At 60.9% G+C, this 57671-nt stretch carries 44 protein-coding genes and 7 pseudogenes (1 of these 51 only partly in view); 27 read left to right on the top strand and 24 right to left on the bottom strand.

Annotated elements, in window-relative coordinates:
* Positions 1 to 205 precede the first annotated feature (205 nt).
* The 3 genes from ACFOJ9_RS04345 to ACFOJ9_RS04335 form a co-directional block, all read right to left on the bottom strand.
* Entirely contained in the window at positions 206 to 922 is a 717-nt protein-coding gene (locus tag ACFOJ9_RS04345; RefSeq protein ID WP_095088709.1) for a hypothetical protein, read from the bottom strand.
* A gap of 176 nt (positions 923 to 1098) precedes the next feature.
* Entirely contained in the window at positions 1099 to 2574 is a 1476-nt protein-coding gene (locus tag ACFOJ9_RS04340; protein WP_378977044.1) for a Ulp1 family isopeptidase, read from the bottom strand.
* Positions 2575 to 2624: 50 nt separating this feature from the next.
* Positions 2625 to 3731, bottom strand: coding sequence for a hypothetical protein (locus ACFOJ9_RS04335; RefSeq protein ID WP_378977042.1), 1107 nt, complete (start codon positions 3729 to 3731; stop codon positions 2625 to 2627).
* A gap of 713 nt (positions 3732 to 4444) precedes the next feature.
* Here ACFOJ9_RS04335 and ACFOJ9_RS04330 point away from each other — a divergent pair.
* Entirely contained in the window at positions 4445 to 5086 is a 642-nt protein-coding gene (locus tag ACFOJ9_RS04330) for a plasmid pRiA4b ORF-3 family protein (protein WP_378925658.1), read from the top strand.
* 301 nt (positions 5087 to 5387) lie between these two features.
* On the opposite strand, the pseudogene ACFOJ9_RS04325 reads toward ACFOJ9_RS04330, so the two are convergent.
* The 10 genes and pseudogenes from ACFOJ9_RS04325 to ACFOJ9_RS04280 form a co-directional block, all read right to left on the bottom strand.
* Positions 5388 to 5831 (bottom strand): annotated as a pseudogene (locus ACFOJ9_RS04325) (CBS domain-containing protein); the annotation flags it as partial.
* A gap of 421 nt (positions 5832 to 6252) precedes the next feature.
* Positions 6253 to 6573 carry a cold-shock protein gene (locus ACFOJ9_RS04320; RefSeq protein ID WP_378987551.1) on the bottom strand — a complete coding sequence of 107 codons (321 nt, stop codon included), beginning with the start codon at positions 6571 to 6573 and terminating at the stop codon, positions 6253 to 6255.
* Entirely contained in the window at positions 6522 to 6830 is a 309-nt protein-coding gene (locus tag ACFOJ9_RS04315) for a hypothetical protein (protein ID WP_095088717.1), read from the bottom strand. Before ACFOJ9_RS04315 ends, ACFOJ9_RS04320 begins: the two co-directional genes overlap by 52 nt.
* A gap of 76 nt (positions 6831 to 6906) precedes the next feature.
* The gene (locus ACFOJ9_RS04310) at positions 6907 to 7866 is read right to left on the bottom strand and encodes a Ulp1 family isopeptidase (RefSeq protein ID WP_378977040.1); all 960 of its coding nucleotides are present in this window, start codon (positions 7864 to 7866) and stop codon (positions 6907 to 6909) included.
* Between the two features lie 558 nt (positions 7867 to 8424).
* Complete coding sequence (locus ACFOJ9_RS04305; RefSeq protein WP_378977038.1) at positions 8425 to 9606, bottom strand: hypothetical protein; 1182 nt, start codon at positions 9604 to 9606, stop codon at positions 8425 to 8427.
* 296 nt (positions 9607 to 9902) lie between these two features.
* Positions 9903 to 10364, bottom strand: a pseudogene (locus tag ACFOJ9_RS04300) (transposase); the annotation flags it as partial.
* A 55-nt stretch (positions 10365 to 10419) separates the two neighbouring features.
* Positions 10420 to 11131, bottom strand: a pseudogene (locus tag ACFOJ9_RS04295) (IS6 family transposase).
* A gap of 284 nt (positions 11132 to 11415) precedes the next feature.
* Positions 11416 to 14487, bottom strand: a complete 3072-nt coding sequence (locus ACFOJ9_RS04290) for an efflux RND transporter permease subunit (RefSeq protein ID WP_378977036.1) — start codon at positions 14485 to 14487, stop codon at positions 11416 to 11418.
* Positions 14484 to 15569, bottom strand: a complete 1086-nt coding sequence (locus ACFOJ9_RS04285) for an efflux RND transporter periplasmic adaptor subunit (RefSeq protein WP_378977034.1) — start codon at positions 15567 to 15569, stop codon at positions 14484 to 14486. Before ACFOJ9_RS04285 ends, ACFOJ9_RS04290 begins: the two co-directional genes overlap by 4 nt.
* The gene (locus tag ACFOJ9_RS04280; protein ID WP_378977032.1) at positions 15566 to 16639 is read right to left on the bottom strand and encodes an efflux RND transporter periplasmic adaptor subunit; all 1074 of its coding nucleotides are present in this window, start codon (positions 16637 to 16639) and stop codon (positions 15566 to 15568) included. Before ACFOJ9_RS04280 ends, ACFOJ9_RS04285 begins: the two co-directional genes overlap by 4 nt.
* A 114-nt stretch (positions 16640 to 16753) precedes the next feature.
* Between ACFOJ9_RS04280 and ACFOJ9_RS04275 the strand changes: the two genes are divergently transcribed.
* On the top strand, positions 16754 to 17374 hold the full coding sequence (locus ACFOJ9_RS04275) for a TetR/AcrR family transcriptional regulator (RefSeq protein ID WP_378924497.1): 621 nt from the start codon (positions 16754 to 16756) through the stop codon (positions 17372 to 17374).
* A gap of 188 nt (positions 17375 to 17562) precedes the next feature.
* On the opposite strand, the gene ACFOJ9_RS04270 is transcribed toward ACFOJ9_RS04275, so the two are convergent.
* Positions 17563 to 18552: a hypothetical protein gene (locus ACFOJ9_RS04270; RefSeq protein ID WP_378977030.1), complete on the bottom strand. Its 990-nt coding sequence runs from the start codon at positions 18550 to 18552 to the stop codon at positions 17563 to 17565.
* 133 nt (positions 18553 to 18685) lie between these two features.
* Between ACFOJ9_RS04270 and ACFOJ9_RS04265 the strand changes: the two are divergent.
* The 6 genes and pseudogenes from ACFOJ9_RS04265 to ACFOJ9_RS04240 all read left to right on the top strand — a co-directional run bounded on the left by ACFOJ9_RS04265 (position 18686) and on the right by ACFOJ9_RS04240 (position 26179).
* Positions 18686 to 20123, top strand: a pseudogene (locus ACFOJ9_RS04265) (ISKra4 family transposase).
* A 278-nt stretch (positions 20124 to 20401) separates the two neighbouring features.
* On the top strand, positions 20402 to 21454 hold the full coding sequence (locus ACFOJ9_RS04260) for an ABC transporter substrate-binding protein (RefSeq protein ID WP_378924500.1): 1053 nt from the start codon (positions 20402 to 20404) through the stop codon (positions 21452 to 21454).
* A 31-nt stretch (positions 21455 to 21485) separates the two neighbouring features.
* Entirely contained in the window at positions 21486 to 22367 is an 882-nt protein-coding gene (locus ACFOJ9_RS04255) for an ABC transporter permease (protein ID WP_378925705.1), read from the top strand.
* Positions 22343 to 23161 (top strand): ABC transporter ATP-binding protein, encoded by an 819-nt coding sequence (locus tag ACFOJ9_RS04250; protein WP_378977028.1) that lies wholly within the window; start codon positions 22343 to 22345, stop codon positions 23159 to 23161. The genes ACFOJ9_RS04255 and ACFOJ9_RS04250 overlap by 25 nt, the downstream gene beginning before the upstream one ends.
* Complete coding sequence (locus ACFOJ9_RS04245; protein ID WP_378977026.1) at positions 23137 to 24483, top strand: LLM class flavin-dependent oxidoreductase; 1347 nt, start codon at positions 23137 to 23139, stop codon at positions 24481 to 24483. The genes ACFOJ9_RS04250 and ACFOJ9_RS04245 overlap by 25 nt, the downstream gene beginning before the upstream one ends.
* A gap of 1000 nt (positions 24484 to 25483) precedes the next feature.
* On the top strand, positions 25484 to 26179 hold the full coding sequence (locus tag ACFOJ9_RS04240; protein ID WP_095088747.1) for a hypothetical protein: 696 nt from the start codon (positions 25484 to 25486) through the stop codon (positions 26177 to 26179).
* A 450-nt stretch (positions 26180 to 26629) separates the two neighbouring features.
* Here the strand turns inward: ACFOJ9_RS04240 and ACFOJ9_RS04235 are convergent, their stop codons facing one another.
* From ACFOJ9_RS04235 to ACFOJ9_RS04215, 5 genes are all read right to left on the bottom strand, one after another.
* On the bottom strand, positions 26630 to 28129 hold the full coding sequence (locus tag ACFOJ9_RS04235; protein ID WP_167392230.1) for an amidohydrolase family protein: 1500 nt from the start codon (positions 28127 to 28129) through the stop codon (positions 26630 to 26632).
* Positions 28130 to 28355: 226 nt separating this feature from the next.
* Complete coding sequence (locus tag ACFOJ9_RS04230) at positions 28356 to 29375, bottom strand: sugar ABC transporter substrate-binding protein (RefSeq protein WP_378922639.1); 1020 nt, start codon at positions 29373 to 29375, stop codon at positions 28356 to 28358.
* A 41-nt stretch (positions 29376 to 29416) separates the two neighbouring features.
* Positions 29417 to 30406, bottom strand: coding sequence for an ABC transporter permease (locus tag ACFOJ9_RS04225; RefSeq protein ID WP_378922637.1), 990 nt, complete (start codon positions 30404 to 30406; stop codon positions 29417 to 29419).
* A complete protein-coding gene (locus ACFOJ9_RS04220) occupies positions 30403 to 31968 on the bottom strand; it encodes a sugar ABC transporter ATP-binding protein (RefSeq protein ID WP_378922635.1) in 1566 nt (521 codons plus the stop codon). The genes ACFOJ9_RS04225 and ACFOJ9_RS04220 overlap by 4 nt, the downstream gene beginning before the upstream one ends.
* Before the next feature lie 373 nt (positions 31969 to 32341).
* A complete protein-coding gene (locus tag ACFOJ9_RS04215) occupies positions 32342 to 33373 on the bottom strand; it encodes a LacI family DNA-binding transcriptional regulator (protein WP_095088762.1) in 1032 nt (343 codons plus the stop codon).
* A gap of 344 nt (positions 33374 to 33717) precedes the next feature.
* Between ACFOJ9_RS04215 and ACFOJ9_RS04210 the strand changes: the two genes are divergently transcribed.
* The 11 genes and pseudogenes from ACFOJ9_RS04210 to ACFOJ9_RS04160 all read left to right on the top strand — a co-directional run bounded on the left by ACFOJ9_RS04210 (position 33718) and on the right by ACFOJ9_RS04160 (position 44219).
* Positions 33718 to 34686, top strand: a complete 969-nt coding sequence (locus tag ACFOJ9_RS04210) for an NAD(P)-dependent oxidoreductase (protein ID WP_095088764.1) — start codon at positions 33718 to 33720, stop codon at positions 34684 to 34686.
* A gap of 145 nt (positions 34687 to 34831) precedes the next feature.
* Positions 34832 to 36130: a M24 family metallopeptidase gene (locus ACFOJ9_RS04205; protein ID WP_095088766.1), complete on the top strand. Its 1299-nt coding sequence runs from the start codon at positions 34832 to 34834 to the stop codon at positions 36128 to 36130.
* A gap of 29 nt (positions 36131 to 36159) precedes the next feature.
* Positions 36160 to 37149, top strand: coding sequence for a thiamine pyrophosphate-dependent dehydrogenase E1 component subunit alpha (locus ACFOJ9_RS04200; protein WP_095088768.1), 990 nt, complete (start codon positions 36160 to 36162; stop codon positions 37147 to 37149).
* 10 nt (positions 37150 to 37159) lie between these two features.
* Positions 37160 to 38155: an alpha-ketoacid dehydrogenase subunit beta gene (locus ACFOJ9_RS04195; RefSeq protein ID WP_095088771.1), complete on the top strand. Its 996-nt coding sequence runs from the start codon at positions 37160 to 37162 to the stop codon at positions 38153 to 38155.
* Positions 38145 to 39140, top strand: coding sequence for a biotin/lipoyl-containing protein (locus ACFOJ9_RS04190; RefSeq protein WP_378922631.1), 996 nt, complete (start codon positions 38145 to 38147; stop codon positions 39138 to 39140). The genes ACFOJ9_RS04195 and ACFOJ9_RS04190 overlap by 11 nt, the downstream gene beginning before the upstream one ends.
* Before the next feature lie 11 nt (positions 39141 to 39151).
* Positions 39152 to 40594 carry an NAD-dependent succinate-semialdehyde dehydrogenase gene (locus tag ACFOJ9_RS04185; protein WP_095088781.1) on the top strand — a complete coding sequence of 481 codons (1443 nt, stop codon included), beginning with the start codon at positions 39152 to 39154 and terminating at the stop codon, positions 40592 to 40594.
* Between the two features lie 5 nt (positions 40595 to 40599).
* Positions 40600 to 41487, top strand: coding sequence for a 2-oxo acid dehydrogenase subunit E2 (locus ACFOJ9_RS04180; RefSeq protein ID WP_095088886.1), 888 nt, complete (start codon positions 40600 to 40602; stop codon positions 41485 to 41487).
* Positions 41488 to 41494: 7 nt separating this feature from the next.
* Positions 41495 to 42892, top strand: coding sequence for a dihydrolipoyl dehydrogenase (lpdA, locus tag ACFOJ9_RS04175; RefSeq protein ID WP_378922628.1), 1398 nt, complete (start codon positions 41495 to 41497; stop codon positions 42890 to 42892).
* Between the two features lie 424 nt (positions 42893 to 43316).
* A pseudogene (locus tag ACFOJ9_RS04170) lies at positions 43317 to 43640 on the top strand (DDE-type integrase/transposase/recombinase); the annotation flags it as partial.
* Positions 43641 to 43701: 61 nt separating this feature from the next.
* Positions 43702 to 43857 (top strand): annotated as a pseudogene (locus ACFOJ9_RS04165) (ISKra4 family transposase); the annotation flags it as partial.
* Positions 43858 to 43937: 80 nt separating this feature from the next.
* Positions 43938 to 44219, top strand: a complete 282-nt coding sequence (locus tag ACFOJ9_RS04160) for a hypothetical protein (protein ID WP_095088783.1) — start codon at positions 43938 to 43940, stop codon at positions 44217 to 44219.
* On the opposite strand, the gene ACFOJ9_RS04155 is transcribed toward ACFOJ9_RS04160, so the two are convergent.
* Positions 44148 to 45050: a LysR family transcriptional regulator gene (locus ACFOJ9_RS04155; protein WP_095088785.1), complete on the bottom strand. Its 903-nt coding sequence runs from the start codon at positions 45048 to 45050 to the stop codon at positions 44148 to 44150. The genes ACFOJ9_RS04160 and ACFOJ9_RS04155 overlap by 72 nt on opposite strands.
* A 108-nt stretch (positions 45051 to 45158) precedes the next feature.
* On the opposite strand from ACFOJ9_RS04155, the gene hglS reads away from it, so the two are divergent.
* The 6 genes and pseudogenes from hglS to ACFOJ9_RS04125 all read left to right on the top strand — a co-directional run bounded on the left by hglS (position 45159) and on the right by ACFOJ9_RS04125 (position 52932).
* Positions 45159 to 46559 (top strand): 2-oxoadipate dioxygenase/decarboxylase HglS, encoded by a 1401-nt coding sequence (gene hglS / locus ACFOJ9_RS04150; protein ID WP_378977024.1) that lies wholly within the window; start codon positions 45159 to 45161, stop codon positions 46557 to 46559.
* Positions 46560 to 46568: 9 nt separating this feature from the next.
* Positions 46569 to 47984: an FAD-binding oxidoreductase gene (locus ACFOJ9_RS04145; protein WP_095088790.1), complete on the top strand. Its 1416-nt coding sequence runs from the start codon at positions 46569 to 46571 to the stop codon at positions 47982 to 47984.
* 21 nt (positions 47985 to 48005) lie between these two features.
* A complete protein-coding gene (gene amaB / locus ACFOJ9_RS04140; protein WP_095088792.1) occupies positions 48006 to 49541 on the top strand; it encodes an L-piperidine-6-carboxylate dehydrogenase in 1536 nt (511 codons plus the stop codon).
* Positions 49542 to 49551: 10 nt separating this feature from the next.
* Positions 49552 to 50784 (top strand): annotated as a pseudogene (locus ACFOJ9_RS04135) (pyridoxal phosphate-dependent aminotransferase).
* Positions 50785 to 50820: 36 nt separating this feature from the next.
* Positions 50821 to 52104: an NAD(P)/FAD-dependent oxidoreductase gene (locus ACFOJ9_RS04130; protein ID WP_378977021.1), complete on the top strand. Its 1284-nt coding sequence runs from the start codon at positions 50821 to 50823 to the stop codon at positions 52102 to 52104.
* Positions 52105 to 52344: 240 nt separating this feature from the next.
* Positions 52345 to 52932: a DUF309 domain-containing protein gene (locus tag ACFOJ9_RS04125; protein WP_378977019.1), complete on the top strand. Its 588-nt coding sequence runs from the start codon at positions 52345 to 52347 to the stop codon at positions 52930 to 52932.
* A gap of 414 nt (positions 52933 to 53346) precedes the next feature.
* Here the strand turns inward: ACFOJ9_RS04125 and ACFOJ9_RS04120 are convergent, their stop codons facing one another.
* Together ACFOJ9_RS04120 and ACFOJ9_RS04115 are read right to left on the bottom strand one after the other, a co-directional pair.
* The gene (locus ACFOJ9_RS04120) at positions 53347 to 53559 is read right to left on the bottom strand and encodes a cold-shock protein (protein WP_095088798.1); all 213 of its coding nucleotides are present in this window, start codon (positions 53557 to 53559) and stop codon (positions 53347 to 53349) included.
* Positions 53560 to 53995: 436 nt separating this feature from the next.
* Entirely contained in the window at positions 53996 to 54223 is a 228-nt protein-coding gene (locus ACFOJ9_RS04115) for a hypothetical protein (RefSeq protein WP_095088800.1), read from the bottom strand.
* A gap of 178 nt (positions 54224 to 54401) precedes the next feature.
* On the opposite strand from ACFOJ9_RS04115, the gene ACFOJ9_RS04110 reads away from it, so the two are divergent.
* Complete coding sequence (locus ACFOJ9_RS04110; RefSeq protein ID WP_378977017.1) at positions 54402 to 54599, top strand: hypothetical protein; 198 nt, start codon at positions 54402 to 54404, stop codon at positions 54597 to 54599.
* 237 nt (positions 54600 to 54836) lie between these two features.
* On the opposite strand, the gene ACFOJ9_RS04105 is transcribed toward ACFOJ9_RS04110, so the two are convergent.
* Positions 54837 to 55244: a hypothetical protein gene (locus ACFOJ9_RS04105; RefSeq protein ID WP_167392232.1), complete on the bottom strand. Its 408-nt coding sequence runs from the start codon at positions 55242 to 55244 to the stop codon at positions 54837 to 54839.
* Positions 55245 to 55693: 449 nt separating this feature from the next.
* The gene (locus ACFOJ9_RS04100) at positions 55694 to 56014 is read right to left on the bottom strand and encodes a hypothetical protein (protein ID WP_095088810.1); all 321 of its coding nucleotides are present in this window, start codon (positions 56012 to 56014) and stop codon (positions 55694 to 55696) included.
* A 752-nt stretch (positions 56015 to 56766) separates the two neighbouring features.
* Here ACFOJ9_RS04100 and ACFOJ9_RS04095 point away from each other — a divergent pair.
* On the top strand, positions 56767 to 57671 hold the start of the coding sequence (locus ACFOJ9_RS04095) for a DUF3320 domain-containing protein (RefSeq protein WP_378922621.1). It continues 5059 nt past the right edge of the window; 905 of the gene's 5964 nt are visible here — the first part of the coding sequence; its start codon is at positions 56767 to 56769; its stop codon lies beyond the right edge, outside the window.

Raw genomic sequence — 57671 nt, 5'->3', positions numbered from 1 at the left:
GCCGATGGGAGCAGCAACCTCATGTATGGGATGTAATAGTGGGTTCGCGGGCGACGCGGCGGCCGGAGATCAAGCTATCCGGGATAGTGGCCAGTCTCCACCGTGCTGAAACAACCTCTATACGCGTTCAGATCGCTCGAACTACATGGCTTTTTATTTCCGGGCAGTGCCCGACCGACGGCTCATGTTCGCAGCAGGAGAGTGCCTATTGCGAAGACGGACGCGGAGCCGGGAAATCCAGCACGCGGCTGGTATAGCTTTCGATCAATGCACTGAATGGCACGCCATCCGGTAGTTTGAGCACGGCGTGATGTTCGAGAAGGAAAGGGGGAGGGACAAGAGATCCAGTACCGGAAGCCGGCAGGCTGGTTTGCATTTCCCATCCTTTCGAGAGAGGGGACCAAAGCAGCTTCGCCGATAGGTTCGTGCGACTGAAATTTAGAGCCTGAACGGCTCGACCGAATGCTATATCGCTCGTATCGAGCGCCTTGTTCATCTCGGCCGTCAGCCTTGCCGGCACGTACCAGTTGTCCGCCTCGGACAGGACGTGCTCGCCGCAGGCCAGACGAACGCGCCGATAGGCTATGGGTTCGTCCGAGCCTACGGCAAGTAGCTTACGGATATGGACATCCGCCGGCTTGTCTTGACCATGTACACGATGAGCCACGATCTTCGAGCCTTCCGGCGCCAGCTTGTGTGTTGCGCACCAGCGATCAAGTGTCAGCGTAGCACTGGCATTGCTGAGGAGATCGGCATTCAGGGCTTGAAGGACTGCAAGAGCTTCCAGTCGTGATGTCGGCGTGTCCGGCCATGGCGACGGAGTGGACAGATTCTGCGCCATGGTAGTTTGCGTGCCCGGCACGATGGCGGCTGAGCTGCCAAAGGCGAGGAGGCGGACGAGTAACAAGGACCGGAAGAACATGGCTATGAAATCCTCTGTAAAACAGACTGTACAGGTCGGGGCTAGTCTAAGATCACGCTCGATCGTCAGCTGGCCGATCTGAGCATGCAACTTCTCAAGCTCGCATTCGCGCGTGTCCTTCGCTGGCTGGTGTCGGCGAGAGTCGCCTCAGCCAGCTCTATCAGCAGAAGCCGACATCAACTCCTGAGTCGGTTTTGCAGTGCCTGCCGATCGGCGACGAGCTGGTCCAGGTGGATAGAATGCCCTCCTTGCGCCAATCGCCTAACCAGCTCACGCATACCGTCCACGACAAAGACGCCGCAATCATAGCTGTTCTGCTGCTGGGCCATGAGGGGTGACTCCAGGCGGGCGCCCAGCCGTCCTGCGAGCTGTTCTGCAGGCCGGGCGTTGTATCCTTGCGCGGAGTCGTAGTGATAGGCGACCGGCTTTTGCCGGTCGCTGCGATCAACGAACAGCAGCGACCAATGGCTGCCGCGTTGATTAGGATCCGAAACATGGGCATTATTCACTGGCAGGAACAGGAAGTCGGCTGTATCGTTACCCTGCCGATTATGGACGATACTGTGGAATGTACTTAGCGTGTCGCCCCAGTTCAGCTGAAAGGCTACGAGGGGATCCACGAACCGCGTCCGGGCGGCGAGACTCGGATTGGTCCCCTGCAACTCCTGCGCCAGGAGCTGGTAATCCGTGAGGATATGCCTGTCGTCCAGCCATTGCGTGTCCCCGAGCACCAGCCCGCGGTCGTGGGACGAGGCTTTCGGATCCAAAGCCCCGATCTGAGCATCGGAGGAGGTGGTCGAGAATGCCCGCACAGAATTAACCTCGTCGCGTAATCCGGATGGCGTGGGCCTTGTCAGATCAACCAATGGAAGACCGCCGTAGGTGTCTGAGCGGGCCTTGGCAGAGTGCGCTGGCGCAAAGTGAGCATCGTCGCGCAATTCGGATGGCGTGGGCGCATTCAGATCAACGATTGACTCAAGACCCCCGTAGGTGTCTGAGCGAGCCTTGGCAGAGTGCGCGAAGTGAGCATCGTCGCGCAATTCGGATGGCGTGGGCGCATTCAGATCAACGATTGACTCAAGACCCCCGTAGGTGTCTGAGCGAGCCTTGGCAGAGTGCGCTGGCGCGAAGTGAGCATCGTCGCGCAATTCGGATGGCGTGGGCGCATTCAGATCAACGATTGACTCAAGACCCCCGTAGGTGTCTGAGCGAGCCTTGGCAGAGTGCGCTGGCGCAAAGTGAGCATCGTCGCGCAATTCGGATGGCGTGGGCGCATTCAGATCAACGATTGACTCAAGACCGCCGTAGGTGTCTGAACGGGCCCTGGCAGAGTGCGCTGGCGGAAAGTGAGCATCGTCGCGCCCCGCGACCTCACGGAAGACGTCTGAGGGAGCCATGGCAGTTGATGATGACGGGGGTTCTTGCATCGCCTGGCTCCAGAAGGCCCGAGCTCCCTCGCTCGGGGTAGCGGGCAGCGAGGCGAGCTCCTTCAGCGCGCCGGTCTGCCGAGCTGTCTGCGCGGCTGGCAAAGCCGACTGCTCATGTGATTGCAGCCCCAACCCTTGGTTCGCCTCGACGAGTTTTAAGTAGCTCCGAAGATGCGACAAATCGGGAGCGTGTACTCTGCTTCCAGTCAGTTTGAACGCTTCCACATCGTTCCGCAGCGTTAACTGCTCATTGTTAGAGCCGTTAAGTCGACCAGCTATGCTCCCCCCCTGCCCGTTTTTTGAAGCCACTCACTCAGCGCACGAAGACGTGTAGCCCGCTTCTGGGCAAACTGCCTCTGCGCCGCAGTCGGGGTCCTAAGATCGTTCAAGGCTTGGCCGAGCGCACCATCAATGAGGGGGCCGTCTTCGGGATAAGGAGCCAGGTGACGGGGCCGCCCAATGCCACGGGGTTCGGATCCGGGCGCTTCGGCTTCTTCACCCCCAGGCAAGAGCCGCGGGAGATTAGCCAGAGCGCATTTAAGGCGATTCTGAGGGTCTCCCCCCAGGCTTCTGTACTCCGAAATTTCATTGTCTAGCGAACCGCCTCGCAACAGAGAAGCTAGAGGGTCCCTATCGTTTGCTTGGAGCCACCGAGCAAACACCCTAAATCTGGAAAGACTGTTTTTGATGTCCCCTTTGGCGGCATTGCGCTGCTCGGCGCCTACCCGGAACCTTGCCAAGAGATCGGCGTCTTCGGCAGGGAGCTCCCCAATTAGCTGGTCTCGTGAAGGAAGGCTCCCGGGGGCAACCTTGTTCAGCTGCGCAACGACAGCAAAGCGGCCACCATCCTTCAGATAGTCCCGCACATCGGCGACAAAAGAAGCATGGCCAGGCGAATCGCGGTCAAACCGGCCGGTTATAGGGCCCCGATTTTCCTGGAACAGCCAGCCGCTTAAATGGTGCAGATCACCTACCAATCTCTTGACAGTCCTCTCGTGCGTCTGCGCTTCGCGGGCTGCTTTCTTGAAGGTGGAAACAAGCTCCTTGTCCTCGGCAAAGGGCCCAAAGCGTTCGCGCTTTGCGCCCACGCGGACCTCTTTATTCACCGCAAACTCCGGTTGCTGTCTACCGCTATTGCGCCATGGACCCGGTCCTTGCGCCGCCTCCGGGCCACTGAACGGGTTATCCCGCAAGCCCGCGCTCTGGATCCCTCCACCGCCCTCCTCAGACGAAGGGGGCTGTAACTGGCTCAGCTGCTGCTCAAAGCTCGCTTGCCGGCTCGAGTCGTCCGCCTGTTGCCCTACCGGCATCTCGGTATTCTGCTGCGCGAAGCCTGATGCAAACGGATTCAACTGCCGAGGATTGAACTGCGAACCATCCATACCGCTCTCCATTTGAAAATGAAATATGGGCTGCTCGCAAGTCTGCGCAGAGAGCCACCAATTCGACCATACATAACGATTCTCACTCCTGAGAGGCTCATTGAGTGCGGTCTGGTAAGCCCTGCAGCAACGATACGCAGCCTAGCTGACTTTGACCTGACGTAGGCGTTCTGTGAATTCGAAGAGAACCCTTGAGGCCTAGGCGCCGGCCGCGACCGGTGCCTCTTTCCCGTGGCCGGCCTCGAAAAGCCTGGCGCTGAAGTTTGTGGGGGACCACCTCTGGGACCCGGCCGGACACGAAACCGATCCCCAGCACGGCATGCCGGTTGAGGTCGCGGCCGCGCTGCGCGAAAGCGAGATGCAGCGGATACCGGACCGCGTGCGCCGTCTATAGTGAAACGACGTCTCGCAAGCCGGGGGACCTTGCATCGGGAGAACGGGTAGGAGGGTCCGTTCGCCTCGCCGAACCTGCGGTCGGTGCTGCGGCTGGGGTCGCCGATAAGCGCGTGCCGCTGGTCGCGTCGGGCGATTTGCGTCGCGGCGCGAACCAGCGACGCCGATGCTCTATTTGCCGGGTACCAGAGGAGATGCGCAATCTGGCCAAGCGTGTCGAATTGCTCTTCACCGCGGTCGGACGCACTTCGACACTGCGTTCGAAAGTGGCGCGACACCGAGGTTGACAATTTTGAGGCAAAACAGTTCCAAGTAACGTCATGCTTTTCCAGGAACCCAATGCGCTACAAATCAGGATCGAGCTCGCCGGCATCGAGCCGGCGGTTTGGCGACGCGTGGTCGTTCCGTGGAACTGGCATCTTGGACAATTGCATCTCGTCATCCAGGCCGCCTTCAACTGGTGGAACTACCACCTGCATGAGTTTCGGGTTGGCGGTTTGTCCTATGGCGATCCCGAACAGCTTGGCGAGATGGAATATGAAGGCGGATCCCGTTCCTTCGATGAAAATGAGGTCCGGCTTCTTGATTTCGAGCACCATCCAGGCCTCTCATTCATCTATCTCTACGACTTCGGCGATCACTGGGAGCATCTAGTCACCATCGAGAAATTCCTCACCCTCGATCCGATTCCGAGGACAGCGGCTTGCATCGACGGCGCCCACGCCAGGCCACCGGAAGATGTCGGCGGCATCGGCGGTTTTGAGAATTTCCTGGCCATCATGGCCGACCGGGAAGATCCCGAGCATCGCGACATGAGGCGGTGGTGCGGTGGCCATTTCGATCCTCAATGGTTCGATCTGACGGTCGCCGACAAGGACGTCAGGAACGCGCTCAAGCCGAACGTCCGGCGACGCCTTCACCAGCCAAAATCCAAACGTAGGGCCGGCGAGCGCGACCGGTAAGTTGAGAAAGCCCGGTCTGCTTGGGAGGAGTTCAGCCCATCGAGCAGCCGACATTTCCGCCTGCTCGACTCGACAATGGGCACGAGCGAGGCTCGCCGCGAACGGGATTGATATGGACGAAAGGTCCCTGGCATAGACCCTCCTGCACAATGTCCTCGGCCTCCGCGGACAAGCTGTATGTCGCCGGAAGCGGGCGGCGGGCAATGTCGCCTAAACAAATATAGGCTCCGGATCGAAACCCGGTCGAACATTGGACAGGCTTGCCGGGAAAGCTTCCCGAACATTTTTTTCGGGGTGGCGACTATTGTAGCGCTGCCGCCAATGGCTTGTCTGCACCTTGCGGCTGGTCTGCAGCCCGCGCGGGCGCGGTTGCAGCCAGCAGGTCGGTCTGCGTGATCAGGCCGAGGATGCGCCTGTCGTCATGGACGATGATGGCGGCGTGGCTGCGACCGTCGGTGAGCACCGGCAGCAGGCTCATCGCGGGTGCGCTTGCCGTAGCGGTCGCCGCCGGCGACGTCACGCTTATTACAGCGTCCGCCGCTCGTGCCAGCTCCCTGAGCCCGCCCGGCGCCGACCAGCCTCGCTTCCAGATCGACGACCGGTAGCGACCGGATGTTGTAATCAAGCAGCAAATACCGCGCCTGGTCACATCGCGCGACATGATGTCCTCGCACAGCAAGGTCCGGTGTGAGCGCACCGTCGCCTGCAACTCGACCTGCCGCAGCAGCCGCTCGAGATCGTCGCGCCGGCAAGGATGGGGACAAAAAGGTGGAAGGCCATGGGATGCCTGAAAACCTCAGACTTGATGTGGAACGCGTCAGTCAGGCGCGATTGCCTGCAATCCCGCCATACCGTTGAATTGGGAATCCAACCGGATCCAAGAACCCGCAGCTTCGGGAAAATAATATTTCGCGATGCCGCCAAACGGATCGGTGCGGTTCGGCTCGGCCGAACCGGTCTTTACAGCAGGTTACGCGGGTTTTCGGATCGGTTTGGCAAGCAACCCGCTTCATGCGGCGGCGGCCGCGGCGAGGCCGCACGCCAAATCGGCCTGGCTAGCGCCCTGGGGCAGATGGAACCATCGGGCTTGTTGTCAGGCAGGCTTGTCGTCACCTTCGCATTTGCGATACGAAATTGTGCATTGCAATATCGGCGGCCCGTCGGTATCATCTTGCTGTCGGCCATCTACTCTCCTCCCAGATGGATGCCGATACTGAATGCGGTGCACCTCCTCCCGCGCCGTATTCGAAAATCGAGCCCGCTGCCACCTCCTCCCGGCAGCGGGCTTTTCTTTTGTATGAAGGTAGTTTCGGCCAAGGCCGATCTATCGCCGCCTGGACCAGGCGAATGCTCTGAACCTCCAGGCCGTTCTTGCCTTGCCCGTATTGGAAAGACACTTTCTGCCCCTCCATCAGCACGCTTAGCCCTGAGCGGATCAGCGCAGTAGCGCGAACGAAGGCGTCCTTTTCACCGTTCTCGGGAGCAATGAAGCCGAAGCCCTTTTCGGGAATAAACCACTTGACCGCTCCGCTCCATAGGTGAGATCGAGGCCAGCTTGCAGGGCGCCAAAGGCGATCTCAGCGTGGTTGTCCGCTTCGATGGTGATAGTGGCGGGATCGACAAGGTCGTTGCCGAGACCATCGTCCGCGACAGGTTCGAGGGCAGGGTGAAGTGTATCCGAAAGCCGCCCGTTCTTCCCCCTTAAAGGCGTTTGCGACAGATCCAGCCGATCTGCGTCGGTCACGTCCTGGTACCGCGGCGGCTATTCTTGTCCGATTCTCTGCCGGCGAGAGCCGCTCCAAACAACTTGATCAGCCCAATCATCGAGTTCGCGAAGGGCCAGCAGACTGGTCTCGCGCAGGCGGCTGAGCCATGAGCCGCTCCTGAAGTGCCCGCCGATCGGCGACGAGATTGTCGAGGTGCAGCGACTCGCGGCGTGGCCGCGGTTCTTGGGCCAACCGTCGAGCCAGCTCCCGCGTGGCATCCAGCACAAACACGCCGCAATCAAAACTGTTCCGCTGCCGGGCCATGCCCATTGGTTGCAGGCTGCTGGCGCCCAGCCGTTCTGCGAGCTCTGTTGCAATGGTGTGGTGGAGCGGGCGGAAGGAGTCGTAGTGATAGGCGACCGGCCTTTCCCGCGCGCGGCGATCAATGAGCAGCAGCGACCAATGGTCGCCGCGGCGATCAAGATCCGTAGCGCTGGCATCGTTCACTGGCAGAAACAGGAAGTCAGCTGTATCGTTACCATTCCGATCATGGACAATGCGATGGAATGCGCGTAGCGCGTCGCTATCGGCGCCGTGGTTAAGCTGAAAGGCTATCAGAGGATCCACGAACCGCGTCCGGGCGGCGAGATCCGGATTAGTCCCACGCAACTCCTGCGCCACGAACTCGTAATCCCGCTGAATATGATCGTCGCCGAGCCATTCTCTGGCTCCGAGCACCCGTCCGCGGTCGTGGGAAGAGGCACTCGTAGCCGAAGCACCGATCTGAGCATCTGGAACCGAGGATGGGCGAGGATGATGGATAAATTGAGCATCGCGGCGCCCTCGCGGCCCCAACGTGATAGAGTAGGTCTCACCGTTGATAGAGACAGGCCGCGGAACCATGCGCGGACTCGGCAACAGCATCTTGTTGTCCAGTACATCGAGCAGGAAGTCCGGCACCGGCTGTGAGCCATGCTGCCAATCCTCGCCGACGAGATATCCGATATCCTCGAGCTCCAGAGGCTCGCCTGATGGCCCGATGGAGAACGGCGGACTGGCGGCCGGACCAGGCACCTGCGCTGACTGAGCGTCGTCACGCGTCTCCTGCGGTGTGGACGGCAGATCAACGAAAGAATGGAGGCCGCGGTAGATCTCTGACGACCGAGCTGGCGCCCTCCGGGGTTGGCCGCATACTCGCCTCAGAGTCGGGCGGCACTCGCGGCGACCGGGTCGAGCTCGACACAGCCGTTTCGTGTCGTCCGGCCTGCGGGCCTTCCGGCGTCGGCCACTCATTTAGGTCAAAGTCTGACGGCATCCGCGGCGACCACGATAAGCTCGCGCCGGCTAGCTGCGGTTCCCGACCCGGCTGGTCAGGGAAGGCTACACCCAGCGCCCTGTTTGCCTCGACGACTTGCACATACTGCGCAAGCCTCTTGAAGCCAATGCCAACGTTGCCGTTGGCTTTCGTGAACTCCTGGTAATCTCTGTCCAATGATTCGCGCTGATGCCAATCGCCGTTGATCCGGCTCGCGATGCTCTCCCTGCCCATTGTTCGGAGCCAATCGCTGAACTTTCGTTGCCCCGAAGCAGTATTGCGGACGGTCTTGGCAGTCCGGCCGGATCCGAGCTTGCTCAACTCTCCCTCGACCAAGCCATCGATGATGTTGGCGGCGTCGTCATAAGGATGCAGCCCGTGCTGGAGTTCGTCGCCCTGGGGTGCCGAAGCTTGTTGATACCCAACCCGACGTACGGTTGGCCAATGGCTCGCTTGAACTCCGAAATATCTTTCTGCAGTTGTTTTTTCTGCTGCTCATTGCCGTTGAGTCGACTCGCTATGCTCTCCTTTCCCTCTCTTTTCAGCCAGTCACTAAGCTTGCGCTGATTGCTAGTGATCTTGAGGATAGGCGCCCTCTCTTTGGCAGTCGCTGCCGGTCCAAGCTTACGCAAGGCTTCGTTGGTCGCGTCGTCGATGATGTCGGCGTCGCTCTCACAAGCGCTCAAAGTACGGCGCCCCATGACGCGGGGCCCGGATCCGAGCGCTTCGAACCCTGCCGAGTCAGGCTGAATCCTTCGGAGATGATTGAGGGCCGTAAAGAGGCGGCCCTTGGGGTCATTCTCCTCGCCAAATGCCATGATGTCCTCGGCTATTTCTTCGGTTCGAAACCGAGACGTCAGGGATGGCTTCTGGTTGGCCGTGAGCCACTTGGAAAAGCTATTAAGAATCTGCGTATGAGACCTGATAGTTTTGTCGGGCACCTCAAGTGCCCGGGCTGCTGCCGCGAACTGGTGAATGAGTAGCGGGTCTCCGGTAGGAGCAGGCGGCTGAGAACGACGAGGTGGCGCAGAAGGCCGAGGCAACAACTCGCCGGCGCGGAACTTCCGAAGCGCTTCCAATGCCGCACGCACTCGCTTGATGCCCCCCGCGTTCACAAATTCATCCGCATGGGCTTTCAACTGAACAGGGCTTTCAACCAGACCGGCCAGTGTCAAGTTTTTAGAGTTGAGGAACTCGCTGAACCGGCTCAGTTGCTCCACCATCCCCTGAAGGGTACCGGAAGCATAACTTCCTGCCGACGCGCGCACGAACTCGGAAATGAGGGCTGCGTCCTCTTCGGACGCACGGGTGCGCTTATAGGCGTAGATACGAAGCTCTGAATCGACTGCATCCGACGCTGAGCCGCCCAACGACTTTTCACCGCGACTTCCTCCAAACACTTTGCCAAGCCCCGACTTAACCCGAGAAAGCAGTCCACCGCCTTTTCTATCCTTCGTGCGCGCGGCAGGCTTCGGTTCCGATGACGCTGTGTCGCGCATGCTACCCAGTGCCCTGTTGCGCAAGTCAGATGGAGAACCTTGCATGGCCGCGCCAAAGTGAGCGCGAGGAATGTCGACACTGTGCCGCGTACTGCTGAACCGATTGTCCTGCGGGTTGGATTGCGGCAGCATGGGGTTTGAAGGGTCGTTCTGGCCGCACAACCGGTGCTTCTTGGTAGCGCGGGATGGCACGAGGCGTGCAGATCGCGAGCGAGAGCATTTGGTGCGGCCATGCCAGCATAGGGTATCGGCCAGCGCCTGCCGGCGTGCCACTGAACGCGACCCGATGAGTGGCGTCAGACCGGTTTGAGGCGGGTGAAGAGTGCGAGATTGTAAGCCACCACAGAGGACCAGACATAGGTCTTGAAGTGGTCGAGCCCGCCCCAGGTGCAGCGCGCCAAGCCGTAGGCACGTTTGAGGCAGGAGATGCCGGCCTCGATGCCGGCGCGGAAGTTGCGCAGCTTGCGATAGACCCACTTGCTTTTGACCATGTCTTCGACCTTGAGGCCGCTCTTCTTGTGGAAGGCCATGTCGCGCACGCCGCAGGCCTTGGCCCGGCGCAGATTTTCGCGGCTGGCATAGCCGCCGTCGGCCGCCGCCTGCCGCGGCGCCTGGTCCCAGATGCCGATGTGGCGCTCCAGCATCGGCAAGAACCGCTCGCTGTCGGCCGGGTTTCCGGCTTCGATGACGAGGTCAAGGATCAGTCCGCTTCGGCCGGTGGTCAAATTGAGCTTGTGGCCATAATCGACGTCGCCGCTGTGGCATTGTAAACTTAGTGACGACCGGCACAGAGCCGTCTGCGGGTCTCTACCATCAGGTGCTCTGAAGACGGGCGATTTGAGGCCACATCTGCATCGCAGCTCCTCGCAGCTCGCGATGATGGTCAGTGGAATGTTTTGGCGGGGAATGTGAAACAGGTTGGCGATGGGATCGTGGATGGAGACGAAGCGTTGAAGCTGTCGCGCTGACCTGAACCGCTTCATAGTCCTCTCGCGCCGTCGGACCGGTTGGTGAGAATTCTCAGCGCGATTGTTCAAGCCCTTGTGTGAGCGATGCTCGACGCCCGGCATGATATCGCGCTTGGCAGCACTGTAGGATCGAAGCTTGCAAGTGACCATCACACGCGGCGAGCGGCATTGACCTTTGAGAAGCTTTCGCATCAGACGCCTGGCAGCCTTGGCATTGCGGCGGCGTTCCACCAGAACGTCGAGAACGAAACCGTCATGATCGACCGCACGCCAAAGGCAGTGTTTCTCTCCCCGCGCCGAGTGGTGATGACGGCCTCGTCGAGGTGCCATTTGTCGCCGAGCTTTCCGGCTGAGCGCATCCGGATGTCATTGGCAAAATGCCTTCCGAATTTCTCCGCCCACAGCTTCACCGTCTGGTGGGAGACCGTGATGCCACGGGCAGCCAGCAGATCTTCGACCATTCGCAAGCTGAGCGGAAACCGGAAATAAAGCCAGACCGCATGGGCAATCACGTCAGCGGGAAAACGGTGGCGGCGATAAAGTCGATCAAGGGGCAACAGTCGTCATGCCCACTCATCGCATACCTAAATCGACCGTCGGTTAATGTTACGATGCCCAGATCGAAGAAATCAATCCTTCTCGCCCTGGACCTGCTTGATCGCCGCGGGCTCAAGCACCGCGGATGTTGGCCGAGAAGCGCATCCCATCAGGCTGACCGTGACGGCAAGAATGACAAGGCTGTACCGTGATCTGCACGGGTAGATCGAGAGGAGGGAGTGCATCGACGTGCCTTAGGGTAAATCTGGAGAAAGAAGGGCGCTCGCAAGCGCCCTTTCGCTAATCAAGCACGTGCAGCATCTGGGGAGGCATCCGGATCTTCTCGTGGTATCCGGAACCAGGCCACGTATAGGGCCGGGAGAAAGAGAAGCGTCAACACCGTGCCGACCACAATCCCGCCCATCATGGCATAGGCCATGGGCCCCCAGAAAATTTCCCGGGAGATGGGGATGAGGGCGAGCGTCGCGGCCGCGGCGGTCAGCAAGATCGGCCGCATGCGGTGTTCCGTGGCCTCGACAACCGCACGCCACGGCGGCACGCCCTCGCTTCGCAGATTCTCGATCTGGACGACGAGGATGACCGAGTTGCGGATCAGGATACCGATCAGTGCGAGCACGCCGAGGATCGCTACGAAGCCCATCGGCGCATTGCTGAGCAGGAGTGCCGCCACGACGCCGATCAGCGCGAGCGGAGCGACTGCGAAAACCAGGAACAGGCGGCTGAAGCTCTGGAGCTGGATCATCAGGATCGTCGCCATGGCGAACAGCATGAGCGGGGCGACCGCGGCGATCGGTCCCTGCGCGTCGGCGCTCGATTCTACCGAGCCGCCGATCTCGACCTTGTATCCCGCAGGAAGAGCTTTCGTGAACTTTTCGACCTGGGGCTTGAGCTGTTCCACGATCGTCGCGGGCTGTGTCGGCCCGGTGACCGCGGCCTTCACCGTGACCGTAGGAATGCGATCCCTTCGCGCGATCATAGGCTGTTCGAGCTCATAGCGGAACTTGGCGACTGCGGAGAGCGGTACGGATTTGCCGTTTGATCCCGGAAGCTGGAGGTCTCTTAGCGTCTCGATCGAGCCACGCTCAGCGTCTTGGGCCCTGCCGATCACGTCGATGAGGTAGATGCTGTCGCGGATCTGCGTCGCCGAGGACCCTTCGACGATGCTGTTGAGTGCGTTAGCGATATCCTCTGAAGAGACGCCGAGCTGGCGAGCCTTGTCCTGGAGCACGTCCACCTTCACGACGCGCGAGGGCTCGTTCCAGTCATAGGTCATGTTGGCGATGAGAGGATGCCGGTTGACGATGGCTCCAAAGCGATGCGACAGCTCACGCACCGTCTGGATGTCCGGGCCGCTGATGCGGTACTGGACGGGCTTGCCCACCGGTGGGCCGATATCCAGGAGTTTGACAAAAGCGTCGGTACCGGGAAAGGTCTTCGCTACATAAGCCTGCAGGTCTGTGCGCAACCTGTCCCTTGCCTCCAGGTCCTTGGCCACGATGACGACCTGCCCGAACCAGACAGCCGGGGTCTGCACGTCATAAGATAGGATGAAACGCGGCGCGCCCTCCCCGACATGTGTGGTCCAATGGTCGATATCGGGATTGCCGACGAGTTTCTCTCGTTCGAAATCCGTCATCTGGCGGTTCGTTTCCGTAATCGTGCTGTTTTGGGGCATACTCCAGTCGACGACTAACTCGACGCGGTCGGACGCCGGGAAGAACTGCTGCTGCACAAGGCCAAGACCGCCCAGCGAGAGGCCGAAAACAGCGATGGTGGCGATGATCGTAACCCAGCGCCAGCGCATGGCAGCTCCCAGCAGCCAGGCAAATCCCCGTGCGCCGCGTCCCTTGCGCTCATGGTGCGACTTCATCGTCTTGGGCAGGATCGCCACGCCCAGCAACGGCGTGAACAGGACGGCCACGACCCAGGATACCACGAGCGAAACGGCAATGACGACGAACAGGGTGAAGGTGAATTCGCCCGCTGCGCTACTGTTGAGGCCGATCGGGATAAAACCGGCGACGGTGACAAGCGTGCCTGTCAGCATCGGAAAGGCAGTCGACGTATAGACATAGGTGGCGGCTTTGCGCAGCTCGTCGCCTGACTCCAGGCGCGCCACCATCATTTCGACGGCGATCATGGCGTCGTCAACGAGGAGCCCCAACGCGATGATCAAAGCGCCGAGCGAAATGCGCTGGAGAGAGATGCCCGTATATTCCATGACGACGAAGGTGATCGCCAGTACGAGCGGGATCGAGATCGCGACCACCAGCCCAGCGCGCAGCCCAAGGCTAATGAAGCTGATCGCCAAAACGATAGCGATTGCCTCAAACAGTGCCTTGGTAAAGCCGGACACTGCTTCTTCCACCACGGCCGGCTGGTCGGAAACCCGTTCAACACTCACGCCTATCGGAAGATCGGCCACGACGCGCTTCATCTCCTCGTCCAGCGCCTTGCCGAAGTTCGTCAGATTGGCACCCGCCGTCATGCCAATTGCCAGGCCGATTGCAGGTTGTCCGTTGAAGCGGAAGAGCGAGGCCGGCGGGTCGACATAACCTCGCTTGATCGTCGCGATGTCGGTCAGCGGGAAAAATCGATCGTTGACCCTGAGGTTGATGGCTTTCAGGCTTTCTTCGCTCGTAAATTGGCCACTGACGCGCAACGCGATCCGCTCTGGTCCTGCATCAACGAAGCCGGACTGCGCCACAGCGTTCTGGGCTTCAAGCGTTTCGATGACGGACTGGCGGTCGATGCCGAGCGCTGCGATCTTGCGCGTCGAGAATTCAAGATAGACGGCTTCATCCTGAGCCCCGATGATGTCGATCTTGCCCGCATTCGGAACCGTTAGAAGCTTCGCCCTGGAGTCTTCCACCAGATCGCGAAGCTGGCGCTGCGTCAGGCCGTCGGATGTGAACGCATAGATGTTGCCATAAACGTCGCCGAAGGTGTCATTGAAGAACGGACCGACGACGCCGCTGGGAAATTCGCCCTTGATGTCGTTGATTATGTTGCGGACGCGAAGCCAGTTGCCCGTCACGTCCCTTGCTTTGGTGGTCGGAAGCAATTCGACGTAGACCGTGGTCTGGCCGGCGATCGTCTCGCTTCGCGTGTAGTCCAGCGCGTCAAGCTCCTCCAGCTTCTTCTCGATCCTGTCCGTTACCTGACGGGTCATTTCTTCCGCAGACGCGCCCGGCCACTGCGCGTTGATAATCATCGTCTTGATGGTAAAGGCAGGGTCTTCTTCGCGACCGAGGTTGAAGTAGGAAAACGTGCCTGCAAGGATGAAGACGATCATGAAATACCAGACGAGTGAACGGTGATCGAGCGCCCAGTCTGAGAGGTTGAACGGTTTCAATTGATGGTCTCCTGGTCGACGCGAACGGCCTGGCCGTTTTCGAGCGTGTTGACGCCAGCGGTGACGATTCTGTCACCAGGGTTAATCCCGTCGATCACGGTGACAGGGCCACTTGGAACAGTTTGTTCGGCAAGCCTGACCGGGCCGGAAGTGACTTTGCCGGTCGTGTTGTTGACGATCCAAACGAATGCCTTCGATCCCTCGGTCCGAATCGCGGACAAGGGCAGCCGGATCAAAGTCTTGGCCTCCCCCATGGATCTGGCCACTATGACCGAGCCGAGCCTGAGTGCTTCAGGCGGATCGATCAGCGTCAACCGGGTGCGTCGCGTACGCGTCGCGTCGTCCGCTTCGGGCGTGATTTCGCGGACCACGCCCCTGGCGTGAATGCGGGGATCAAGTTGCAAGGCGACGTCGAAGGATGCGCCGAGCGTCAACTGGTCACCGGCGGCTTCGGGCACATCGACGACCGCGTCGCGCTCTTCCGGTCGCGCGACCGTCGCGACACTCTGCCCCGGCGAGACGACTTGCCCCACCTCGGCTGTCGTCGCGGTGACGACGCCGTCGAACTCGGCGAGCAGGCGAGAATAGCTCAGCTGTTCGTTCGCCTTGTCGAGATTTGCCCGGGCCTTGGCGACCGCGGCTTCTGCGGTCTTGCGCTCCTGCTCGACAGTTTCGAAGGTGGCCTTCGCCCCGGTTTGTCTCTCGAGCAGAGTTCTCTGCCGGTCTTCGGTGATTCGGGCGTTGGCCAGGTGCGCCTGACTATTGGCGAGATCGGACTGCGCGCTTTTGACAGAGAGCTCGAGCGCCACCGGATCGATGGCTGCCAGGACGTCGCCCTTCTTGACAAGGTCGCCTACCTGGACGTTGCGGGCGATGACGCGGCCCAAAATGCGGAAGCTAAACTCGGTCTCGATGCGGGCTTGGACAGTGCCGGGCAGAGTGAATGCCGCCTGCGCGAATGGTTCGGCTATCTGAAAGATGACGGGGCGAGCGGGCACCGATGCTGCGTCCTCTTCCTTCTGGCAAGCGGACAGCAACGCGGCCGCCGCCAAAAGCGCGGTCAGGCGAGGATCGATTTTCATCGGGCGGTTCTTTCGTAAGACACGACGTCGCCGTCGCTGAGGAATTTCGTACCGTTGGAAACAACAATGTCCCCCATAGACAAGCCAGATTGGACGGAGAAGCGTCCACTGGTATAGGCCGCGACCTCCACGGGATGGAGGGAGACGACGCTCGTCTTCGTATCGACGAGCCAGACGGCCGTCCGCCCCGCATAGGAGGCCATGGCCGACCACGGCAACTCGATGACGGCCTCGGGCTTGTACCGCGCGGTGGCAATCACGGCGCTTCCCAGGGGAGCGTCAGGCGCATCTTCGAGAGCGAGCTTCACCCGGATCGTCCCCGTCGTGGTATCGATGGTTGGCGACACCTCTCGGACCTTGGCCCGAAACTCGTCTTTGCCCGACAGGAGCCTGACCTTGGCAACGTCTTCGAGCTCGCGCCCGATAAGAGCGGACTCGTCGGCATTGATCACGGCATCTCGGGGACCGTCATGGGCGAGCGTGAAAACAAGTTGGGCAGCCTGCGCCACCTGACCTACTTCGGCATTGCGGGCGGTAATGATTCCGTTGGCATCCGCCCTGAGGTCCGTCTGGCCAAGTGTATCGCGGGCCGTATCCAGCTGGGCCTGCGCCGACTGAACCGTGGCCCTTGTCGTCAAAAGGGCTTCGCGTGCGTCATCTAGAGCAGCCCGCTTGGTCACGCCTGCGGCAAAAAGGCTCTGCTGTCTGTCAAATGCCTGCCGGGCCTGCGTGTGCTGCGCTTCCGCAGATTGGAGGTTAGCAAGTGCAACCTGGAGGTCAGCCTTCTGCTCTTGCGCATCGAGGCGCGCGAGAATCTGCCCGGCCTTGACGCGATCACCAACATCCACCAACCGCGCGATGATGCGGCCACTGACGCGGAATGAAAGATCGGACTGGATTCGGGCACGGATCTCGCCGGTCGTCGAAATGGTTTCCGACACCGGTACGGCTTGAACAGCTACCGTCTCCACGTGTCGCGTATCTTTCTGTCGAGTTTCTTCCTTAGGAGCGCAAGCCGCGAGCCATGCCATTGAAAACCCTAAAAAAAATCCCGTTGTCAATTGTCCCATAATTCGCCTCTCAAGTCGCTTTTTCCAGCTGATTACGGTTGACTTACCAGAAAGTCAATGAAATAATTATGACGTGTTAGGCCCTATAGGATCTCTTGGTTAGGTAATGTGAACATGAACAAGCTGACGCGCGCTGAACAGAAGGCCCTCCGGCCTGCCCAGATCCTCGATGCTGCATTTGAGGAATTTATCGAGCAAGGCTACACGGCGGCGCGCGTGGAAGATATCGCCGCACGGGTAGGCGTGACAAAGGGGACGGTCTACGTCTACTTCCCCACTAAGGAAATTCTGTTTTCTGCCATGGCACGGCATATCGCGGTACCGTTCGAGGACGTCCTAGCCGACGCCAAGGATCTGACGGGAAGTTACGCCGAGCGGCTCAGGTCATTGATCCTGCTTTTCTACGAACACGTTATGGGGGATCGCAGAACCCGGGAATTGCTCCGCTTCGCCATTTCTGAGGGCGTACGTTTTCCCCAGCTCATTAATGCGCATCACGTCGAACTCATTGAGCCGATCCTCGCCATGACGCAGGCGCTCATCGACGAAGGTGTCCGTCAGGGTGAATTTCGGGACGGGCCTGCGGCGGTTGCACGCGTCATACTTGCGCCTGCGTTGTCCTTGATCGTCGAAACATTGATGCACGACGGTCGTCTCGATCTCGAAACGCCGAGGTATATCGAAGCCCATCTCGATCTCGTTATGCACGGTCTCGCTGCCGCTAGAGCGGGATGAGATTAGTTTCGGTCATAGCCTGAGTTTTCGATTGAGCGTCTTTCGCGCCGCCACGGGACGCCAAATGCGCCGAAGCCCCGCGGGGGGTATCATCATCAAATCAGCCGTAGCTGTCTTTGGTTGATAAAGGCCGCGTGTCTGCCGGAACAATTCTTGTTCCGACCCCATCGTGCTGCAACCGGTCAAGCTCATCGGCCCCAAGCATGGTCTCGATCGCTGCCTGGACAATCAATCTTGCCCGTGCGCGCATCGCGGCTGTGCGGGTCGATCGCAAGCAGCGTATGCGCAAGGGCGGCCCCCGCGCTCCCCGCCTTGATCGTCCACTCCCGCCCCGTCGCGTCCTGCCTCAGCCGCATGTGGCCGTCAGCGGCCGTCGTCAGCGTATAGCCGTTGAACGTCTCCTCGACCGTCTTGCGCTTGTGGCCATCGAGGTCTTGTGTGATCGTGCGCCGGCGACGCCCCTGCCCATCCACGACATCGATCGTCACCTTGCCCTTGGCGTCATCGCTGCGCGAGATCTCGTCTGGCATCGCGGCTACCAGCTCCGTCGACTTCACCCCTCCCTTGTCGCCGCTGCGCACCCCAAGCCCGACAGCCGCAAGCTCGGCCTCGATCTGCTCACGCCCAACACCTTGCCGCGCCGCGATCGCATCCAGGCTGTCGCCCCGCTCAACAGCCCTGGCAATTGCCGGGCTATCCTTGCCCATGGCATCCTGACCCGCGCCAAGCGTCGTCTTCCTGCCGTCGACCGTCGTCACAACCGTCTGGCTCGAGCCGTCGCGGTGCGTCGTCCTGTCGATCTCCACGCCGCTCGCAAGCCGTGTCCGCTCGACCACGTCGCCGCTGCCAAGGTCGTCATCGGTGCGCGTCGTCACCGCGCCCGTCCTGGCATTGCGGCTCACATTCGTGCGCAGCACCTGGCCATCGCGCACGGAGCCAGCCTTCTCCTGGCCTTCTCCTGGCCTTCTCCTGGCCTTCTCCTGGCCCCCTCCCTGGCCCCCTCCCTGGCCATTGGGCGTCTTCACCGAGATGTAGTAGCTGTCGTGCTGCAGGTCGTCATACTCGCTCACCGTGCGACCGTCATGAAGCCTGACCGTCGTCTTGCGAACATCCCGGTTGCCGCTCGTGGGAGCGCTCGTCTCGACCCTGTCGCTGGCCCGCTCAAGCCCGGCAAGCACCTGATCGCGCTTCTGTTGGTGCTCCCGCGCGAGAGACCGGTAATTTTTCTGGGGTTGAGCACGGATTGTTAGGCCCGAGCAGTTCATCACCGTCGCTTTGTTCGGAGAAGCAACGATGGCGGTGTAGTGGACAATTACAATCGAGGGAAAGAGCGAGTTCGGCGACGTTTGTCGTCGGGAGGTCCGGGTCGACAAGAGCTGGGAGCGCCTGTTCGACGGCGAAATCGGCCTGTCGATCGAAGACGGCAAGAAGATCATGACGGCGCTGCAGAGCGCGGTCGTAAACCAGGAGGAGAATGCCTATGCTCTGTTTCGGCGGGTTTGCCCGGACTGCCACACGTTCCGGCCGGTCAAAGACTATACGGCGCGCCGGATCCGAACTGTGTTCGGCACGGTGGAGGTGCGCAATCCCCGCTGGATGCTGTGTGGGGATTGCCATCCAGGGATGGTCGTTGCTTTCGCGCCACTGAAGGAAATCTGCCCGGATCGGGCGACGCCCGAGCTGATGGAACTGACGGCGCGGCTGGGAAGCATGATGCCGTACCGGCAGGCCGCCAGAGTGCTCACCGAATTTCTGCCCATTGAGCCTACCGAGACGCATGCGACCGTGCGCAAGCGCACCATCAGGATCGGTGAACGGCTGGACGAGCAGGTTGCAGAGGAAGAACGGCGCGCAAGGGCGCAAGCTGATGATCGACGCCAGCTCGAAATGGAGCTTCCCGGCGATCGGCGCAAAGAGTTTATCATCAGCATCGACACAGCGCATGTGCGAAGCGCCGATCCCAATGCAGCGCGAAACTTCGAACTCGTTGTAGCCAGATGCGGTCGCGGCGGTCGAGGCGAACCCGGTGGCCGCTATTTCGTGACCAGCAGCACCGACCAAACCGCAATCCGAGATCGAGCGCTCCACGCGCTTCAGCAAGAAGGATATTGCGGCTTTGGCGACGTCACCGTGATCTCGGATGGCGCCGAAATCCTGAAGCGCCTGCCCCGCGCCATGCCAAGGCCGACCACCCATATCATCGACTGGTTCCACATCGCCATGAAGCTCCAACCAATGCAGCAGATCGCCGACCACATGGTTCGATCTCGCGGACGGTGCCAGGCCCCTTCCAACCATCCACAGGGACATCAGAGCCGTGAAGTGGCGCCTGTGGCATGGGCGCGTCGATCGCGCGATCCGCGACCTGGAGCAACTCTTGGAGAGAGTGAAGGATTCGCAAGGAGACAGCGAGTTCTCGATCGCACGGCTTCATAGCCTCGGCTCGCAGCTCCTGACCTATGTCAGATCGAACCGCGGCGCGATCGTCAACTATGGCAAGCGATACCGAGCTGGGCTTCGTGTCGCCACCAGCCTCGCCGAGTCAGCAGTGAATTCGCTTGTCGGCAAACGCATGGTCAAGAAGCAGCAGATGCGCTGGTCTCTCCACGGTGCGCACATGCTCATGCCGGTCAGGACGGCGGAGATCAATGGCGAACTTCGCGATCGGCTGCGGGCACCGTTCCGACAGCCAGAACCGAACGTGCCTCCATTATTCAAGCCCAAACCGCCCCTTCTGCGCGCCGCCTAACCCCAGAGAAGTTACCGGTCCCAATCGTCGCGACATGTGGCGCAAATCTTTCGTCGACCGCGTCTGGGCATGGAAGGCCGAGTCGGGCGGGACTATCACCCGCCAGTCGCGACGTCTTGGCGTGTCGAGCGACGCATGCCCCCAAATGGGCATCGGAGGCGAACAGCGTTTCCCTCCGGCGGCAAAGAACAGCATCCGATACTTTATCGTCTATAAAATTGATAGACATAATAAACCGCGAAAATAGGAAGCCATTTCCAAATTGGAGCAAGACGAGGATGTTAGCTGTGGAGAGATTTTCGAGAAGAAGGTTTGGCGCCCTCGTGGCCGCTTTTGCGGTGACCTTGGTCGCTTCTTCCCCGCCTTTCGGGGCTCAGGCGGGTAGTTCGGACGCGGGTAAACTACCGACCGAAATCCCGGAGGGCACCGTGCTTCGCATCGGCGATCCCGAGACGCAAAGGGCGCTGGAACTCTCGGGTCTGATCGATCAACTGCCGTTCAAGGTCGAATGGGCCAATATCAGCGGCGGTCCACAGACAATCGAAGCTTTTCGCGCCAATGCGCTGGACGTCGGATCGGTCGCCGACATTCCGCCCATCCACGCGACCTGGACCGGGCTCAAGGTCAAGATCATAGCCGCGAAGTTCCGCAAGGATCCGGTTGCGCACCCGATTTATCAGCTCGGCATTGCACCCGGCGTCGAGGTCAGGACGCTCGCGGACTTGCGCGGCAAACGGATTGCTTTCAGCCCGGGTCAGGCGCAGGGCGCGCTGGTGCTGAGGGTGCTGCAGGCCGCCGGCCTGAAAAAGGAGGACGTCAATCTCATCGAACTGCCCAGCAACGGCGATGCCTATCCGGTGGCACTTGCCAGCAACCAAGTCGATGTCGCGCCGATCTGGGGCGTCCTCATCAAGCACTATCTGCACCAGTATGGTGCCGACGGCGCTACCACCATCCCACATGGCTTGCGCGACGATCCAGCCCATCTCTATGCGCCACAGTCGGTGCTGGACGACCCGGCCAAAGCTGCCGCTCTCGGCGAGTATGTGCGCTACTGGGCACTTGCGACCCGATGGGTGGAGGAGCATCCGAAAGAGTGGATCGAAGGCTACTATGTCGCCACGCAGGGGCTCAACAGCGAAGATGGCCAGTATCTCGTCGACGCCGACGGCCAGTTCGACATCCCGCCCGACTGGAACGACGTGATCGCGCGCCAGCAGGCGACGATCGATCTCCTGGCCCGGGAACTGAACAGGCCCCCGATCAAGGCCGAGGATCTTTTCGACAGGCGCTTCGAGAAGATCGCCACAAATGCGCTGAACGCGTCATGACGCCCGTTTCTAAAGACTGGAGACGACGCAGATGAACGCATTCTCACACCCCGCCGCGGTTGCGCCCACCATTGGGTATGCATCTGATGAAAGGGCGTTGATCCCGCCCGCCGTAAAGCCCCGCAAGACCGGGACGAGGCGTCGCCTGGCGCTTGGGCGTGCGATCCCGTTTGGCGCGCTGGTTGGGCCCGCACTTCTTCTTGTGGTCTGGTCCATCGGCAGTGTCGCCGGCCTGATCGATCCAAGAACGCTGCCGGCGCCTTGGTCAGTTGTCGGCACCGCCGTCGATCTTATCGCAGAAGGCAAGCTTCAGGGTCATCTGATGACGTCTGCCTGGCGGGCGGCGCAGGGGCTGGTGTTCGGCGTACTGATCGGGACCGTGCTTGCCCTCATTTCAGGGTTGTCCCGGCTTGGCGAAGCGATCATCGACGGTCCCGTTCAGATCAAGCGGGCGATCCCGACGCTCGCCCTGATCCCGTTGCTGATGCTGTGGTTCGGCATCGGCGAGGGCATGAAAGTGACGACGATCGCGCTGGCTGTCCTGATCCCGGTCTATATCCAGACCCACAGCAGCTTGCGCAGCATAGACAGCCGTTATGTCGAATTGGCCCAGACCCTGCGAATGGGCTATGGCGAATTCATCCGCGAGGTCATCCTGCCAGGCGCCCTGCCCGGCTTCTTCCTGGGCCTGCGTTTCGCGGTGACCTATGCCTGGCTGTCCCTGGTGGTGGTCGAACAGGTCAATGCCACGAGCGGCATCGGCTATATGATCGATCTCGCACGCAACTACGGCCAGACCGACATCGTCATCGTGGGCCTCGTCCTCTACGCGCTGCTCGGTCTCGCCTCAGACGGCATCGTCAGCTTCTTCCAGGAAAGGTCGCTGTCATGGCGTCGCACCTTGGCGGATTGAGCGGCGCGCCCGTCGTGCGGGTCGAGAGCCTTGTCAGAAGCTTCGGGCCGCGAACCATTCTCGACGGGCTCACCCTCGACATCGACAAGGGGGAGTTCGTCGCCCTTCTCGGCCGTAGCGGATCGGGCAAGAGTACGTTGCTGCGCGCGCTCGCGGATCTCGATGACAAAGTATCCGGGTCCGGCCGGCTCGAAACGCCCGATAAGAAATCGGTGGTGTTCCAGGATGCCCGACTGTTGCCATGGAAACGAGTGCTGGAGAATGTGATTCTTGGTCTCGACCTACCGGACGCCGCCAAACGCGGACGGGCAGCTCTCGAAGAAGTTGGCCTGGGCGGCCGTGAGAACGCTTGGCCGGTCGAGCTCTCTGGTGGCGAGCAGCAGCGGGTGGCATTGGCGCGCTCGCTGGTCCGTGATCCCGAACTGCTGCTGGCGGACGAGCCGTTCGGCGCACTCGACGCACTGACCCGCCTGCGCATGCACGATCTGCTGCGTCAGCTTTGTGCCCGTCACCAACCGGCGGTCCTATTGGTCACCCATGACGTTGACGAAGCTGTGACGCTGGCGGACCGGGTTTTGGTTCTCGACAAGGGCGGGATCGTCGCCGACATCGCAATCGATATCCCAACGCCACGCGATCATGGCGATCGCCGGTTCGGCGAGATTCGCTCCGAACTTCTGCGTCATCTCGGCGTCGAGACGAAGCCTGTGCTGCGGTCTGACCGGTCGAAAACCTGTCGCTCAGAGTCACCACCCAAGAGGACCCACATATGCCCGCCGAATCACGACAGTTGAAGCTCAATCTTTTCATCTATCCTGGCGGCCATCATGAAGCCGGCTGGCGCTACAAGGATTCCGCCCCTGAGAGAGTGCTGGACATCGCCTATTATCAGGAACTGGCGAAAAAGGCCGAGGCGAGCAAGTTCGACGCGCTGTTCTTTGCCGATGGGCCGGCGCTCGCCGACAACATCCGTTACGCAAGCCGCTTCAGGCTGGAGCCGCTGACCTGGATTTCGGCGCTTGCCGCCGTGACGCAACGCATCGGCTTCATCGCGACCGCCTCGACCACCTACAACGAACCCTATAACCTCGCCCGGCTGTTCGCTTCGGTCGATCATCTGAGCGGCGGGCGCGCCGGTTGGAACATCGTCACGACGGGTGATGCGTCCGCCGCGCTGAATTTCGGCTTTGACCGACATCCAACCCATGCCGACCGTTACGAGCGCGCCGGCGAATTCGTTGATGTGGTGACCAAGCTCTGGGACAGTTGGGAGGACGACGCGCTCGTCTCGGACCGGGACTCTGGAATTTTTGCCGACACTGACAAGATCCACTCAATCAATCACATCGGCAAATATCATCGGGTGAAGGGCCCGCTCACGCTTCCGCGCTCACCACAGGGGCGTCCGGTCTACGTCCAGGCGGGTTCATCGGAAGACGGACGATCATTCGCAAGCCGCTATGCCGAGGCGATATTTACAGCCCATCAAACACTCGGCAACGCGCAGGAATTTTACGCTGACATCAAAGCGCGCGTGAAGTCGGTTGGCCGCAACCCTGACCACGTCAAGGTCTTGCCCGGCATCAGCCCCTTCATCGGTTCAACCGAGGCGGAAGCCCGGGCACTGCATGACGAGTTCAATGAGCTGACGCAGCCGGAATACTCTCTTCACCAGCTACGCCGCATCGTAGACGCCGACCTTTCCGGCTACGATCTGGACGGGCCATTTCCGCGCGAGCTCATCCGCGTCGAGGGCGAGCGCGGCGCGAGCAGCCGCTTCCACGTCGTACTCGACATCATTGAGCGCGAGAATCCAACCATCCGCCAGTTGCTGCACCGCCTCGCCGGGGCGCGCGGGCATTGGGTGCAAACCGGGACACCCGAACAGATCGCCGACAAAATCCAGGAATGGTTCGACAATGGTGCCGCGGACGGCTTCAATATCATGCCGCCCTATCTACAGGGCGGGTTCGACATATTCGCCGAGGAGGTGGTGCCGATCTTGCGCAGGCGCGGACTTTTCCGACACGACTATGACGGGGCAACGCTGCGGGACCATTTCGGTCTGCCGCGTCCGCAAAACACATTCAGCGGACTGCAAAGGGCGACCGCTTGATGCATCATGAAGATCGAAGACCTGCTGTTCCCTTTTTTCAGGATTCGCTGAGAAATCTTCAGCTTAAACCCGATTATTGTGGTCCATCTGTCATATTTTCCAAGGCCACTGCACGGTAGAGTAACAGCAACGTAGGTAAGACGGCGCAGACCGTCATGTTCTTTACAAGAGGCAAATCTCCCGAGGGATCGTCAACATGATCCGGCGGTCGGAAGGATCCGCCGGCTGAAAGAGGTCGGTGCCAAATGACGCGGTCAGGAGATGGATTGGATGATCCACGCCAGGCATCTGCACGGATTACCTCCCCAAAATGGCGAGCCGGTCACGGAATTGAGCCACCGTCGCGAGCTTTTCGAGGCAGTGGAGGCTTCGCTGTCTGCTGTCCGCAGGGCGAAGCGCGCAGCAGATGAGAACCTGCGGCGAGTGCACGGTGCGCCGGATAGCGTGCGAAGAGCACATCCGGCATCGCAACAACTGTGCGAGGCCTGCTTTCAGCCATCGGTTGGCGACGGCCTCCGCGTTACGTCAGCCGGTCTCCGGTCAAACATACCCTCATCGAGCCCTCAAAATGGAGCGCTGCTAACTGGGAAAAGGGACGGCAACGGCTGTTTCGATGCTTCGTCATTATCCGGAGAGGTTAGCGCCGCGGCCCGTGTTGAGCGCCGAGCGTCGGATCAACTTGATTTTCTCGGGCATCCAATACCTCGTCGTCCCAGGTGCACTCAGCAAAGCACGCGATATCGTTCCTTTGCGATTCGTCGACTAGAGGATCTATGCGTCAGCAGACAATTGAGAATTTGCATTTAATTTGAGATTCGCGCTTGGCTCGCTGCGAGACCGGTAATTTCTCTGGGGTCGAATACGGGTTGTTAGCCCAAGCAGTCCATCACCGTCGCTTCTTCAAGGAGGCAGCGATGGGACGCGCAAAATCAGAACTGTTTTCGGCACCGTGAAGGTTCGCAATCCCCGTTGGATGCTCTGCCGGGATTGCCATCCTGGCATGGTCGCTGCCTTCGCACCACTCAACGAGATCTGCCCTGATCGAGCCACGCCTGAACTGATTGAACTGACGGCGCGATTGGGAAGCATGATGCCGTATCGGCAGGCAGCGAAGGTGCTTGGCGAATTTCTGCCCATTGAACCCACCGAGACGTACGTGACCGTGCGCAAGCGGACCATCAGGATCGGTGAACGGCTCGATGAACAGATCGCGAAGGAAGAAAGGCGCGCGCGAGCTCAAAGGCACGATCGAAGCCAGCTTGAAATGCAGCTTCCCGGCGACCGACGCAAAGAGTTCGTCATCAGCATCGATACGGCACATGTTCGCAGCGCCGATCCCAATTCCGCGCGAAACTTCGAGCTCGTTGTAGCTCGATGCGGCCGCGGCGGTCGGGGTGATGTCGGTGGCCGCTACCTCGTGACCAGCAACACCGACCAGGCTGCAATCCGGGATCGAGCCCTCCACGCACTTCAGCAAGAAGGCTATTGCGGCTTTGGCAACGTCACCGTGATCTCGGACGGCGCCGAAATCCTGAAGCGGCTGCCCCGCGCCATGCCGAAGCCGACAGCCCACATCATCGACTGGTTCCACATTGCCATGAAGATCCAGCCCATGCAGCAGATCGCCGATCACATCGTTCCCAGTCCGACCCTTTTGAAGTGCTTCCAACCATCGACAGGGACATCAGAGCCGTGAAGTGGCGTCTCTGGCACGGGCGGGTCGATGGCGCGATCTGCGACCTGGAGCAACTCCTGGCGAGACTGAAAGACTCGCAAAGGGACGGCGAGTTCTCGATCGCACGGCTTTATAGCCTCGCCTCGCAGCTCCTGATCGCGGCGCGATCGTCAACTATGGAAAGCGCTATCGGGCTGGGCTTCGCGTTGCCTCCGCTCTGGCCGAGTCGGCGGTGAATTCACTCGTCGGCAAGCGGATGGTCAAAAAGCAGCAGATGCGCAGGTCCTCCTACGGGGCCCACATGCTCATGCAAGTCCGGACGGCGGAGATCAATTGCGAACTTCGCGATCGGCTGCGGGCACCCTTCCGACAGCCAGAGCCAAACGTGCGCCCATTATTCAAGCCCAAACCACCCCTTCTGCGCGCCGCGTAACCCCAGAGAAATTACCGGTCTCACACGCTCTCGGCTCTCTAGGCCCCTAGTCTATAGCAGGTCGGACGCGGTTTCATTTTTGACTGCGAGTACAAGTAGTCAGCGCTCGCCTCGGCCGCACGCGTAATCGCGGCGAGATCGACATCCAGTACGCCATGACGCTTCATGATCTTGCCGGCAATCACGACGGTGTCCACGTCCGCTGGAGTTGCATTCATGACCACGAGCGCAGTCGGGTTGTGAAGCGGGAAGAGACCTACACGCTTGTAGGACAGAAGGACGATATCAGCCTGCATCCCTGCGGCAAGCATCCCCGTCTTTCCTGACAGACCCGCCGCGGCTGCGCCTCGCAGGGTGGCAAACTCCAGGATATCACGGGTCGTTAGCCGTGATTCAGTCTTCTCGCCCGAATGGTCGAGCATCTGTTGCGATATTTGGCCGCGATGAGTGCCAAGGGTGATTCGCAACGCACCGAGGATGTCGCAGGAATTCACGCTCGGCACGTCAGTCGAGATGCTCGGTCGGATTCCATTGGCCAGCAGCCGCGACAGCGGGTTGGCGCCGCACCCGAGGTGCATTTCCGATTCAACGGAGATCGACACGGTCCCGCCGGTGTCCGCAATCATCTTGTATTCGTCGCTCTTCAACGAATTGCAGTGGACATGGGTAATGTCAGGACCCAAAAGCCCTGCCTCGTGAAGCTGGCCGACAGAATAGGAGTAGGACCCGTTCGAGCCAACATGCACCGTGATCGGCAGCCCCAGCTCCCTGGCCGCCTTGAAGTCGTCCATCCAAACTTCCCGGGATGAGTAGTCTGGGCCACGTGCGGCTATCGCCATGGTGACCAGCCCGCCGGCGCCTGAGAAGTACTGATCTCGCACCCGTCTCGCATCGATCGTATCGAGGCGATGCGTATTTGGAAATTCGTAGCCCGCGTTACTATTTCCATACCCAAAGACTGCACGAATGCCTGAATCTTTGAGCGCAAGCACCGAGGCGTCAGCGTGTGCCGGAGTGTTCATCAGATGCGCCCAGTCGACAAGCGTTGTTGTGCCGGAATCGATGCCCTCAAGCGCGCCGAGCAAGGTTGCGATGTAAAGGTCTTCCGGTCGGTATACGCGCCCGATCACGCCGCGCATGAAGCCAAAATAGTCGGACAGCAGCCAATCCGGTCCGAGCGTATGGACCGTGGACTGCCAGGTGTGGCGGTGCGTATCGACCATACCTGGAACGACGATCATACCCGTAGCGTCAATGACGAAAGCGTCGGTGGCGTCGATCTTATGATCGATGTCAACAATACGATCCCCATCGATCAGAATGTCGCCGGGGGCGAAGTCACGATGGTCATCAGCCATTGTGACGACGGTACCGCCGCGGATCAGAATCCGCTGGCCTTTCCCGGGCTTTGGTTCCGCCACGCCTGCCGGGTTTGTGGCACGCAACCTCGACAGGCCCGGCGCGCCGTTTGTCGCGGCGATAGGTGCCGCCGCAACAGTGTGTTGGTGCAACTGAAAATGGGGGTTCCAGTGGCTCATGCACGAACAAGCCCGGGGGTTGAACACAGGTGAAGCCGGTAGATTGCCCCGATGAGGTGCCGCGTGACTGTCAATGTGAAGGCTCATTGCCGATCCCCTGCCTCGAGATACCTATACTGTTCCTAGCAATCGCCGATGGCCACCTTGGAGCGGCGAGCGCGCAAACTGTTGCGGGCCGCCTGCTCGTGCTGCCTATCGACGCTTTGACCTCATTCAATGAGGACCTTCATGGACGGCCGCACTTGGTGGCCATGGCACTTGCCAGTGTCGCCTCATCAGGCGTCCAAGATGGAGATTCGGCAATATTGTCCTTGGTGACGGTGACGTATGGAACAAGACAGACCTTGTCGGAGTCCGCCAGTGGCTTTCCGTTGAGAGTGTCATCGAGAATCCGGGTCGCAATGATCCCCTCAACCACTGGCGACCAGGCAGATGTAGCGACAAGCGTGCCCTGCTTGATGAGTGTGAGGCCCTCGGGCGAACCGTTCTGGCTTACAATTGTGATCTCCGACACCTTATCGCCAATGGCCTGGATGGCACCTGCCGCCATAGGCTCGTTCATCACGAACAGTCCTTTCAGGTCGGGCGTTTTGGTGACGATGTCCTGTGCTGCCTTGAATGCCTTTTGGCGATCCCAGAGACCATCGACAACGCTGACAATCCTGCTGTCATCCCGGAGGCCGCGCTTGAAACCCTCCAGCATCTCTTCAGCGTCGCCACGGCCGAGCGCACCGGTTATCACGCCCACGCCCCCAGCAGGGAGAGCCTTGGCGAGGGCAGCACCTGCCGCTTCACCAGTCTTGGAATAGTTGACATGGACGAAGCCGGCCGCCTCCGCGCGCAAGTCCGGAGAGTATCCGTAGAGGACCACGACGGGGATTCCAGCTTCTTTCAACAAGGCCAAGTTGGACGCGGAGCTTTGAGCCGTCGAAGGTTCGAGCACCACGCCGGCAACCTTCTTTGTGATGGCATCCTGAACATTCGCGCGCTCGGTTGCTGGATCGAAGTTCGAGACAAGAACGAGCGTGCTTGCACCGAAGCTCTTGGCGGCAAGCTTCACACCATCGGCGGTCCCGTCATAGTAAGGGTTGCTGTAGGTCTGTATGTACGCGACGGTCTTTCCGGTCAAAGGTCCGTCTGCCGAGCTTGCAGGTTGCACGAACACAAATGCCGCAAGTGCTAGGCCAACACCGCTTCGCCCGACAAGATTCTTCCTGATCGCCCCGTACTTTGTCTCCACATTCATGATTTTCCTCCCTGTTTGATCTTACGGTTGGCTGAGATTGCTTATTTTGCGTCTCGCTGCGCCATGACTGCGGTGACAATGACGAGACCCTGGAGCACGTACTGCCAGTTGGGGCTGATCGACATTAGGTTGAGAGCATTGCTGATTAACCCGAGCAACAGGACGCCAAGCAGAGTTCCGATCATGTCGCCCTTGCCGCCCGCCAACGTGGTTCCGCCGACGGCGACGGCGGCAATGGCGCTGAGCTCTTGCCCTGCCCCCATGGTGGCTCCAGCCGAACCGATCTGGCTCACCAGCAAGATCGAACCAATGCCGACAAGCAGACCGTTGAGCGTGTAAATGCCGATCTTAACGGTTCTAATGCGGACACCGGCGAGGTGAGCGGCTGACTCGGAGCCGCCGATGGCATAGAGCCAACGGCCCAACTTTGTGGCGCGCAAAAGGATGTGGCAAAAAAGGGCAACAAGCGCGAAAACGACAACCGCGATCGGTAGTCCGAGAAATTTCAACCTGCCCCAGGTGATAAACTCGTTCGGCAACCCGTACAGGGGCGTCTGTGAAACGAGAAGCGCCAGTCCCTGCAGCAGTGTAAGAACGCCAAGTGTGATAACGAAGGGGTGGATGGGGGAGTAAGAGGCCAGCGTGCCATTGACCGCACCAACTGCCGCTGCAACCGCAAGACATGCCACGATTGCCAGCCAGATCGGGGCGCCTTGCAGCATCACGAAAGCCAGCACCATCCCCGACAGCGAAAGGCTGGAACCGATCGACAAATCCATGCCGCGCGAGACCATTAACAGCGTGGTACCGCTAGCCAAAACGCCGAGCACCGCGACCTGAGACGCGACATTGACAAAATTGTGAACGGTCAGGAATACCGATGACTGGGTGGCTGTGATTGCGATCAGCAGCAGGATGACCGAGGCGAGCGCGATCCGAGAACGATAGACGCGTACCGTTCGGCCAAGGGCAGGTAGCCGGGGCTTCACGTTGGTGCCGGCGCCGACCGCATTTTCAGGGTTACTTGTCATGCTACCGGCTCATCCATGCTGACCGGCAAAGTGGTTCCCATCGCCAGCTCTAGCACCCGCTGCTCCGTCACCTCTGCGCCGGTAAGTTCACCGGCAATGCGCCCCTGGCGCAGCACAAGCACACGATTGGCGACTTGGGTAAGTTCTTCCAGGTCACTTGAAATCACCAAGACCGCGCAGTCGTCACCCGCGAGCGCGCCGATTGTCTGCAAGATCTCCTCCTTAGCGCCGATGTCGACGCCCTGCCCTGGCTCATCGAAGATCATCAGGCGAGCCTTCGTGTGGAGCCAACGCGCAATTGCGACCTTCTGCTGATTCCCTCCCGACAGGGTGGAGACAGGGAACCCAGGCAGGGCCGACCTTATCTTGAGGCGTTTGACCCACGCCATGGCGGTCCTTTGTTCCTCGCCGAGCCGGATGAAACCGCAATATGGCGTCGCGGGCATCCGGGTGAGCGTCACGTTCTGAGCGACAGTCATTTGCTGTAGCAGGCTCTCCGTCTTGCGATCCTCGGGGACTAGCCCTACGCCTAGAGTGATTGCCTCGGCCGGGCTGGCGGGGTGGTAGGGCTTGCCAAAAAGGAACATCTCGCCACTGTCTGGCTGCTCCGCTCCGAAGATGACCCGCGCGAGCCGGGACCTGCCGGAGCCGACCAGACCTGTCAGCCCCACGATCTCGCCGGCGCGAAGGTCTAGATTGATCCCGAAAAGTCGCCGACCTTGCCCGAGGGCCCGCGCAGAGAAGACGACATCGCCCAGTTTCAACTGGGTTGGCCTGGCCAAGGCGACATGCCGGCCGATCATCGCCTCGACGAGTGTCTGCGGCGTCATGCTGTTAGACGGGGCAGTTAGAACCGCCCGCCCTTCGCGCATGACGGTAACGCGATCCGACAGCGCGAGCGTTTCGTGCAAGTGATGCGAGATGTAGACGACAGCGACGCCTTTGCTGGAAAGATCCCGGACAAGCTCTAGAAGTCTGGTGGTCTCCGCTGCTCCCAGCACGGCGGTCGGTTCATCCATGATGATGAGCCGCGCGCCGCGATAGAGTGCCTTTGCTATCTCGACCAGTTGCTGCGCAGCAGGCGAGAGTTGCGACAATGGCGTCATCGGCGAAACATTGAGGCCCACACGCCGAAGCACGTCCTCGACATCGTGCTGCTGATGATCCGGCGTCAAGAACAGGCCGGCGATGGTCCGCTCTCGACCTAGCACAATGTTTTCCACGACGGTGAGGTTAGGCGCCAGGCTGCGCTCCTGAAAAATCGTCGCAAGCCCGAGCTGCTGGACCCGACGTGGCGTCAAAGATTCGCCATGCCACCCGCCAACAGTGATGGTGCCTGAGTCGGGCTTCAGTGCTCCTGAGAGAATCTTGACGAGGGTGGATTTGCCGGCCCCGTTTGCCCCCACGAGTCCATGCACCTCCCCTGGAAGTACCTGCAACTCCATCTGATCGAGAGCTTGGGTTGCGCCGAAGTGCCGGCAAATGCCGGTGGCCGACAGAGCGATTCCGGCTGCTTGCGGAAGAAAGCCGTTGAACTGAGCAGCGTGCTGGTTGCTCGTCATTGCCGGCTTCACCCGATTTTTTGATGAGGGGAACAGGAGGCGGTGGAGACACTGCGAGACGGATGGATGACCATCTTGGCGTGGCAATCGAGCGGGACGTGTTTGATTGCAGACGTTAGGATCGCGCGCGGCCGTATCGTGCTCATCGTCTCCTCCCACTGCAGCAGGCTCTGCAAACGTTTGCAACGTAGCCGAAAGAAAATGGGCAGTCAACCACAACTGTCGCAGGGATTTTCCGTGACCGGCTCGGCAGCAAGGTTCTCGTCCGGGCGTCAAAACGCCATGCTTCAGCTTGCCATCCCCCACGGGCAGGACATATGAGCGCAGTCATAGGCAAGCATTACCGTGGAAAACCGATAAGGCGCAGGAAGGCTTATCTTCCGTCCAAAACCCTCGCCGTCGAACTGCGGATCACCAATTCGACGGGCAAGACTACGACTTGAGCCGGCGATTCCCCATTCATAAGCTTCTGCAACATCGATCCAGCTTCAAATCCCATCCTGTATTGCTGAATCCTTATGGTCGTAAGAGGGGGATCAATTCGATCAACCATCGGCATGTCGTTGTATCCGGTCACAGATACATCTTTGGGGCAGATAAGATTTCGGCGGCTCAGGGCCGCCAAGGCGCCAACCGCAAGACGGTCGTTTGCACAAAGGATAGCAGTAAACGTGTGGCCTGCCGCTATGAGTTCCTCAACGCAATGTTCGCCCGCAGACTCGTTGTATGCCTGGGCGAACGCCACCAGGCTTTCGTCGCTATCCAGGTTCAACGATGACCTGGATTGCACGAATGCTGCGTAGCGCTCTGCGCCAGTCGACAGGGTCTGCGGGCCGGCGATCATCGCAATCCGCCGGTGGCCCAATGACACCAAGTGGGTGAGCGCGCGCCGAACACCTTCGGATTCGTCGTGTACGATCGAATGGACGGAATCACGGTCCGGTCTGCGATTTACAGTCACGATCGGGATGCTTTCCGAGGCAGCCAGATCAAACACATCGTCTTTGCGCTCGACGCTCGCCAGGATCAATCCATCAATACCTCGGCCAACGAGAGTATCAAGAAGAGTGCGCTCTCGCTCGTTATCGCCATCAGTGTTCCCTACGATCGCCAGATATCCTGCCGTGGAAAGCGAATCTTCTATGCCTCGGATCATCGGGGGAAAGATGGCGTTGGTGATGTCGGGAACAATGACGCCGACGGTCTTCGTACGATTCGTTTTCAGTGAGTAGGCGGCCGCATGCCGCCGGTAGTCCATTTGTCGACTTGCCCTGATGACCTGTTCGACGACGTCCGAATTAATCAGATGCCGGGTGTTGGGACCAAGGGCACGTGAAACGGTGGACACATGGACACCTACGGCCTCGGCCACTTCACGCAGCGTGATGCGCTTCTTCGTCGTCATGATGCAACCGCCATACAAAAATTGAAGGACTCAATGGACACCAAGGGTCTATCGCGATTTAGGCAAAAAAGTAGCTGCATGCGAATTCAAGCCTTCAGGGGCCTCGCTCCACACAGCCATAATGCGCGCCTGGTCCTCCTGTTGGTAGCGACCGCAGCTTTCTTTAGGAGGCATCGTCACTTTTTAGCACTTCCGATTTGACGCTGGGAAATTACGCGTGCTATATCATGCAAACGTTTGCAGACAAGAAGGCAAACTGACCATCGCCCGTGGCGCCCAATTGTCCGCTCGACGTTCTTTTACAAAGGCCACTCGATGAAACAACAGTTAGCGGAGCGCGCATCATGACAGAATTGAGGATCGGATGGATCGGCCTTGGCCGAATGGGCTATCCGATGGCGGAGCGGTTGTTGAAGGCAGGGCATTGCGTCCAGATTTGGAACCGCACGCGCTCCAAGGCAGAGCCTTTGGTCGATCTGGGGGCAACACTAAAAGACTCGCCCCGTGAACTCGCAGGCTGCGACGTTCTGTTTACGATGGTCTCAACCGGGGCGGATGTCGAGCAGGTCTACTTTGGCCAAGACGGGGTCCTTAGCGGTACCGCCATGCCAAAGATTTTCGTTGACTGCTCGTCAATCGGGGTCGAGGAATCGGCCGACCTCCGTCGACGCCTAGGGGCACGTGGCGCCCAACTCATCGCTTCGCCCGTGAGCGGCAATGCTAAATGCGTGCGGGCCGGCAAGCTGAGCGCCGTTGTGTCGGGCCCGAGGCCCGCCTTCGATCAGGTCGAGAACCTTATTGCAGCTTTTGCCGTGCGGGGCGTGTCCTATGTGGGGGACGGCGAACTCGCGCGCTTCTGCAAGATCGCACACAATGTCTTTCTTGGCGTCGTCATACAGAACCTCGCTGAAATCACCATTCTTTGTCAGAAGGCCGGCGTGCCTCGGAGTGCGTTTCTCAACTTCATGAACGACTCGGTGATGGGTTCGACCTTCACCCGGTACAAATCGGATGCTCTCGTCAATCTCGACTGGACGACCACCTTCAGTCCGGCGCTGTTGCGCAAGGATCTTGATCTGGGGCTCGCGGCCGGACGCGTGCTCGACGTACCCATGCCCGTCACTGCAATCACTCGCGAGGCGTTCCAGATGCATTTCGGCGCCGCGAACCTGCAGCTCGATCCTAAGGACTATCTTGGCAAAGACTTCGCGGCTGTACTGGAGACCGTTGCGCTTGCTTCTGGGGTCAAATTGAAGAGCGAGGGGGTGCCTATACCTACGGGACTGGAGGTTCCCGAGAGCGTCGGTCAATAGGAGCCTGCCGAGTTGTCCCGTTCCTGCCGAGAACGGCTAGGGGGGCGGGACAAGGGTTTGTCTGGAAAGGCGCGGCTCGTGTAGCGACGCAATCAAGCATAGTGCGCAATACCACGCGCGCCGAGGCTTCAATGGAGAGAGAAAAATGTCCAGCGCCCTCAACCCTCGCATCCTGCAACCCGGCGATATCGATCCGAACTGGCGTTGGGACCGGCACCTGCCGGCCTTAGGCCATACCGCCGTGGACTTCGAACGTCGGGTCGACCACGATCGGCTGCGGCGCTATCGGCTAAGCCGCGCCAAGACGGCCCTCAACAAGTCCGGCTGCGGTGCGCTGCTGCTCTTTGACGTCAACAACATCCGATACGTCAGCGGCACCAAGATCGGCGAGTGGGAGCGCGACAAGATGTGCCGCTTCGCGCTTCTTGCCGGCGACGAGGAGCCCTATGTCTGGGACTTCGGCTCGGCTGCCGTTCATCATAGAGAGTACTGTGACTGGCTCGACCCTGAGCGCTGCCGGGCTGGCGTCGTTGGCATGCGGGGTACGATCCCGCCGTCCTTCGGCCTGATGAAGCACTACGCCGAAGAGATCTTCAACTTGCTGAAGATGGCCGGTGTCGCCGACATGCCGGTCGGTGTCGACTACGCGGAGACCGCGATGTTCTTCGCGCTTCAGGAAGCCGGCCTCAAGGTCGTCGACGGCCAGCAGGTCATGCTGTCCGCACGCGAGATCAAGAACGTTGACGAGATCCATCTCCTCAACCAGGCGGCAAGCATGGTCGACGGCGTCTACCACATGATCTGGGAGGAACTGAAGCCTGGTATCCGCGAGAACGACATCGTCGCGATGGCCAACAAGATGCTCTACGAAATGGGCTCGGACGACGTCGAGGCCATCAACGCCATCGCCGGTGAGCGCTGCAATCCGCACCCGCACAATTTCACCGACCGTTACTTCCGCCCCGGCGACCAAGCCTTCTTCGACATCTTGCAGAGCTATCAGGGATACCGCACCTGCTATTATCGCACGTTCAACATCGGCCGGGCTACGCCGGCGCAGAACGATGCCTATATCAAGGCCCGCGAGTGGCTGGACGCGGCCATCGCGCTGATCAAGCCGGGCGTCACCACCGACGTAGTCGCCAAGGTCTGGCCGACCGCCGAGAGCCTTGGCTTCCCCAACGAGCTGGCCGCCTTTGGGCTCCAGTTCGGACACGGCTTAGGTCTGGCGCTGCACGAGCGGCCGATCATCAGCCGTGCCGTCAGCCTCGATCACCCAATGGAAATCGAGACCGGGATGGTCTTTGCGCTCGAAACCTACTGCCCCGCGGCGGACGGCTATTCAGCGGCCCGCATCGAGGAAGAGGTGGTCGTTACCGACAAGGGCTGCGAGGTTATCAGCCTGTTCCCCGCCGAAACCCTGCCGATCGCCAATCGGTACTGAGACGGCAAGAGACGGGAGGACCCGAACCGATGAACGCCAGGAAAACCAACGCGGAAGCCTACCTTCGCATGTACCGGCAGATGGTGCGCATCCGCGTCTTCGAAGACAATGCCAACCAGCTTTATCTGTCGGCCAAGATGCCCGGCCTCACCCACATGTATTCCGGGCAGGAGGCCGTCGCGGTCGGCATCTGCGAGGTGCTGACGCGCGACGACAAGATCACTTCGACACATCGCGGCCACGGCCATTGTGTGGCCAAGGGCGCCGAATTCAAGGAAATGTTCTGCGAGCTTCTGGGCCGTGCCGAAGGCTATTGCGGCGGCAAGGGCGGCTCGATGCACATCGCCGATCAGTCCAACGGCAATCTCGGTGCCAACGCCATCGTCGGCGGTTCGATGGGGATAGCCACCGGTGCGGCGCTCTCGGCAAAGCGGCTCGGCCGCAAGGACGTGACCGTATGCTTCTTCGGTGACGGCGCAACGGCGCAGGGGCTTCTCTATGAGGTCATGAACATGGCCGCGCTCTGGAAGCTGCCAGTCATCTACGCATGCGAAAACAACGGCTACAGCGAGTACACCAAGACAGCGGAGATCGCGGCGGGGTCGCTTCCCGCCCGCGCCGAGGCCTTCGGCATCGAAGCCTTCAAGGTGGATGGTCAGGATGTGCTGGCGGTGAACAAGCTCGCGGAGCGGCTGGTGGCGCGCTGTCGCAAGGGCGAAGGCCCGTTCTTCATCCAGCTCGATACCTACCGCTACCACGGCCACCACGTCGGCGACATCAACCGCGAGTACTATCGCTCGAAGGATGAGGAAGCGCTGTGGAAGACAGAGCGCGATCCTATCGTCAATTTCGGTCGATGGCTGGCCGCTGAGGGGCTTGCAACGCCAGAGGAGCTGGCGTCGATCGATGCCGAGGTGGGTGCCGAGGCTGGTGCCGCGGTCGCTTATGCGTTGGCGGCGCCCTTCCCCGATGCGTCTCAGGTGGGACGCCATGTCTTCACCGACATGATCGTCGCCTGAGGAAACCGATATGCGCGAGATCACACTTTCCAAGGCCGTCAACGAGGCCATCGCGGAGGAAATGCGCCGCGACCCATCGGTCTTTCTCATCGGCGAGGATGTCGCGGAGGCAGGCACCCCGTTCAAGGTCCTGTCGGGCCTTGTCGAGGAGTTCGGCACCGACCGGATCATCGATACGCCGATTTCGGAGCCCGGTTTCATGGGCCTGGCGGTTGGCGCGGCGATGACAGGATCGCGTCCGATTGTCGACCTGATGTTCGGCGATTTCCTTTTCCTGGTCATGGACCAGCTCTGCAACCAGGCTGCAAAGGCCCACTACATGTCCGGTGGCAAGCTCAAGGTGCCGCTCGTGCTGCGCACCAATCTGGGCGCGACGCGGCGCTCCGCCGCGCAGCACAGCCAGTCGCTGCATGCCCTCGTCGCGCACATACCGGGCCTGAAGGTCGCGCTGCCGTCCTCCGCCTACGAGGCCAAGGGCCTGCTGAAGACGGCAATCCGCGACGACAATCCAGTGGTCATCTTCGAAGACAAGCTGATGTATCAGGAGAAGGCGCCGGTGCCCGAAGAGGAATACCTCATTCCGTTCGGCAAGGCCGAGGTGCTGCGCCCGGGGCGCGACATCACCATCGTTGCCACGTCCTCGATGGTGCAGGTCGCGCAAAAGGCGGCCGTCCTGCTGGAGCGCGATGGCATCGCCGCCGAGATCATCGACCCGCGCACCATCGTGCCACTCGACATGGAGACGATCCTTGCCTCCGTCCGCCGTACGGGGCGGGCCATGGTCGTCGATGAAGGCCACCAGAGTTTTGGCGTCACGGCCGAGATCGCCAGCCGCATCGCGGAAAGGGCGTTCTATCATCTCGATGCGCCGGTCCAGCGGATCGGAGCGATGGACGTCCCGGTGCCGTTCTCCCCGGTGCTGGAGGACATGACCGTCCCGACGCCGGAATCGGTTGCCGAGCGAGGCCGTCTGACGGTGCGTGGAGAGTTGTTCCATGCGGCGTGAGATCATCATGCCGGCGCTGGGCATGGCGCAGAAGACCGGCCTGATCGTCGCCTGGCACAAGGCACCAGGTGACGCGGTGAAGGCTTCCGACATCCTGCTCGACGTCGAGACGGACAAATCGACGATGGAGGTCGAGGCCGGGCATGACGGTTATGTGGCCGCGCTGATGGCTGGCGCCGGCGATGATGTCCCGGTCGGTTCCCCCATCGCGATCATATCCAGCGAAAAGCCGGACCTTGGCTCCACGCCGGCCAAGGCCGCGCCGTCGCCACCCGCTACGGAGAAACTTGCGATACCCGCGGCGGTGCCCGCCGTGCCGGCGGCCAAGCCGCCTCTCGAAAAGCGGATGCTCTTGGCAGCAGCCGATGATGGCAGGATCCTTGCCTCGCCGAAGATCAGGCGCCTTGCGGCCGAGCGCGGCATTGACCTCGGCCGGCTGGTCGCGCACGGCATGAGGCAACCTTTCCACGCCGCCGATCTCGACGCGCTGCCGCCGGCCCCGGCGATCACCGCTCCGGCGATGCTCTCGGAGATCGAAGCCATGATCAAACCGGCGGGCCTTGCCGGGATGATTCGGCTGCTCGGGGAGGAAGGTGGCACGGCGGGACGAGCCGCCTTATGGGCCGCCTTCGCCGCATCGAGCTTAAGGGCCACGGCCGATGATCACGGCCAGATATCCATACGGGTCGAACAGGGCTCCACCAGCCTGCATTTCCACGACCCGGACCAGAGTCCATTGTCGCGCCTCGAAGCCACGCCGGAGGATGGCGAGATCAGCCTGGCCCTGCGCGACCTCACCGGCACATGCGTTGTTTCGACGCGATTTGCCGTCGAGCCGGCGCCCGTTCTGACGCTCACCGGCGACGCCGGCCACATGAACCTGCGTCTGATCTTCGACGCGTCGCGGCTGACCCCCGCCGCTGGGACGGCGCTGGTCACCGGCTTTGCCGCGCGGCTCCTCGATCCGCTTCGACAGCTACTTTGAGGAGGACTCTCATGTCGCCGTACGACGGACCCGTCGATCTCTACATTGGCGGCCAATGGCTTCCCGCCTCGGCCGGCGGCCGCTTTGACGTCGTCAATCCCGCCAACGAGACGGCTCTAGCCTCTGTCGCTTCCGGTACGGAAGCGGATGCCAGGGCGGCGGTCGATGCCGCCGCTGCGGCCTTCCCCGCCTGGGCCGCGCGGCGTCCGCGCGAACGCGCCGACATCCTGCGCCGCTGCTTCGAGCTGATGAGCGCACGTCTCGGCGATTTTGCCAGGCTGATCACCCTGGAAAACGGCAAGGCTCAAGCCGACGCAATGGGCGAGGCGGCCTATGCGGCCGAATTCTTCCGCTGGTTCTCGGAAGAAGCGGTGCGCGCCGAGGGCCATCTCGGGCATGCTCCCGCATCGGGTGCGCGCATTCTCGTGCACCAGAAGCCCGCGGGGGTAGCGGTCCTGGTGACGCCGTGGAACTATCCGGCGGCAATGGGGACGCGCAAGATCGCGCCGGCACTGGCCGCAGGCTGCACCGTCGTTATCAAGCCGGCATCGGAGACGCCGCTCACCATGCTGGCGCTGATGCCGCTGCTCGAGGAGGCAGGGGTGCCGCCGGGCGTCGTCAATGTGCTGCCGAGCCGCCGATCGGGGGCGGTGGTCGACGTTATGCTGCACGATCCCCGCGTCCGCGTGGTTTCTTTCACCGGCTCGACGGGCGTCGGCCGCAAGCTGCTGCATGCGGCGGCCGACCAGGTCATCAAGCCGGCGATGGAACTGGGCGGCAACGCGCCCCTCATCGTCTTCGAAGACGCCGACATCGATGTCGCGGTCGAGGGGGCGATGGTCGCCAAGATGCGCAATCTGGGCGAAGCCTGCACGGCGGCCAACCGCTTCTATGTGCACGAGCGGATCGCCGGGGAGTTCACCCGGCGTTTCACCGCTCGCATGGCCGCGCTCAAGATGGGCAATGGACTGGCGCCGGGTATTGACGTTGGCGCGCTGGTCAACGCCGACGCCCGCGACAAGGTCGCGGCCTTTGTCAAGGATGCGCTGGCGCGCGGCGCGGAACTGTTGCTGGGCGGAACGGTGCCCGACGGGCCTGGATTCTTCTATCCGCCGACCGTGTTGTCCAACGTGCCGGGCGACGCTGACTGCATGCGCGACGAGATTTTCGGCCCGGTGGCGGCGATCCAGACCTTCGGCGACGGTGACGACGTGGTCGCTCGCGCCAACGACACCGAATATGGCCTTGTCGCCTATGTCTTCACCCAGGATATGCGCCGTGGGCTGAGCGTGTCGGAGCGTCTGGAGTTCGGCATGGTGGGCCTCAATCGCGGCCTCGTTTCCGATCCGGCCGCACCCTTCGGCGGCGTCAAGCAATCCGGCCTCGGTCGCGAGGGGGGCAAGGACGGCATGCTGGAATTCATGGAAACCCAGTACATAGCGACCAATTGGTGAACAGGATGACAGCGACCGTCGCCAGCCCTTCCACCCGGCAACGCGCCCGCGAGGCGGGCGTGGATATCGATGCTCTTGCGACCGAGCTGGGCCGGGACATGATCTCCCCGGGCGATATCGATGACAGGCTGGAGGGCAGGCGCGTCGGCCCCGGCGGGGACTATCGCCGCTACTGGGACGTCGACCACGCGCGATATGGCCCGGTCCGCGAGGAGGCGACCAGCCGCTTCGGCCAGATCGCCGCACTCAACCTGGCCGCCGCGCAGCAGGTCATCCCGGCCGTAACGCATCACGACCGCGCCGACATGACGGCGATCGACGCGGCGCGCGCGGCATTCCAGGACGAGGCGCGGACGCGCGGGGCGAAGCTCACCGCACTGGCCTTCCACGTAAAGGCACTCGCCCGGACGCTGCGGGATTTTCCGCGCTTCAACGCCTCGCTTTCAGCGGACGGCCGCACCCTTTTTCTGAAGGACTATGTCCATATCGGCATCGCCGTCGATACGCCGCACGGCCTGATGGTGCCCGTCATCCGCGACGCCGACCGTAAGGGCCTCTGGCGTATCGCCGGCGAAGTTGCCGATCTCGCGACCCGCGCGCAGCAGCGCAAGGTCCGCGCCGACGAGATGGACGGTGCGTCCATGTCGATCAGCAATCTGGGCGGCATCGGTGGCATCGGCTTCACGCCGATCGTCAATCCGCCGGAAGTGGCCATCCTCGGCATTTCCCGGACCGAGGTCGCGTCGGTGTGGAATGGCGGGGCCTTCGTACCGACCCCGATGACGCCGCTCGACCTGAGCTACGATCACAGGGTGGTCAACGGAGCCTACGCCGCGCGCTTCCTGGTGCGTTACATCAACCTGTTGGCCGACCCGCGCCGGTTGATGATCTGAGATGCCGATGATCGAGACACAGCATGCCGACCTCATCGTCATCGGCGCAGGACCCGGAGGGTATGCGGCAGCGTTCCGTGCCGCCGACCTCGGCCGATCGGTCGTTCTGGTCGACGGCAGGAGCACGCTCGGCGGCGTATGCCTCAACGAAGGCTGCATTCCCTCGAAAGCCCTGCTGCACGCCGCGCGCGTCATTCACGAAGCGAGCCATATCGGCGCTTGGGGCATCTCGTTCGGCCATCCGAAGACGGACATAGACGCGCTGCGAGCGCGAAAGGACGCGATCGTTTCGCAACTCACCGACGGACTGGGCCAACTCGCCAGGCGCCGCAAGGTCCGGGTCGTCACCGGGCGCGCGGCGTTCGTCCGCGATGACGAGCTGGCCGTAACGATCGCGGACGGCGGGATCGAGCGCTGGACATTCGGCCAGGCGATCATCGCCGCGGGATCCTCGTCCATGCAACTGCCGGGCTGGCCGCAAGACAGCCGCATATGGGATTCGACTGCGGCGCTCGAACTCCGCTTCGTGCCACGCCGCCTGGCAATCGTCGGCGGCGGCATCATCGGGCTCGAGATGGCGACGATCTATTCGGCTCTCGGATCCTCCGTCACCGTGATCGAGTTGGCCGGCCAGGTCGCGCCGGGCGCGGAAGCCGACGCGGCCGACCTGATCAACGCGTCGCTCGAAGCCAGGAGCTGCATCGTCCACACCGGCACGCGGGTCATCAGTATCAAGGCCAGCGCGAAGAGCGTCAGGCTCTCTTGCGAAGGCGGTTACGCAGGCACTGTCGAAGCGGACGCCGTGATTCAGGCCGTCGGCCGGCGAGCGAGCACCGCGGCGATCGCCGCCGTAAAGGCCGGTATTGAGGTAAGGCCTGATGGAGCGGTTATTGTCGATGCGCTGTGCCGCACGAACCGCTACAACATCTTTGCCGTAGGCGACATAACCGGCGGGCCTATGCTGGCGCATCGCGCGACGCATCAGGGCAAGGTCGCCGCCGAGGTGGCCTGCGGCCACGCCAGTGCCTTCGACACGGCCTTCGTTCCCTTTGTCGCTTACACCAATCCCGAACTGGCCTGGGTCGGCCCGACCACGGCACAGCTGAAGGCAGCCGGCGTCGCCCACAAGGTCGCCAGGTTCCCATGGGCGGCCAGCGGCAGGAACCTCGCGTCCGGTGGCGGTGACGGCCTGACCATGATCGCCTACGCACCGGAAAGCGGCCGCGTCCTCGGCGCCACAATCGTCGGCCCGGGCGCCGGCGAACTGCTGGCGGAGGTCGGGCTCGCCCTGGAAATGGGCGCAACGCTTACCGACCTCGCGCTGACGGTGCACGCCCACCCCACCCTGTCCGAAACGGTGGCGTTCGCGACCGAAAGAGCCCTGGGAAGGTTGGCTGAACTATGATGCCGAGGGTCCGATCAAGCAGGCTATGCGTTTACAGAAAATCCTCAATGACCTAAGTCTCACGAGTGACTGAACTTACACACATCGACTGCATCAGGGTTTTTGGCACAGGTCTCAGAAATTTAAAAGCTACTGAAATCGAAACTTGAAACAATGGCGCAACTTATATCAACTATTAGAAATTTTACGACGCGTATTAGTTTGCTACTTTTACGAAGGGCTCCACGATGGCTCCAGGTTTCATTTCTCATTTTAGTTTTTGTCTATCTCCTTGTTAATGTCTACCTGCTCCATTGAGCAGGACGGAGGATGGGTATCGATGCTTCTTGATCGACTTGAAGGCCATTTGCTCAGTCCTCGGGCATGCGCTTCAGATTGCGCAGTTTCCAGCTTGCGGCAGGCAGTTTTTCCGCACCGTCGATGTCGAGCATTGCGTCGTCATCGACGGCAGCCAGACCACGAGGCGATCGTTTCCTGCGATGCGACAAGCCGATTGCAGGACCGCTCGCGGCGCTGGTTGAAGCCGATCGCAATGCGGAAAAGTCGATATTTGAACAATCACATCGAGCAGGACCATCGGCGCATCAAGCGCCGCGTGCGACCGATGCTCGGCTTCAAATCTCCAGCGACCGCCAACATCATCCTGTCCGGCATCGAAATGGTCCACATGATGCGCAAACGACAGGCAAGGTACGCCTTCACTCCAGATCCGTCGCTGGCCGAGCAGTTCGACATCCTCGCCGCATAATCAAGGCTATTTTCCCATGATTCGGCCCTTAAGCCATGCCCGCGAAAGTTTGCAACACAACCAGAAACAGCAGATGCAGTGGAGCAGGATTGGCGCGCATCTTCTGCTGCAAACCCGCACGCAGACCCTAGACGGTTCCCTCCGCTCGACCTTCCGCCAATGGTATCCCGGCATGGCCAACGACAATCACGAGCACAGAGAAACCGGCACCGCATGACCGCCCCACAAATCCTCATGCTCACCAATTTCGGAGCGATAATTCCTTCTTCAACAGCGGCGTGAACCTCCAGTTCCCTGATGAAGGTCATCAAGGAGCGGGAAGCCCATCTGTCGAAGGCCACGAATTTTCGCGCTCCGGAGCTGGCACTTGAACTGAAGCCCGGCACCGGCAAGACTGAGACCAGGCTCGCACTCAATACCCATCAGCGCTTCGAGCGACTGCTGGTGGTGGTGCCGACGGACGCCATACGCGAGCAGATCGCCAGAACAAGAGGAACACCACCACCGTTACATCGCATTGGTCACTTGTCCGAGCAGCCATGCGGTAAGATCCTGCACCAGCGGATTCGTCTTTTTTGATTCCGGCACGACGACGTAGTAGCTGTTCTCGGTCATCATTGGCAGGTCGAGGATCACGGCGAGTTCACCGGACATCAGCTCGCGCTCGATCAGATAACGCGGCAGAAGCGCGTAGCCCATCCCGCCTATCACGGCTTCTATGATCATCGAAAACTGATCGAAACGGTGTCCCCGGCAAGCCAATTCCGCCGGCAGGCCGGCCCGTTCGAACCACTGCGACCATAGCTTGGGGCGCGTGGCCAGATGGAGCAAGGATTCACCAAGAAGGTCAGCCGGGACCTTCTTCGCCGCAGAAGGCGACAGCGCCGCGCTTGCTACCGGTACGATAGATTCGCTGCACAGATAAGTGCAGGTGCCGCGCGCCCAGACCGGCTGCCCATAGTGGATTGCGAGGTCGAAATTCTCCTCCTCGAAATCGAACGGCGCCGATCTGGAACCGACATTCAGGATCGTCCCCGGGTGTTGGCTGAGGAAATCAGGCAGGCGCGGGCTGAGCCAGCGGCTGCCGAATGTCGGCAAGGTTGCGATGCTGAGACCTACTCTGGCCTCCGCCGAGGACATTGCCCGCAGCATCGTCTCTTCGGTCTGCTGCAAAAGTTTTCGCGCCTCCGGCAAAAAGCGCTGCCCATCCTCGGAAAGCACCACCCGTTGGCGGATCCGCTCAAACAGCAGCGCGCCGAGATGGTTCTCGAGATCCTTGACTTGCCGGCTGACCGCGCTCTGCGTCAGGTTCAATTCACCCGCTGCACGCGTGAAGCTGGCGTGCCGCGCGGCACACTCAAATGCCTGGATCGCCACCAGATCCGGTATCAGTCGTCTGTTGAGTGTCATGCGTAACTCGCATCAACCTAGTCGAAACTGTCGCAATCTTTGCAGCATGAAATCCAGTATCAGCTTTTTCAGGAATGATCTGCCCTTTTTTGAGCGAGGTCGCGCGTCATGGACAGCCGTGGGTTTGTTACACCCGATCACATCCGTTCAGCCTTTTCGGCGGCGATGTCGGCCATGTACAGGACCGAGGTCCCCGCCTACGGCACGCTGATGGACCTGGTCGCCTCGGTCAATGACGAGACCCTGAGGTCTGATCCCGAGCTTCGGCAGCGCCTGGAAGCGATGGACTCACTCGACCGAATTTCGGAGGAACGGCATGGCGCGATCCGGCTCGGAACGCCGGCCGAACTCTCGATGATGCGGCGCGTGTTCGCCGTGATGGGCATGGTCCCGGTAGGGTACTATGACCTGAGCCCGGCTGGTGTGCCGGTTCACTCCACCGCCTTCCGCCCCGTCGGAGCCGAGGCGCTGAGCCGCAATCCGTTCCGCGTCTTCACTTCGCTGCTCAGGATCGACCTCATCGACGACGAGACCTTGCGTGCCGAGGCCGAGCGCATCCTGTCCGAGCGCAGGATTTTCACGGGTGGAGCGTTGGCGCTCACCGAGAAGGCCGAACGGCAAGCTGGCCTGCACGAAGACGATGCGGATCGTTTTGTCGCCGAAATACTCGAAACTTTCCGGTGGCACGATCAGGCCTGCGTCAGTCTTGACATGTACAACAGCCTGCATCAGGCGCATCGCTTGATCGCGGATGTGGTCTCGTTCAGAGGTCCGCACATCAATCATCTCACGCCGCGCACGCTCGATATCGATGCCGTTCAGGTTGGCATGCCGGCGCATGGCATAGCGCCGAAGGCAATCGTGGAGGGCCCTCCACCTCGGCTTTGCCCGATCCTGCTCAGGCAGACTTCGTTCAAGGCACTGGATGAGGTGGTGTCGTTCAACGCAGGGGACGGCGCCTGGGTGGCAGGCTCGCATACCGCGCGCTTCGGCGAGATCGAGCAGCGCGGCATAGCGCTGACACCCAAGGGGCGCGCCCTTTACGACAGTCTGCTGGAGGCCACGCGCGCAATCATCCGACCGGCTGCCGACGGGTCGAACGCGGCCGACTACGCACAAACACTTTCACGGACATTCGAGGCGTTCCCCGATACATGGGAAGGCATCCGGGCCGCGAATCTGGGATACTTCAGATACTCCCTGACGGAGCGCGGGCGGCATACCGGCATTGTCATGGCTGACGACTTCGAGCACCTTGTCGCAGAAGGTTTCTTCCGTTTCGACCCAATCGTCTACGAGGATTTCCTGCCTGTCAGCGCCGCCGGCATCTTCCAGTCGAATCTTGGCGACGGGGCAACCCAGGAATTTGTCGCCAGTCCCAACCAGAAGCGCTTTGAAAGCGATCTCGGTGTTGGCGTGCTGAACGAGTTCGAGCACTACGCCGCCATCGAACAGGCGTCGATCGAGACCTGTCGCCAAGCGCTCGGCGGCCTCCGGGCTGCGGAATAGGCGCCCTGGATGATCGACGAAAGACACAAATCCGCATTGGTGGAGATCCTTGGCGAAAATGGCGTCATCATGGATCGGGCCGCCATGGCAGCCTACGAGATCGGTGCGCGCCACGATCACGGTCATGCGGCGCTGGTGCTGCGCCCTGGCACTACGGCGGAAATGTCCGCCTGCGTTGCCTATTGCGTCCGGCAGCGTATCGCGCTCGTGCCGCAATCGGGCAACACAGGGCTGGTCTCGGGCTCGACACCGGATGCCAGCGGATCGCAGATCGTGCTCAGCTTGGATCGAATGACGCGCCGTTTCGATCTCGACATCGACAATCGATCGTTGCGCGTCGATACCGGAATTTTGCTGTCCGAGGTCAATGCCCGGCTTGAGCCGAGTGGGCTTTTCTTTCCGGTCGACCTTGGCGCTGATCCGCGCCTCGGGGGCATGCTGGCGACCAATACCGGCGGCACGCGCTTTCTCCGGTATGGCGATGTGCGTAAGAACACGCTTGGCGTGAAGGTCGTTCTGGCCGACGAGACCGGTACGGTTGTCGATCTAATGTCTGGATTACGCAAAAACAACACCGGCGTCGACTGGAAGCAGCTTTTCGTCGGCACGGCTGGCGCCTTCGGCATCGTCACAGAATGCGAACTTAATCTCGAGCGACTGCCAAAACAGGTCGCGACAACCTATCTGGTGCCGAGCGGCAGTGTCGCTGTCATGCCCCTGCTGCGGACGATCGAGGAGCGCCTCGGATCGTATCTTTCCGCCTTCGAAGGCATGTCGAAAAACGCGATTGGCGCTGCTCTCGCCCATGTTGCGTCGCTGCGAAATCCGTTCCAGAACGGTCAAATTCCCGACTATGTGATCCTGGCCGAGATTTCCCGAAGCTGGGCGCCGCGCGACGGCGAGCAGCCGATCGACGCGGTCCTGGAAAGCGTGCTTGCCGATATCCTGCAAGGCGACGATGCGCTGTTGGCCGACGCCTTCGTTGGTCCCGCGCATGAGATGTGGGCGCTACGGCACGCGCTGTCGGAAGGCGTGAAGCATGCCGGTCGGCTGGTGGCTTTCGATCTGTCGTTCCGCAGAGCCGACGTTCTGGCCTTCTGTGAGTGGATGAAGGCCGAGCTGCCTCGGCAATTTGCCGGTGTCGACATCTTCGACTTTGGCCATATCGGCGATGGCGGCGTGCATTTCAATCTGGTGGCTAGCGATGCAAGTCAGGTCGATGCCGCCTTCGAACAGCGGCTGCGTGACTGGGTCTATTCGGTCGCTGTCGACCGGTTCGGCGGCAGTTTCAGTGCCGAGCACGGCGTCGGCCGCAAGAACCAGGCCTATTACGATCGCTATACCCCACAAAAGAGCAGGGACCTTGCCGCGGGCCTGAAGCGACTGACGTCGCCAGGCAGCCTCGGCTCGGTCTGTTTTGGATAATCAGGAACAGGAGTTCGTCGGATGAACATTACAGTTAAGTCGGTGGATGTAGCCAAGGAAACGGCCGAGCTTCTGGCGAAACTGGGTGTGGCCAAGGACGCACTTGTTGGCGGCGACCTGATCGTGCGCAGTCCGGTGACGGGTGAGCAGATCGCGGCGCTGAAGACGATCTCGCCGGCCGACGCGGCCAAGACCATCGATGCCGCGCACAAAGCGTTCCACGCGTGGCGGATGGTGCCGGGCCCGCGGCGCGGCGAGCTGGTGCGGCTGCTCGGTGAGGAGCTGCGCATGCACAAGGCCGAGCTTGGCCGGCTGGTCTCGATCGAGGTCGGCAAGATCCCGTCCGAGGGGCTTGGCGAAGTGCAGGAGATGATCGACATCTGCGATTTCGCCGTCGGTCTGTCCCGGCAATTGTACGGCCTGACCATCGCCACCGAGCGCCCGGGCCATCGCATGATGGAAACCTGGCATCCGCTCGGCGTCGTCGGCGTCATTTCCGCCTTCAACTTCCCGGTCGCGGTGTGGTCGTGGAACGCAGCCTTGGCACTGGTTTGCGGCGACGCGGTGGTGTGGAAGCCGTCGGAGAAGACGCCGCTGACGGCGCTCGCCTGCGAAGCGATTTTTGCACGCGCGGTAAAGCGTTTTGGCACCGACGCGCCGCAGGGCTTGGCACCGGTGCTGATTGGTGACCGCGCCGTCGGCGAGATACTGGTCGATCATCCCAAGGTGCCGCTGGTATCGGCCACCGGCTCGACGCGCATGGGCCGCGACGTTGGCCCGCGGCTGGCCAAGCGCTTTGCCCGCGCGGTGCTCGAACTCGGCGGCAACAATGCCGGCATCGTCTGCCCGACCGCCGATCTCGACATGGCGCTGCGCGCGATTGCCTTCGGCGCGATGGGCACGGCGGGACAGCGCTGCACGACGCTGCGGCGCCTGTTCGTGCATGACAGCGTCTATGACGCCCTGGTTCCACGTCTCAAGAAGGCTTACGAAAGTGTGACGGTCGGCAATCCCCTGGAGACCTCTTCACTGGTCGGGCCGCTGATCGACAAAGCTGCCTTCGACGCCATGCAGAAGGCGCTGAAGGAGGCAGGTTCACATGGCGGCAAGGTGACCGGCGGCGCCCGGGTCGAGAACGGCCATCCGGATGCCTATTACGTGCATCCGGCGCTGGTCGAAATGCAAAGCCAAGTCTCGCCGGTGACGGAAGAGACCTTCGCGCCGATCCTCTATGTGATGAAATATTCCGATTTCGACACCGTGCTCGACGAGCACAATGCAGTCGGCGCCGGCCTGTCGTCGTCGATCTTCACCCGCGACCTGCAGGAATCCGAGCGCTTCCTCGGTGTCGACGGTTCGGATTGCGGCATCACCAATGTCAACATCGGCACCTCCGGTGCCGAGATCGGCGGCGCTTTCGGCGGCGAAAAGGAAACCGGCGGCGGCCGCGAGAGTGGCTCCGACGCATGGAAGGCCTATATGCGCCGCGCCACCAACACGGTGAATTATTCCAAGGCGCTGCCGCTGGCCCAAGGCGTCTCGTTCGACATCGACTGAGGATCAACCAATGACCGTCAGCACAAGGATCGATCAGGCCGGCTTCGTGCCTGCCTCGCGTCTATCGACGATCGGCGTTTCGCCGATCCTGAAGATCGGCGCCCGCGCTCAGGCCTTAAAGCGCGACGGAGCGCCGATGATCATCCTGGGAGCGGGTGAGCCGGATTTCGACACGCCCGACAATGTGAAGCAGGCGGCCTGCAGTGCCATCCAACGCGGCGACACCAAATACACCGTGCTCGATGGCACGCCGGAACTCAAGCGGGCGATCCGGGAAAAATTCCGCCGTGAGAACGGCCTCGACTATGCGGTAGACGAGATCACGGTGGCTGCCGGTGCCAAGCCGATACTGTTCAATGCGATGATGGCGACGGTGAACTGCAGCGATGAGGTCATCATCCCGACGCCGGCATGGACTTCCTATGCCGATATCGTCGCCATCGCCGAGGGCAGCCCCGTCTTCGTCCCTTGTGAAGCGGAGGCTGGGTTCAGGCTGACGGCAAGTCAGCTCGAGGCAGCGATTACGCCGAGGACAAAATGGCTGCTCCTGAATTCACCCTCCAATCCGTCCGGCGCCGCCTACAGCGAGGCCGACTATCGACCTCTGATCGAGGTGCTCCTGCGGCATCCGCATGTCAGCCTACTGGTGGACGATATGTACGAGCATATCATCTATGACGGTTTTCGTTTCGTCACCCCGGTGGCGCTGGAACCGCGCCTGAAGGCGCGGTCGCTGACCGTAAACGGCGTTTCGAAGGCCTATGCCATGACCGGATGGCGGATCGGCTACGCCGGCGGGTCGCGAGAGCTGGTCAAGGCGATGGCGGTGGTGCAGAGCCAGTCGACCTCCTGCCCGTCATCTGTCAGCCAGGCTGCCGCTGCCGAGGCCCTGTCCGGCCCTTAGCACTTCCTGAAGGAAAGAACCGAGAGTTTTCGTCGCCGCCGCGATCTCACTGTTGACGGATTGAACGCGATCGAAGGCATCGACTGTCGCAATCCGGAGGGGGCCTTCTACACCTTTGCCAGTTGTGCAGACCTGATCGGCAAATCGACGCCAGCCCGCAAGTGGATCGAAACTGACAATGATTTCTGCAACTACCTGCTCGAGGAGGCCAGTGTCGCGGTTGTCCCAGGCGCTGCTTTCGGCCTATCACCTTTCTTCCGCATTTCCTATGCGACATCCGAAGCCGAGTTGAGAGAAGAAATCCTGCGCATCTCCGCAGCATGCGCGCGACTCGCCTAGGCGACCAATCTTAAAAAATGCACTCGGAACCGTTCGATGCTGAATGACCCCCGCTCTCACGGCCTTTGGGAGGCGACCGCGCCGCAGGCTCCTATAACGGCTGCACTCGACCGGCAAATTTCCGCCGATGTGGTTGTCGTCGGTGGTGGGTATACCGGCATGTCATGCGCGCTGCACTTGGCAGAAGCCGGACGCCAGGTCGTCCTGCTGGAAGGCCGCGAGATCGGTTTCGGCGGCGCCGGGCGTAATGTCGGGTTGATCAATGCCGGCCTATGGCTGATGCCGGACGACCTTACCGCCAAGCTCGGGTCCATTCACGGCGAGCGGCTGCTGAGGCTGCTCGGTGAGGGTCCGGCAATGGTCATGGACCTCATCGATAGACATCGCATCGACTGTGAATTGGAACGAAACGGCACGCTCCACTGCGCGGTAGGCCAAGCCGGGTTGATGGAGATTCGGGAGCGCGAGGCACAGTGGCAAAGAAGAGGCGCGCCGGTGGAGGTACTCGACGCCGACGAAACGAAAAAGAGGCTAGGCACCCGGGCCTATGCGGCTTCACTGCTCGATCGACGTGCCGGTACACTCCAGCCGCTCGCATACGCGCGTGGCCTCGCCCAGGCCTGCCTCCGCGCCGGGGCGATAATCTGCACCTCCAGTCCAGTTGTGGCAGCTGGCAAAAAGAACGGTCGATGGACGTTGCGTACCACGAATGGCGCGGTCGAGGCCAAATGGGTGGTGGTCGCCACTGACGCCTACAGCACCGGACCATGGACAAGCGTCCGCAACGAACAGGTACATCTACCTTACTTCAACCTGGCGACCAAGCCGCTCGGGGCCGAGCTGTTACAGTCCATCCTGCCAGGACGAGAAGGCACGTGGGACACCAAAACGATCCTCTCTTCGTTCCGGCTGGATAAAGCGGGGCGGCTGGTGTTCGGCAGCGTCGGCGCGCTACGCAACACGGGCACTGCCATCCACAAGGCTTGGGCGCGCCGTGCCCTGTCGAAACTCTATCCGCAGCTTCGCGATGCGGAGTTCGAGGATGAGTGGTACGGACAGATCGGCATGACCACGGATGCAATGCCGAGATCCCACAAGCACGCCCAAAACGTCATCGGTTTCTCAGGCTACAACGGCCGCGGCATTTCGCCCGGCACGGTGTTCGGTCGAGAGCTGGCACTTCTGATCCTTGGCGAAAAGACCGAGACTGAACTGGCCTTGCCGCAATCTGAACTGCAAGAAATCTCCTCACTTGGCCTCAGGGAAGCGTATTACGAGGTCGGCGCGCAAATCGCCCATCTGACGTCGGCATGGCATTAAAGTACCGGTTCTTGTGGCAAGGGGCCCATGCCCCGCACAGGCATTGAACGTCTCAATTGGCCGAAGAACGAACCCGCGACGTGGGATGGGCGTGCGCGATAAGATCACGAACTGATCGTTGTTCGCAGTGTGCGTCGTTCGGCCGAGGCAGAGCATATGGGGCTTCTTGCTGGCGGCTATTGCTAAGTGTCATTCCTGATGCGTTGGAACTGACGTCAGTTCAGGTCTCGGCCGTGCTATATGTATTTGATGGCTATTGGTTCGATGTTGCGCCCGCGCTGCCTGCCGGAAAGGCGCTTTCCATTCTATGCGTATCTGCCGGGCAAGCAACCGCATCCCGTGCGCGATCCCGCAGGACACAGCTACCACAGCGAAGCCGTGCCGGTCCCTGCAAAAGCGTCGCTTGAGTCAGACATGTTCCTATGGGGTCTCGACCTGTTCAATCACGGCTATTACTGGGAAGCCCATGAGGCTTGGGAAGGTCTTTGGCAGGTCGCGGATCGAGGCGATCCGCTCCGGATGCTCTTCAAGGGATTGATCCTGTTATCGGCGGCCGGCGTGAAGATCCGGGAGGGCAAGCATGCCGCGGCGGTGCGTCATGCCGGGCGTGCCGCTGGACTCCTTCACCTGCTGATGGACACGACGGATCAAACCTTCGCGCGCGCGCTCGGCATGTTGCCCGCAGCGCTTGCCGAACAAGCCAGAGCCGCGGCAGGCATACCCGCAAACCTGCAGGCGACTGCGCTCGGTCAGCCTCAACCCGTGTTTGATTTCATTCTCGGCCAAGGTTCGACAGACGACCTGTCAGAACGTGCCTCCACGTGGTGACCTGACGAATAGAAAAGGCCGGACTGTTAAGCCCGGCCAAGTATGAAGGTTCAAAACCTCCAGAGGGGAACGCGTCGGACGCGATGGGAGGAGGCATCCGATGCGATGTGCATATGGGTCAGCTACGGTGACGTTTCAACGACACGGCGGTGGACCACCGTGGCCGCGCTGTAGAGCCAAGCAAGCAATAAGCTCGGGCGTACCGGCCTGCCCAGTCTCGCCGGATCGCCATCAGCATCCTATAATCCATCCCATATCCAAAAGGCGGGAAGATATCCCGCCTTTTATTGCCAAACAAACTGATTTCACATGATCGTTTGAAGACTTGCAGCAATCCGCTGCCCCGGCCCTCGGATCTATCATCCTTCGTGCGCTCTTGGCGCAGCCGCCAGTACATCCGTGACTACGAGAAAATTAGCCTGCTTTGCTCAGATTGCCGGCAGAGGACTTGCCGGTGCGGCGGTCCTGCTCGATCTCAAAATTGATCTTCTGGCCATCGACGAGGGTGCCGAGACCCGCGCGCTCCACAGCGGAGATGTGGACGAAAACGTCCTGACCACCATTGTCGGGCTGAATGAATCCAAAACCCTTGGTGCTATTGAACCACTTCACGGTTCCAGTCGCCATATGCGTATTCCTTATGTCAGTTGCTCAGTCGGGCTGCGAAGCCAAACCAGTTCATATCAAAATTTTGGAGAAAGACACAGCAAGGACGATGTATCTGTACCGGGCTGTAGGTCTCGGGCAGCAGATTCCGCCTGGCTTCGGCCGCCCGCGCCGCGTGAAGGTCGAGAGCCTTGCCGGAACCTAGGCTTCGGAAGACATTGCCTGGACGCCCGGTACATTCGTCAGGCCGATCTTCTCAGCGACATGCTCATCGCTCACTTTGGGATTTCTAGGTGGCGCATGTCTGAAAGCGGTCATCAGTGATGCCAAGAGAGGCTTCTCGCAGCGACGATTGAATGCGCGGCCAAGCGAGTCCGGTGGGCGACTGTCGACTTCGCCCTTCGCGTCAAGACAAGCAGTAAGCAGCTGCGTTACGAGCCACTGTGGACTTATTTATTCAGCCTACCCGCCGCAAATCCTGCTGTCGCGCCCTGGCTGCTATGAGCAAGCAGGTTTCGTCGCTAAGTCCGGTCTGGAAACGGCGCACCAGGTCAGAGGCAACATTCTCAGCTTCTGGTGATCCCGGCTGGATATCTCTCTCTTGGCAAAGCTGGTCGAAAACCGATTTCAGGCTTTCCAAGTCACTTGGATAGAGGGCTGGGTCAAGGTTGAGACGATCAATCATCTGGGCCTCCCGTGGGCTGAGATCTTGAACGACACAAAGGGGGGCGGAAAGACCGCCGACAGGACAACATGACTCCGCTGAAAGCGCTTGTCATCTAGAAAGCTGCGTATAGCTAGTACCCGTCCACGCCTCCTGCGCCGCTGAACTCTGGAGCATCATCAAGGCGGACTGGGGCTTGATGCGGGGCATGTTTTGCGCCAACGCGGAGCTGCGATTCAACTTCGACAAGACCGTGTTCGACGACATGTTGCGGGTCATCAAGGAAACCCGGAACGAGCTCTTCCATAGCAAACCCATCAAGGACCGTAAGAAGGTCGTCGAGGCTTGTGAGCGCATGCGCTTCAGTTCCATCTCGGCGACTATGACGCCGAACTAGGCGCCGCCCAATGCTTGCAGATTTCGCCGACAGTCAACCGCGCGCAGCGACACGTCATCCCAGCTCGATAGATTTTTCTCTCACGACATGGTGTGTGACGACCCGGAGCCGAAGGTCGTCACGAGGATCGTCGAACGCAAATCCGATGTCCCCCGTTCGCTGTTCGACTGCATGCCGGAACCCGTGGCGACGGAGGTCTGGGAGACTCAGCGGGACGTTGCGCTGTATCTCGAGCGGCTAGCGGTGGCGGGTCAGGATTGCCGGACCCGCCTCGCTAAAGTCAGGAAGCTGCTGGCTGACCGCTAAGGTCGTCAGGCGGCGCTCCTGTTCGGCGGCGAGGAGGGCCGCCAGGTCGGCGAGTGCGGCATCGGTCACGTGCCGGACCAGAAGCTCGGTCGCCAGCGGCTCGGCAAGAACGGTCTCTCTGGTCTGTCCGGGAATCCGGAAAGGCGTGCCTGAACTGAAAACTTGGTCGTCGAGGATCTTTCTCGATCCGGACGAACGGACCGCGCCAAGCATGCTTTCGACCATGAACGCGGTCGCTTCCCCAGCGAGCTGGCGGAGTCCGTGATGCTCGGCATCTTCCTGACCGAAGCGCTCGACCATCTCGCCGGACAGCGCTGTTACGGGCTTCTCGCCATTCATGATGCGGCGCCGCATCTCCGAGAGGATCTGCGATTCCTCGGCGAGGGCCAGGAGCGCATTCCCATTCTTTAACTTCGCAGCCCTGCTGCGGATTCGTTTCGGCCATTCGGTTGACATGTCGCTTGCCTATCTGACATCACAGCAGTGATGTCTCTTATTGGAATGGGCAGCGACATACGATACCGGGGTGACGTGTAAACAGTCCTCTCTGTTAGACATGTCTCTGAGCGCATTGCCCTTCCTGGTCGCCGCCCCAGTGTCGGATACCGAACGACTGCTTCTGCGCTTCTTCCTCGGGCGCCCCTTCCAAGACCCAGCCCTCTGAGAGTTTGCCGCGTACCGCGAAACCCGGGACCCGTTGCTCTTTGGCCCGTCATCACCGATGTACCATCTCACGGCGTTAGGCCACTTCTTCGGACTCGGCCGCTCCCCAGTTATCGGGATCGCGGTTATGCCGAGGCCGCCGTGCGCGGTAGGAACTGGCTTATGCAGCATTGAGATATTGTCCTCTCGTGCAGTTCGCGGGCGCGCTGGACCATCTGCGCCGTCGGCTGGATGCGCCAACCGGCATGTTCGTGTCCGACGCGTTCTGCGAGATACTCGTCGACGTCGGCGATCTGCATAGCGTCGACTTTCGTCAGCAGCCTCCATGCCCGGAACCGAAGCCTGTCGACACGCAGCTCGTCGTCGTCCGAAAGCTGCGTCGTCCGATGCGCGGCGTTGTCATTGGCATGGCGACCCCACAATGCCAGGCGGCGCGCCGCAGCCACGTCGTCTCAAGCAGCAATTCCACGCCCGCTCCGAACACTAGCCACAGATGCTCGGCACGAGGCAGGAAAGCCGGGAAGCCCCGGTCCCTGCGGTCGACCTCGGCCTCAGTTGGGAAGCCGCGCAGCCTGTCGAGCTTGTCAGCAGAGATCACGTGGGCACCGCGTGTCTCCGGATCGAATCCGTACTGGCACGACATCTGTCTCGTGCCGCCGATCTCGCCGGTTATGCGATGGGAATCCCATTCCGACTTCTTCAGGATGTCGCGGGACGCTGCAAAGGCGGCAGAACTCGCAGTCAAACAGGCGACTTCAACCCTCAAGCCTTGAACTGAGGGACCGGCCGCTGCTGTCGCGTTGGGCGACTGGAAGGAGGCGCAAAGCTGTCATGCGCGGCTTCACCTGCGATTGTTTGCTTCGAGCCAAAAGGGGCGAACACCTGTGGTCCTGAAAGGAGCCGGACCAAGGCCCACCAGTTGCGTTGTCCGGACGAACGGGCGCAGTCCGGCCTCAAACGAACGACCAGCGCGGCTCAACGAAACGTGAAGCACGAGCAGCTGCCTCACCACGCAATAGCGTGCTGTCCCGGCAGCAAGGATCACAATTCCTGCAGCGGTCGACAACTGTCGAACTGACCAAGGCGGTTCGAATTTCAGGGATTTATGCTGCTGAAGAACTAAGCGGCGACAATAGCGAGAATTTACTTTCAAATTCTGGCCGCAAAGTTCTATCGTAAATGAAAAAGGGGATAGGGCATGGAAACGAGTTCAGACACTGGCGATGCCGCCGGTATATCAGCCGCGCCCGTAATAGAAGTCGTGGCGGACATCGCCGCCAGCTTTACATATGCGTCCTTCCAAAATGCTATTCCGGTGATCCGGTCTATCGCGCTCAACAACCCGACCCAGCAGGGTTTCGAAAAATGCACTCTCGACCTGACATCGAACCCACCATTTTTGCGCGCCAAGAGTTGGACGATTGATCGGATTGTTGCCGGCGACCGGCTTCCCTTAAGCGACCGAAAAATCGATCTCGACGCCAGCTATCTGGCCGGTCTCAATGAGGCTGAGCGCGGGGAGATAACGCTGCGGCTCACCTCAGGAGGCGCAGTGCTGGCCGAGCAGCGTATTGCTGTGCGCCTGCTTGCTCGCGACGAATGGGGTGGCGTCATCGATATGGCGCAATTGCTACCTGCATTCGTCATGCCGAACGACCCGGCGATCGCAGGATTGCTACGTTCCGCAGCGGAGCGGCTCGCAGCGCATGGTCATGCCTCCAGCCTCGATGGCTATCAAAGCGGCAATCCGCAACGCGCATTCATGCTGGCGGCCGCAATTTATTCGGCCGTTGCCGGTCTATCCCTGCATTATGCAGAGCCTCCTGCAAGCTTCGAAAGCCGAGGCCAAAAAATTCGACGTCCCTCAACAATTACGGCGGAGAGGCTGGCTACCTGTCTCGATGCCAGTCTGTTGTTCGCCTCTGCCCTGGAGGCGACGGGCCTGCATGCAGTCGTCCTTATGTTCCAGGGCCACGCTGCCGTCGGCGCCTGGATAACACAAAAGACGCTCGCCAACGCCATCGAGACCGATGCCATGGAGATACGCAAGGCGCTGGCATCGCGCGAACTGATCGTGTTTGAGACGACCGGTGTAACGCATCG

This window comes from Mesorhizobium cantuariense, assembly GCF_042647205.1.
In the GTDB taxonomy this organism is placed as follows: Bacteria; Pseudomonadota; Alphaproteobacteria; order Rhizobiales; family Rhizobiaceae; genus Mesorhizobium; species Mesorhizobium cantuariense.
The sequence above is the reverse complement of the archived record's forward strand: the minus strand, read 5'-3'. Positions and strand labels throughout refer to the sequence as shown.

Coding starts and splice junctions, on each gene's coding strand:
- ACFOJ9_RS04185 (WP_095088781.1), top strand. CDS start 39,152: ATGTCGCCGTACGACGGACCCGTCGATCTCTACATTGGCGGCCAATGG.
- ACFOJ9_RS04275 (WP_378924497.1), top strand. CDS start 16,754: ATGAACAAGCTGACGCGCGCTGAACAGAAGGCCCTCCGGCCTGCCCAG.
- ACFOJ9_RS04250 (WP_378977028.1), top strand. CDS start 22,343: ATGGCGTCGCACCTTGGCGGATTGAGCGGCGCGCCCGTCGTGCGGGTC.
- ACFOJ9_RS04205 (WP_095088766.1), top strand. CDS start 34,832: ATGTCCAGCGCCCTCAACCCTCGCATCCTGCAACCCGGCGATATCGAT.
- lpdA (WP_378922628.1), top strand. CDS start 41,495: ATGATCGAGACACAGCATGCCGACCTCATCGTCATCGGCGCAGGACCC.
- ACFOJ9_RS04240 (WP_095088747.1), top strand. CDS start 25,484: ATGGTCGCTGCCTTCGCACCACTCAACGAGATCTGCCCTGATCGAGCC.
- ACFOJ9_RS04180 (WP_095088886.1), top strand. CDS start 40,600: ATGACAGCGACCGTCGCCAGCCCTTCCACCCGGCAACGCGCCCGCGAG.
- ACFOJ9_RS04210 (WP_095088764.1), top strand. CDS start 33,718: ATGACAGAATTGAGGATCGGATGGATCGGCCTTGGCCGAATGGGCTAT.
- ACFOJ9_RS04115 (WP_095088800.1), bottom strand. CDS start 54,223: ATGATTGATCGTCTCAACCTTGACCCAGCCCTCTATCCAAGTGACTTG.
- ACFOJ9_RS04225 (WP_378922637.1), bottom strand. CDS start 30,406: ATGACAAGTAACCCTGAAAATGCGGTCGGCGCCGGCACCAACGTGAAG.
- ACFOJ9_RS04330 (WP_378925658.1), top strand. CDS start 4,445: ATGCTTTTCCAGGAACCCAATGCGCTACAAATCAGGATCGAGCTCGCC.
- ACFOJ9_RS04245 (WP_378977026.1), top strand. CDS start 23,137: ATGCCCGCCGAATCACGACAGTTGAAGCTCAATCTTTTCATCTATCCT.
- ACFOJ9_RS04335 (WP_378977042.1), bottom strand. CDS start 3,731: ATGGATGGTTCGCAGTTCAATCCTCGGCAGTTGAATCCGTTTGCATCA.
- ACFOJ9_RS04130 (WP_378977021.1), top strand. CDS start 50,821: ATGCTGAATGACCCCCGCTCTCACGGCCTTTGGGAGGCGACCGCGCCG.
- ACFOJ9_RS04235 (WP_167392230.1), bottom strand. CDS start 28,129: ATGAGCCACTGGAACCCCCATTTTCAGTTGCACCAACACACTGTTGCG.
- ACFOJ9_RS04195 (WP_095088771.1), top strand. CDS start 37,160: ATGCGCGAGATCACACTTTCCAAGGCCGTCAACGAGGCCATCGCGGAG.
- ACFOJ9_RS04285 (WP_378977034.1), bottom strand. CDS start 15,569: ATGAAAATCGATCCTCGCCTGACCGCGCTTTTGGCGGCGGCCGCGTTG.
- ACFOJ9_RS04220 (WP_378922635.1), bottom strand. CDS start 31,968: ATGACGAGCAACCAGCACGCTGCTCAGTTCAACGGCTTTCTTCCGCAA.
- ACFOJ9_RS04255 (WP_378925705.1), top strand. CDS start 21,486: ATGAACGCATTCTCACACCCCGCCGCGGTTGCGCCCACCATTGGGTAT.
- ACFOJ9_RS04120 (WP_095088798.1), bottom strand. CDS start 53,559: ATGGCGACTGGAACCGTGAAGTGGTTCAATAGCACCAAGGGTTTTGGA.
- ACFOJ9_RS04215 (WP_095088762.1), bottom strand. CDS start 33,373: ATGACGACGAAGAAGCGCATCACGCTGCGTGAAGTGGCCGAGGCCGTA.
- ACFOJ9_RS04305 (WP_378977038.1), bottom strand. CDS start 9,606: ATGCGCGACACAGCGTCATCGGAACCGAAGCCTGCCGCGCGCACGAAG.
- hglS (WP_378977024.1), top strand. CDS start 45,159: ATGGACAGCCGTGGGTTTGTTACACCCGATCACATCCGTTCAGCCTTT.
- ACFOJ9_RS04125 (WP_378977019.1), top strand. CDS start 52,345: ATGTATTTGATGGCTATTGGTTCGATGTTGCGCCCGCGCTGCCTGCCG.
- ACFOJ9_RS04200 (WP_095088768.1), top strand. CDS start 36,160: ATGAACGCCAGGAAAACCAACGCGGAAGCCTACCTTCGCATGTACCGG.
- ACFOJ9_RS04110 (WP_378977017.1), top strand. CDS start 54,402: ATGCGGGGCATGTTTTGCGCCAACGCGGAGCTGCGATTCAACTTCGAC.
- ACFOJ9_RS04280 (WP_378977032.1), bottom strand. CDS start 16,639: ATGGGACAATTGACAACGGGATTTTTTTTAGGGTTTTCAATGGCATGG.
- amaB (WP_095088792.1), top strand. CDS start 48,006: ATGAACATTACAGTTAAGTCGGTGGATGTAGCCAAGGAAACGGCCGAG.
- ACFOJ9_RS04190 (WP_378922631.1), top strand. CDS start 38,145: ATGCGGCGTGAGATCATCATGCCGGCGCTGGGCATGGCGCAGAAGACC.
- ACFOJ9_RS04160 (WP_095088783.1), top strand. CDS start 43,938: ATGAAGGTCATCAAGGAGCGGGAAGCCCATCTGTCGAAGGCCACGAAT.
- ACFOJ9_RS04145 (WP_095088790.1), top strand. CDS start 46,569: ATGATCGACGAAAGACACAAATCCGCATTGGTGGAGATCCTTGGCGAA.
- ACFOJ9_RS04155 (WP_095088785.1), bottom strand. CDS start 45,050: ATGACACTCAACAGACGACTGATACCGGATCTGGTGGCGATCCAGGCA.
- ACFOJ9_RS04230 (WP_378922639.1), bottom strand. CDS start 29,375: ATGAATGTGGAGACAAAGTACGGGGCGATCAGGAAGAATCTTGTCGGG.
- ACFOJ9_RS04260 (WP_378924500.1), top strand. CDS start 20,402: ATGTTAGCTGTGGAGAGATTTTCGAGAAGAAGGTTTGGCGCCCTCGTG.
- ACFOJ9_RS04105 (WP_167392232.1), bottom strand. CDS start 55,244: ATGAATGGCGAGAAGCCCGTAACAGCGCTGTCCGGCGAGATGGTCGAG.
- ACFOJ9_RS04345 (WP_095088709.1), bottom strand. CDS start 922: ATGTTCTTCCGGTCCTTGTTACTCGTCCGCCTCCTCGCCTTTGGCAGC.